The sequence below is a fragment of the Kitasatospora sp. NPDC090091 genome (assembly GCF_044747365.1).
Classification (GTDB): domain Bacteria; phylum Actinomycetota; class Actinomycetes; order Streptomycetales; family Streptomycetaceae; genus Kitasatospora.
Genome location: NZ_JBIVDY010000005.1, coordinates 115343 through 172439 on the forward strand (window position 1 = coordinate 115343; position 57097 = coordinate 172439).

Genomic DNA, 57097 nt, shown 5'->3' on the forward strand with positions numbered 1-57097 from the left:
CGGGCCGGCCACGTTGCCGTGGGCGCCGATCTCGGCGATCCAGGTCAGGCCCAGCTCCTCGGCCTTGGCCTTGCTCATCACGACCACGGCGGCGGCGCCGTCGGAGATCTGCGAGGAGGTGCCGGCGGTGATCGTGCCGTCCTTGGCGAAGGCCGGGCGCAGCTTGCCCAGGCCCTCGACGGTGGTGTCCGCGCGGATGCCCTCGTCCTGGCTGAAGACGACCGGCTCGCCCTTGCGCTGCGGGATCTCGACGGGGACGATCTCGGCCTCGAAGAGGCCGTTCTGCTGCGCCTTGGCGGCCCGCTGGTGCGAGGCGGCGGCGATCTCGTCCTGCACGTCGCGCGGGATGCCGAGGCGGGCGTTGTGCTTCTCGGTGGACTCGCCCATCGGGATGTTCTCGTAGGCGTCGGTCAGGCCGTCGTACGCCATCGCGTCCAGCATCTCGATCGCGCCGTACTTGAAGCCCTCGCGGGACTTCGGCAGCAGGTGCGGGGCGTTGGTCATCGACTCCTGGCCGCCGGCCACGACGATGTCGAACTCGCCGGCGCGGATCAGCTGGTCGGCGAGCGCGATGGCGTCCAGCCCGGAGAGGCAGACCTTGTTGATGGTGAGCGCCGGGACGTTCATCGGGATGCCGGCCTTGACGGCGGCCTGGCGGGCCGGGATCTGGCCGGCGCCGGCCTGCAGCACCTGGCCCATGATCACGTACTGGACCTGGTCGCCCGAGACGCCGGCCCGCTCCAGGGCACCCTTGATCGCGATGCCGCCGAGCTCGGCGCCGGAGAAGCCCTTGAGCGAGCCGAGCAGGCGACCCATCGGGGTCCGCGCACCGGCAACGATCACAGAGGTGGTGTTGGTCATGGGACGGGCCCCTTCGCACGTCGTGGCCAGGTGAGGATGCGCTCAATGTACTGACCTGTAACCCGCCCGTCACCGGACCGACGGTGTGATCGAGCGCACTGGCACTGTCCAGTCAACACCGTGTCAACGCGATCCGGGTGAACCCCGCCGGACGGCCCGCCGTGTGAGCAGGCTCGCACCGCCATCACTGGCGCGCCCAGGACGCATGCGCTGCACTGTTGGCGTCCCGTCACCCGCCCAGTACCGGAGGCCATCGTGCTGACCCGCATCGACCACATCGGCATCGCCTGCCGCGACCTCGACAAGACCGTCGAGTTCTACCGCGCCACCTACGGCTTCGAGGTCTTCCACAGCGAGGTCAACGAGGAGCAGGGGGTGCGCGAGGCCATGCTCAAGATCAACGACACCGGCGACGGCGGCGCCTCCTACCTCCAGCTGCTGGAGCCCACCCGGCCCGACTCCACCGTCGCCAAGTGGCTGGAGAAGAACGGCGAGGGCGTCCACCACATCGCCTTCGGCACCGCCGACGTCGACGGCGACGCCGACGCGATCCGGGACAAGGGCGTCCGGGTCCTCTACGACCAGCCGCGGATCGGCTCGATGGGCTCGCGGATCACGTTCCTGCACCCCAAGGACTGCGGCGGCGTGCTGACCGAGCTGGTCACCTCGGCCGAACCGGGCTCGCACGACGCCCACTGAGCCGCCCGGCGGGTGCCGCTCCCGGGCGGCACCCGCCGGTGACCCGTCAGTAATGTCGGCCAATGCCCGGAAAACTCCCACGCGGCCATTCCCCGGCCGAACACTCCCACTACAATGCCCAGGTGCGCGAAGGCTCCGGGGGACGGGGACGTCGGGCACGGCCGATGACAGGCCCGTCCGCCCTCCGGTGGTCGGCCCGTCGCAGGGGAGTCCATTTCGCGGGCACGGCTGAACAGTCGCAGCTCTGATCTGTCACCATTCTCCACAAGGCAAGAGTTCGCCCAGGAGTCCACTCGGACGGGGGAACGCGGCACGACCGCGCTCCGTCGCCCACCCGGACTCCGACGACCGCGGCGGACGCCCCTGCGAGGGGTCGTCCACCGGCCGCGGATGCAAGGACCAGTCGGACCGGGGCCCCGGACAAACGGGTGCCCGGGAACGGCCGTGGTCGAGGACGCGACCAGGAGATGGATGGGACCGCGGAGTGCGGGGCTACGACCGCTACGAGGTTGACGATCACCTCTCCCAGTTCGAGGCCGAGATGGATCGGACTCGAAAGGAGCGGGACAAGGCCGTCGAGCATGCCGAGGACCTCGCCTACCAGGTGGAGGTGCTCCGGGCCAAGCTGCACGAGTCCCGTCGCATGCTCGCCCAGCCGCGTGCCTTCGACGCCGTCTCCGGCCAGGCCGAGCAGATGCTCCGCACCGCCGAGATGCAGGCCCAGCAGCTGCGCGCCGACGCCGAGCGCCAGCTGCGCGACTCCCAGGCCGCGACCCAGCGGATCATGGCGGAGGCCGCCGAGCGCACCGCCCGGCTGGAGGCCGAGCTGGCCGCCCGCCGCCGCCAGCTGGAGGACGAGCTCACCGAGCTGCGGCGCAGCGCCGAGCAGCACGTCAAGGAGAACGTCAACTGGGCCGAGCAGACCCGGGCCGGCCACGAGCAGGAGGCCCAGCGCCTGCTCCAGGAGGCCCGTGGCGAGGCCGACCGGCTGATGGCCGCGGCCCGCGCCGAGGCCGCCGCCCTGGCCGACCAGGCCCGGGCGCAGACCGCCGCCGACGTCGACGCCGCCCGCGGTGAGGCCCAGGCCGCCGCCGAGGCCGCCCTCCAGCGCGCCCAGAACGACGCCGAGCGGCTGCTGCGCGCCGCCTCCGAGCAGGCCCAGCAGGCCGGCGCCCAGGCCGCCGCCGACGTCGACGCCGCGCGGGGCGAGGCCCAGCAGCAGCTCGCCGCCGCCCGCGGTGAGGCCCAGCAGCAGCTCGCCGCAGCGCACGTCGCCGCCGAGCAGCAGCTCGCCGCCGCACAGGCCGAGATCGGCCGCCTCAAGGAGGCCGCCGCCGCCGAGCAGCAGCGTGCCCAGGCGGCCCTCGCCCACGCCCAGGCCGAGATAGAGCGGCTGCGCGCCGAGGCGATCGCCGAGGCCGAGCGGACCAGGCGGGAGGCCGCCGAGCTGCGCGCCCAGGCCGAGGCCGCCGCCGAGCAGCTGCAGGCCGACGCCGAGGCCGCCGCCGTGCGCAAGGTCGCCGACGGCGAGGCCGCCAGCGAGCAGCGCTCGCAGACCGCCCGGGCCGAGGTGGCCCGGATGGTCGCCCAGGCCACCAAGGAGGCCGAGGCCATCAAGGCCGAGGCCGCCACCAAGCAGGCCGAGGCCGACGCCGCCAAGGCCGCCGCCACCGAGGAGGGCGAGCGGCTGCGCGCCACCGCCGAGTCGGTGGCCGGGGAGCTGCGCGCCGAGGCCGAGGCCGCGATCGCCGAGATGCGGGCCCGGGCCGAGCGCGACGTCGCCGAGCTGCGGGCGCAGGCCGAGGCCGTCGCCGAGCGGCTGCGCAGCGAGGCCGAGGAGGCTGGCCGCGCGGCCGGCGCCAAGGACGCCACTGTCCACCTCGCCAAGGCCGCCAAGACCGCCGAGGAGGTGCTCGGCCGGGCCGACCAGGACGCCGCGACCACCCGGGCCGAGGCCGCCGCGGAGGCCGAGCGGATCCGGACCGAGGCCGCCGCCGAGGCCGAGCGGCTGCGCGAGCAGGCGCGGGCCGCCGTCGAGCAGGCCCAGAACGCCGCCCTGGACGACGCCGCGGCCGTCCGCGAGCGCATCCAGGAGATGCAGGACGAGGCCGCCCGGCTGCGCGCCGAGGCGGAGGAGCTGCGCGCCCAGGCTGCCGCCGAGGCCGACCGGACCCGGGGCGAGGCACGCCGCCAGGCCGTCGTCCAGATCGAGGAGTCGGCGAAGAGCGCCGAGGAGCTGCTCACCAAGGCCAAGACCGACGCGGACGAGCTGCGCGCCGGCGCGGCGGCCGAGATCGAGCGGCTGCGTGCGCAGGCCCAGGAGCAGGCCGCCGAAACCCAGGGACGCGCCGAGCAGACCCTGGAGCGGGCCCGCGCCGAGGCCGGCAAGACCGTCGCCGCCGCCGAGCAGCAGGGCCAGGACGCGCTCGCCGCCGCCAAGGCCGCGGCCGCCGAGAACCGCGCCGCCGCCGAGCGGGAGACCGCCGAACTGCGCCGCGAGGCAACCGAGTTCGACCAGCGGGTGCGGGCCGAGGCGGGCTCCGCGGCGGAGGCGCTGCGGACCGACGCCCAGGCCGAGGCCACCGCCGTCCGGGACGCCGCGATCGCCGACGCCGAGCGGCTGCGCACCGAGGCCGACACCGAGGCGGCCCGCCTCCGGGGCGAGGCCGAAGCGGCCGCCGAGGCCCTGCGCGAGGAGAGCCGGCGCGAGCGTGAGGAGGCCGCCGCCGGGCTGCTCCGCGAGCGCGAGGAGACCGCCGAGCAGCTGGCCGGCGCCCGGACCGCCCGCGAGCAGGCCGAGCAGGCCGCCGCCGAGCTGACCGAGCGCACCGCGACCGACACCAAGGCCCGGCGCGAGAACGCCGAGGCGTACGCCGACCGGGTCCGCACCGAGGCCGAGCGGACCGCCACCGAGCTGTCCGAGCAGACCGCCGCCGAGACCTCCCGGCTGCGCGCCGAGGCCGAGGAGGCGCTGGAGAGCGCCCGGGCCGCCGCCGAGCAGCAGCTGGCGGAGGCCGAGGAGACCGCCGGAACGCTGCGCGAGCGGGCCGAGGCCGACCTCGCGCTGGCCTCCGAGCAGGCCGAGACGGTCCGTGCCGAGGCCGGCCGGGAGCTGTCCCAGGCCCGCGCCACCGCCGACTCCGTCCGCGCCGAGGCCGAGGCCGAGCTGGACCGGGCCCGTGCCGACGGCGAGGAGCTGGTCGAGGCCGGCAAGGCCGAGGCCGCCCGACTGGTCTCCGCCGGCGAGGACGAGGCCGCCGAGGTCCGCCAGTCGGTGGCCGGCATGCACGAGGCCGCCTCGCAGCAGATCGCCGAGCTCCGGGCCACCGCGGAGGCGGAGGCCGCCGAGACCCGCCGCGAGGCCGAGCAGGCCGCCGCCGAACTGCGCGACACCGCCGAGCGGGAGAGCGCGGAGCTGCGCGAGCTGGCCGAGCGCGAGACCACCGAGCTGCGCGAGCGGACCGACCGCACCGTGGCCGAGCTGCGCGACACCGCCGAGCGCGAGACCACCGAGCAGCGGGCCCTGGCCGACCGCGAGACCGCCGACCAGCGCGCCGAGGCCGAGCGCGAGACGGACGACCTGCGGGCCCGGACCGCCGCCGAGACGGCCGCCCTGCGCGAGCAGACCGAGCAGGAGCTGACCGCCGAGCGCGAGGCCGCCGAGGCCGAGCTGGCCCACCGGCGCGCCGAGGCGCAGGCCTACGACGAACGCCTGCGCGCCGACGCCGAGGCCGAGCTGCAGGCCGCCCAGGAGGCCGCCGAGCAGCACCGCGCCGACGCCGAGGAGCAGGCCGCCCGGACGGTCGCCGCCGGCGAGGAGCGGGCCGCCGCCGCGATCGCCGAGGCCGAGGAGTTCGCCGCCGGCCTGCGCAGCGAGGCCGAGGAGTACGCACTCGCCACCCGCACCCTCGCGGACGAGTACGACGCGGCCACCCGCGCCCGTGTCGACGCCTACGACGCCGACACCCGCGAGGCCGCCGAGCAGTTCGACAAGGCCACCCGCGAGCACGCCAAGTCCGTGCTGGAGAAGGCCTTCGCCGACGCCGAGGCACTGGGCGACGACGCCCAGACCACAGCGCTGGCGACCACCGCCGCCGCCGAGGAGCAGGCCGACGCGATGGTCGCGGCCGCCCGCAAGGAGGCCGACCGGCTGGTCGCCGCCGGCGAGGCCGCCGGGCAGGGCGAGGTCGAGAAGGGCCGGTCCGACGCCGACGCGCTGCTCTCCGAGGCCCGCCGGGACGCCACCGCGATCCGCGAGCGCGCCGAGGAGCTGCGCGAGCGCACCGACGCCGAGGTGGAGGCCCTGCACGAGCGCGCCCGCAAGGAGAACGCGCAGGCCATGAAGTCCGCCGGCGAGCGGGTGGACGCGCTGGTGACGGCAGCCCAGGAGCAGCTGACCGAGGCCGAGGAGCAGGCGGTCGCCACCGTCGCCGAGGCCGAGGAGCGGGCGGCGGCACTGGTCGCGGCCGCCGATGACCGCGCCAACGAGCTGACCTCGGAGGCGTCCGCCGAGGCCAGCAAGGTCCGGATCTCCGCGGTCCGCAAGGCGGAGAGCCTGCTGAAGGAGGCCGAGACCAAGCTCGCCGACTCGACCGACCGCGCCGAGGCCCTGATCGTCAAGGCCGAGGCCAAGCTGAAGTCGGCGCAGGACGAGGCCGAGGAGAAGCTGGAGTCCGCGGCGGCCGAGGCCGAGAAGCGGCTGCGCACCGCCGACGAGGCCGCGGACGAGCAGATCGAGCTGGCGAAGGCCGAGGCGGAGCGCGTGCTCTCCGAGGCGCGGGCCGAGGCGAAGCGGGTCACCGACGAGGGCCGGCGCGAGCTGGACGAGCTGGTGCGCCGCCGGAAGGACATCAACACCGAGATCTCCAGGGTCCAGGACGTCCTGTCCGCCCTGGAGGCCTTCGAGGCACCGTCACCGGTCGCCCAGGCCAACGGGGGAAGCAGCGGCAAGAAGGACGGGGGTGCCAAGGCGGGTGCCGGAGTTGGCGCCCCCCGGTCGGGTGGCAATCGCTCCAAGAACGCACCACCCGATTGAGCGGACATTGTCCGCGGGACAACGGCATTTCGCCGTCGACACTCCGGTACCGTGTCAGGATTCCCTCAACCACCTCAGCGGTTTGACGACAGGAAGCCCAGAACCCCATGAGCGACAGTCACTCCCCTCACGGCTTCGACCTGGTGCGCCGTGGGTACGAGCGTGCCCAGGTCGACGAGCGGATCACCAAGCTGGTGGCCGACCGTGACAGTGCGCTGACCCGGATCAGCGCGCTGGAGAAGCGCATCGAGGAGCTCCACCTGGAGACCCAGACCGCCCAGGCGGCGGTCGCCGAGCAGGAGCCCTCGTACGCCGGTCTCGGTGCCCGGGTCGAGAAGATCCTGCGTCTCGCCGAGGAGGAGGCCAAGGACCTGCGCGACGAGGCGCACCGCGCCGCCGAGCAGCACCGCGAGCTCGCCGAGGCCGCCGCCCAGCAGGTCCGCACCGAGGCCGAGAACTACGCCAAGGACCGCAAGGCCAAGGCCGAGGACGAGGGCCTGCGGATCGTCGACAAGGCCAAGAGCGACGCCGCCCAGCTGCGCGCCGAGGCCAACAAGGACGCGCAGAACAAGCGCGAGGAGGCGGACGCCCTCTTCGAGGAGACCCGCACCAAGGCCGCCCAGGCCGCGCTGGAGTTCGAGACCAACCTGGCCAAGCGCCGCGAGCAGTCCGAGCGCGACCTGGCCGCGCGTCAGGCCAAGGCCGAGAAGCGCCTGGCCGAGATCGAGCACCGCGCCGAGCAGCTGCGCCTTGAGGCCGAGAAGCTGCGCACCGACGCCGAGCGCCGCGCCCGCCAGACCGTCGAGACGGCCCAGCGCCAGTCCGAGGACATCGTGGCCGACGCCAACGCCAAGGCCGACCGGATCCGCAGCGAATCCGAGCGCGAGCTGGCGGCGCTCACCAACCGCCGCGACAGCATCAACGCCCAGCTGACCAACGTCCGCGAGATGCTGGCGACGCTGACCGGCGCGGCCGTGGCCGCCGCCTCGCTGCCGAACGACGACACCATGGGCGTGCCCGCCCAGCAGTCGCGCTGACGCTCCGGCGGAACGGGCCCCCACCCCTCCCGGGGCGGGGGCCCGTTCCGCTGTCCGCCGGCCCGCCGCGCCTCAGCGCGGGTAGGCGCCGTCCGGCCGCTGGTGGCCGCAGCTGAGCTGGTTGCCGTCGTCGTCCGAGACGGTGCCGAACCACGAGGTGCACCAGACCGACACCGAGTCCGGCCAGTACTGCACCTCGAAGGGGTGCCCCGAGCCGTAGTCCCCGTACGAGGTGACGATGAACGTCTCCCCCGGGCGCAGCCAGTAGTCCTCGCCGAGTGGCTCCAGGGTCAGCTCGACCAGGTGCTCCCCGCGGTTGGTGACGGGCATCCGCCCGGTGACCTCCAGCGCCGAGAAGTCCCAGGCACCCGGCTCCCCGCTGTGCTCGTTCATCCCGCCGCCCCGCTCCCCGCTGCGCCCGCTCACCCCGCCACCCGCTCCAGCAGTCGGCACACCGTGGCGTTGAACTCCTCGGGCGCCTCCAGCGCGCTCAGGTGACCCACGCCGGGGATGACGGTCAGCTCGGCGTCCGGCAGGGCCCGGACCATCAGATCGGCCTCGGAGAGCGGCACCAGGCCGTCCTGCTCCCCCGCCACCACCGAGGCCGGCACCCGGAGTCCGGCCAGCACGTCCAGGGCCTCCGGCCGGGCCGCCATCGCCCGCTGAGCCCAGGCGACCGCGGCCGGCGCCGCCCCGGCGACCATCTTCTGCACCCGCTCGACCAGGTGCCCGGAGTCCGGGCCGAGCTGGTTCGCCGCCGTCCTCTCGTCGAGAAGCAGCTGGACGCTGTCGCGGGCCAGTACCGCGGCGGCGATCCGCTCCCGGTTGGCGCGGACCGCCTCGGCATCGGCGGTGGCCCTGGTGTTGGCCAGCAGCAGGCCGGCCAGCCGGTCCGGGTGGCGGCGGGCGAAGGCCAGCGCGACGTACCCGCCCATCGAGAGGCCGCCGACCACGGCCCGCTCGACCCCGGCCGCGTCCAGCAGCAGGGCGACGTCGTCGGCGACCGCGTCCAGCGAGGGCTCGCCGGTTCCCAGCTCGGTGCCGCCGAAGCCGCGCTGGTCGGGGGCGAGCACCCGGGCCCGGTGGCCGGTCGGTCCGGGCAGGGCGTCCAGTTGGGCGGACCACATCGATGCGTCGAGCGGGAAGGCGTGCAGCAGCACGAGGGGTGTTCCGGAACCGCTCTCGCGGACGGACACTGCGGAGGGGAGCTGGGTCATGGGGCCCACCGTATTCCGGTGCGCCCGGCGGGCCCACTCAGCGGGCCGCCCCGTCCGGTTTGTCATAGCCTGACGGAGAGTAAGGGAGCGCGAATGATCGAGTTGCACGACCTGACGAAACGCTACGGGAAGACCCTCGCCGTGGACCGGCTGAGCTTCCGGGTACCGCAGGGGGTGGTCACCGGCTTCCTCGGGCCCAACGGCGCGGGCAAGTCCACCACGATGCGGATGATCCTCGACCTGGACCGGCCCACGGCCGGCCGGGTCACCCTCGACGGCAGGAGATACGGGCAGCTCAGCGAGCCCCTGAAGTACATCGGAGCGCTGCTGGAGGCCAAGGCGGTCCACCCGGGCCGCACCGCCCGCGACCACCTGCTCTGGCTGGCCCAGAGCAACCGCATCCCGAACGCCCGGGTCGACGAGGTGCTCGCCCTGGTCGGCCTCACCTCGGTCGCGCGCAAGCGCGCCCGGGGCTTCTCGCTCGGCATGGGCCAGCGCCTGGGCATCGCCTCGGCGCTGCTCGGCGATCCCGAGATCGTGATGTTCGACGAGCCGGTCAACGGGCTCGACCCGGAGGGCATCCTCTGGATCCGCAACCTGATGAAGCGGCTGGCCGGCGAGGGCCGGACCGTCTTCGTCTCCTCCCACCTGATGAGCGAGATGGCCGTCACCGCCGACCACCTGGTCGTCATCGGCAAGGGCCGGCTGCTCGCCGACATGCCGATGGCCGAGTTCATCCGGCACAACTCCCGCTCCGCGGTGCGGCTGCGCACCCCGCAGCCCGAGCGGCTGCTGGACGTGCTGGCCGGCGCCGGGATCCGGCACGAGCCCGGCCCGGGCGGCTCGTACGAGGTGGTCGACGGGGACCTCGCCGAGCTCGGCGAGCTGGCCGCCACCCACGGTGTGGTGCTGCACGAGCTCAGCCCTCAACAGGCCTCCCTGGAGGAGGCGTTCATGCAGATGACGGCCGACTCGGTGGAGTACCACGCCGGGGCCGGCGAGGGCCGCGACGCGGTCGGCGGGGCAAGCGGGGCGGGCGGGGCAGGCGGGGCGGGCGGGGCAGGTGCCTGGGGCGCCAACTGGCAGGGCGGTGCGGCGCGGCAGCCGGCCGCCCGCGGCACGGAGGAGAACTGAGATGGCGTCCTTCCCGGCGATCCTGCGCTCCGAGTGGACCAAGATCCGCAGCGTCCGCTCGACGGTCTGGACGCTCGCCCTCGCCTTCGTCGTCACCGTCGGCCTGGGCGCGCTGCTGTCCCTGCTGACCAACAACAACTTCGCGGAGTTCCGGCGCGGCGAGGAGACCCCGTTCGACGCCACCGGGACGGCCTTCTCCGGCATCATGCTCGGCGAACTGGCCATCATCGTCTTCGGCGTGCTGGCGATCGGCAACGAGTACAGCAGCGGGATGATCCGGGTCACCCTGGCCGCCGTCCCGCAGCGCGGCACGCTGCTGACCGGCAAGGCCGTGGTGCTCGGCGCCCTGGCCTTCGCCGTCGCCCTGGTCACCGCGTTCATCACGTTCTTCGTGGGCCAGGCGCTGCTGGGCGAGCACTCCACCAGCCTCACCGAGCCGCACGTGCTCCGTGCGGTGTTCGGCGCCGCGCTCTACCTGACGATGCTCTGTCTCTTCTCGGCCGGCGTCACCGCGATGCTGCACAACCAGACGCTGGCCCTCGGCGTGCTGGTGCCGTTCTTCTTCCTGCTCTCGCCGATCCTCTCGGCGGTGCCGAAGGTCAAGACGCTGGCCCACTACTTCCCGGACTACGCGGGCTCGCGGATGCTGCTGGTCTACGAGCAGCACGGCCAGCCGTACGGCCCGTGGGCCGGGTTCGCGATCTGCCTGACCTGGACGCTGGCCGCGCTGGCCGGCGGCGCGCTGGTGCTGAAGAAGCGCGACGCCTGACCGGCCGTCCGGACCCGGCGCTCCCTGGTACCCCAGAGGGCGCCGCGTCAGTACCGGGGGGCGCCGCGTCCGCGCTGCAGGTTGGAGGCCCGGCGTTCGCGGGCGCCCCAGCAGGCCCGGTGCCAGTGCCGGCGGTCGTCCACTCCGGCGCCGTGCATCGGCCAGGCCACCACGTGGCCGACGCCGGGCGGGATCTCCTGGTCGCAGCCCGGGCAGCGGTAGTGCCGTCCGGCCGTGCCGGCCACCGTCTGCACCACCCAGTCGTCGCCGCGGTAGTTCTCGGTGCGGCGCAGTGAGCCGCCCGGCGGGGCGGCCTGCTCCGCCGGCTCGCGATCGGCGGCGCTCTTGATCCGGTTGCGGCGGGGCGACACGTCGGTGCTACCTCTCTCGGGGGGCTCGGAACCGTTCCAGCCTACGGCCGTTGACTTCTCCCCAGGGCCCCTATCACGGCATCGCCCGACACTCCGGTGTTTCCGGTGATATCCACCCGTTCTTCTGTGAAATTCGTGGTTCCGCGTGCCATTGGCACATGACATCGGTTACTCACAAGGGGACAGGCGGGGACCGCAGACCCTGCGCGCACCCGAGGAGGCCACCCATGACCAAGACCACCGCCCGTGCCCAGACCCGTCGGCCCGTCGGGGTCCGACCGCCCGCCGGCCCGGTGACCGCCGCCCCCGGCACCCCGGTGCCCGCTCCGCAGCGCTCCGCCGCCCTGCCCGCGGACACCGCCCCGGTACGCGTCGGCGTCTTCCTGCTCTCGGCGCAGTTCCCCGGCCAGACCCACGGCGAGGCGCTGGACCGCACTGTCCGCGCCGCCGTGGAGGCCGAGCACGCGGGTCTGGACAGCGTCTGGCTGGCCGAACACCACTTCGTCCCGTACGGGGTCTGTCCGAACGCCGCCACGCTCGCCGCCCTGCTGCTCGGCCGCACCCGCCGGATCGGCGTCGGCACGGCGGTCAGCGTGCTCTCCACCGCCCACCCGGTCGCGCTCGGCGAGCAGGCCGCCCTGCTGCACCTCACCTCCGGCGGCCGGTTCACCCTCGGCGTGGGCCGCGGCGGCCCGTGGATCGACCTGGACGTCTTCGGCAGCGGCGTGGACGCCTTCGAGCGGGGCTTCCCGGAGCGGCTCGACCTGCTGCTGCGGTGGCTGCGCGGCTCCCGGGTCGGCGCGGACGGCCCGCAGTTCGGCTTCCCCGAGGTGGCCGTGGTGCCGCGGGCCACCGAGCCGCCGCGGCGGCCGGACCTCGGCACCTGGCTCGGCCTCGGCGAGCAGTCCGGACTGCTGCGCTTCCCCCGTCAGCGCAAGGACGCCGACGCGGACGACGCCGGCGGGGAACTCACCGCCGCGGGGCGCCCGGTGGCCGGACCTCCGGTGGTGGTCGCCTGCACCTCCCCCGGCGGGGTCCGGCTGGCCGCCGAGCGCGGGCTGCCGATGCTGCTCGGCATGCACTCCGGCGACGACGACAAGCTGCAGATGCTGGAGCTGTACCGGGAGGCCTGGCGGGCCGCCGGGCGCGGCGAGGAGCAGCTGCGCCGGGTCGAGCGCCAGCACGTCGCGGCCGGCGTGGCCCAGGTGGACGACCGCACCGCGACGGCCCGGGACACCCTGCTGCGGTCGATGCCGGGCTGGTTCGAGTACGGGCTCGGCGCACACCGCACCGTCGACGGCCGGGAACGCAAGATGCGCGACCCGCACCAGTACACCGAACTCCTCTGCGACCTGCACGCGGTGGGCACCCCGAAGCAGTGCGCCGACCGGCTGCTGGCCACTGCCGAGCGGACCGGCATCCGCCGCTTCGCGCTGCTCGCCGAGGGCAGCGGCGACCGCGAGGCGACCCTGCACAACATCGCCCGGCTCGGCTCCGAGGTCCTGCCGCAGCTGGGTTAGGGCTCATTCACAAGACGGGCCCCAGCACCGGCGCCCCGCCCCCGTCGAGGGGAGCGGGGCGGCCCGTCGGCGGTCCGGCCCGCTGGGCGGCGGGCCCGGTGGCCGGTCAGCAGTCCCGGAGCTCGTCGGACTGGTTCAGCAGTTGCTCCCGGACGGACGTGAAGCGCTCGAACCGCGGCCGGTTGGCGTCCGACGGCAGGAACACCGCCACCCGGTGACAGTTCTGGAAGGCCAGCCGGACACCGAAGTGGCGCTGCAGGGCGCCCCGGATCGCGTCGCTGGCGAGGGCCCGGAGGAGCTGGCCGCGGGCCTGCTCGCTGGGCGGCGGTACCTGGTTGTCGGCGAAGTCGGTGCCGTCGACCTTCGCCTGCGCGACCAGGGAGCTGATCAGCTCCCAGGCGTACGGCAGGGAGACGCGGACGCAGTCGACGAATTCGCGCTCGTCGACCTCGCCCCGCTCGGCCTTCTCCAGCAGGGCCGGTGAGACGTCGAGCGACATGGGTTCTCCTCTCACGGTCCACCCGCGCGGCGCCCGGGTGGTGATGCGTAAGTGCAGCTGAGGGTGGTGGGCGTCATCGCGCGTGATGTCCGGAACGCGGTCGGGCGGCTGTTTCCGGCATCGTGCGAAGGCGGCGGTGCCCGGGTCGCGTCCGGGGACGCGTCGGGAGCGCCGGCCGCTCAGAACAGCGTGGCAGTCGGGGGCGAAGCAGGCCGGTGGTTCCTTCGGATTGCTCCGGAAATACGCCTCGGTGCACCAGATTGGCCGGATACCGTCGGATCGTTCATCTGAAGTCTCCATCCCCGTTGACAGCGCACCTGCGAGCATGCCGTCACACACGGTAGCCGCCCATGGGTGCGCGCGCCAGGGTGCCGACGCACCTTCGCCGGATCGCCGAGGCTCCCATGGTGGCGGGGTTCGCGGATTCTTCACCCGGTCGTCGCGGAATCGCATCAAGTGGCCCCGGTGGGCTAGCGTGGTCGACCGTGCGTCTCGTAATTGCCCGCTGCTCAGTCGACTATGCCGGTCGGCTCTCCGCCCACCTGCCCTCCGCCACCAGGCTCATCCTGGTCAAGGCCGACGGCAGCGTCAGCATCCACGCCGACGACCGCGCCTACAAGCCGCTCAACTGGATGTCCCCGCCGTGCGCCCTCAAGGAGGCCGACGGGGTCTGGACGGTGGAGAACAAGGCCGGCGAGAAGCTCATCATCACGTTGGAGGAGGTGTTGCACGACTCCTCCCACGAGCTCGGGGTGGACCCGGGCCTGATCAAGGACGGCGTCGAGGCGCACCTGCAGGAACTGCTGGCGGACCGGATGGAGGTGCTGGGCGTCGGCTGGTCGCTGATCCGCCGCGAGTACCCCACCGCCATCGGGCCGGTCGACATCCTCTGCCGCGACTCGGACGGCGCCACGGTCGCCGTCGAGATCAAGCGGCGCGGCGAGATCGACGGCGTCGAGCAGCTCACCCGCTACCTGGAGCTGCTCAACCGCGACCCGCTGCTCGCCCCGGTGAAGGGCGTCTTCGCCGCGCAGGAGATCAAGCCGCAGGCCCGCGTGCTGGCCACCGACCGCGGCATCGGCTGCGTGGTGCTGGACTACGACGGGCTGCGCGGCATCGACGACGACAAGCTGAAGCTGTTCTGACCGGGGCCTCCCCCTGATCCCTCAGGGGGAGGTGGTCGGAGGCGCCGTCGGGCTCGGCGAGCCCGACGGCGGCTGCGTACCCGAGGGGCTGCCGCTCGCCGACGGCGAGGTGGACGGCGTGGTCGGCGTGGAGCTCGGGCTCGGGGCCGGCCCGTGCGTCACCGGCGGCTGCGGGCCCGGCTGCACCGGGGTCTGCACGGGCGGCACGACCGGCGGCTGGACCGGCTGGCCCGGGGTGGACGGCTGCGCGGTCGCGGTCTCGCCCGCGGTCGGCGACTTGCTCGGCTTCTTCGACGCCGACGGCGAGTGCGACGGCCCGCTCGTGCTCGCCGAGGGCTCCGGCTCGGTCGCGTCCGCGGTCGGCGACTCGCCCGGGCTCTCCGGGGACGTCGCGCCCGCCGCCGGGCTGAGGCTCGGCCGCGGCGACGGCCGCCCGGCGGGCACGCCGGTGCCGTCGTCCGAGCTGCTGTGCGGATCGGTGCCCCGGTGCTCCTCCGGGCCGGCCACGGTCAGGGCCACCGCGGTGCCGAGCACCCCGATCGCCAGCACCGCCGCCGAGGCGGCGACCACCGTCCGCCGGGTCCGCCCGACCGTGCCCGGCGTCGTCTTGAAGCGCCACGGCACCTGCGCGATCGCCCGGATGACGGGCCGCCGGGGCGGCGCCGGGGCGGACGGCTCGCCGGACGGCAGCTGCCGCCCCTCGGCGCGCAGCAGGTCGAGCATCCGGCGGGCGGCCGCGGCCCCGCGCGGCTCGCCGACGGCGGCCCGAAGCGCCAGTGCGGCCTCCAGCTCGGCCGTCGCCCGCCCGGGCTCCTGGGCGCAGACCGCGAACACGCCCAGCTCGTGGTGGAACCAGGCCTCGTCGGCCCGGGAACCGGTCTCGCGGGCGGCCTCCAGACCCAGCCGCAGCGCCCGCTCCCAGGCGCCCCAGCGCAGCGCCAGCGCCAGCGCGGGGGCCGCCGCACGGGCCAGCCGGACGACGGAGGCATGCCGGCCGGCGGTCCGGTCGGCCAGCAGGACTCCGATCACCACCTCCGCCTCGGCCGCGATCTGCTCCAGCGAGACCGAGCTGTGCCCGACCCACCAGGCGAAGTGCTGGGCGGCGCCGTCGGTGGAGCCGCGGGCCGGCCAGTGCGGGGCGAGCAGTTCGACCGCGCCGGCGGTGAGGCGGTGGTGGCCGCCGATGGACACCGCCAGCCCGGCGTCGGCGAGTTCGTGCAACGCGCTCTCGCCCTGCCCGACGTCGATCAGCGCGGGCAGGTGCGGGGCGGTCGGGCACTCGCCGCCGAGCGCCACCGCGAGCCGCAGCACGGCCTGGGCCGGCTCGCTCAGCCCCTCGGCGAGCCGGACCGCCGGCGAGGCGGTCTCGGCCACCGACGGCAGCGGGACGCTGCCGCGCAGCTCGCCCTCGCGGACCGCCGGGTCGGGGTCGTGGACCGGCGCCCGGACCGCGCCGAAGACGTCCAGCCGGTCCTCCTCCGCCGCCACCAGCGCGTCCACCGCGACGTCCCGCTGCCGCAGCAGCGCGGCGGCCTGGACGAAGCGCAGCGGCAGCCCCTCGGACTCGAACCAGAGGTCGACCGCCCAGGCCTTCTCGGCCGCGTCCAGGGGCCGCCCGGCCTGCCGGGCGGCGAGCGCGAGGCACGCGGCCCGGGAGAGGCCGGCGACGGGGTGGTCCTGGAGCCGGGAGTCGGCCGGCAGCAGCGGGCTGCCGGGCGCGGCGGAGATCAGGAAGGCGCAGTCCGGCGCGGCCGCGAGCAGCTGCTCCAGCTCGGCGCCGGTGGGCTCGACCTCGTCGATCACGACGACGGCGCCGACCCGGGCGAGGTGCTCGGCGAGCTGCCCGGGGTCGGGGCGGAAGCCGGGGGCGTGGTGGGTGGCGGCGAAGAGGTCCTGGAGCAGGTCGGCGGCGGTGCGGCGGTGCCCGCAGAGCTGGACGACGCCGCCGGGCGCGAGGTCGCCGGCCGCCTCGGCCACGGCGGAGAGCAGGGCGCTGCGGCCCGAGCCGGCCTGGCCGACCAGGCGTACCGAGCGGCCCTCGGCGAGCAGGCCGAGCAGCTGGGCGACGTCCGCCTCGCGGTCGAGCAGCGGCAGGTCGGCGGGGCCGGCGCCGAGGGCGAGCGGGCCGACGGCACGGCCGGGGCCGCCGACCGGTCCGCGGGCGGGCTCGCTGCGTCCGATCCGGCGCGGCTGCGGGCGCCACTCCTCGGGGCAGGGACGGACCTCGGAGCCGTCCGGGGTGCCGACCGTCACCAGCAGGCCGCCGGAGACCAGCTCACCGCCTCGGGTGCGCACGGCCTCCTGCCGGAACTCACCGGATGGCTGTCCCACGATCTGCTCCGCCCCTTTGTCCTGCCGACCACTGCGAACGGCCGCACCCGGGCCGGGCACGCCGCCCGGCGGTGGGCCGGGGAGCCGCTCCCGGGCCCGGCGGCCGTTCATCTGACGGCAGACTCTTGCACATCCGCTCGCACGCGTGCAGGGCGGACCCGCCCCGAAGGCGGTCCGGGGCCGGCGGCAGGGTTGTCGGAAGGGTTTGCAGGAAGGTTTGCGGGAGGGTTTGCGGGAGGTCCGAGACGGGTCTAGAGCGCCGGGCCCAGCGCGGGCAGGGTCGCGCCGCGGGCCTCGGCGACCACGCCCTCGACCGCGAGGATGCGGTGCAGCCGGGTGGCCACCAGCAGCCGCTGGAGCTGGGCCGGGACGGAGCGCAGCACCAGCCGCCGGCCGATCCGGCCGGCCCGCCGGTGGGTGCCCATGATCACGCCGAGGCCGGTGGCGTCCCAGAACTCCAGCCGGGCGAGGTCCAGGACGAGGTCCCCCAGCCCGCCGTCGACGGCCTGGTGCAGCCGGACCCGCGCGTCGGCGGCGGTGCGCACGTCGAGGCGGCCTTCGATGGCCAGCGCCGCGTGGTCGCCCGTGATGCGCATGGTCTCCTCCTCCGCCTGGCGGGTCACTGGTACAGGTCGGCCCGCCCCGGCCGTGCCGGGTTCGGGGTCGGGCGGTGTCCGTCCGGGCGGGCTTCGAGCCCCGCGCCCGGGACCGGCCGCGGCGTCGTCAGCCCGGGCCGGGTTCCCCCTCATCTGACGGGGAACCAGCTCCGCAGGTTGCTGGTTCCGGCCAGATCTGAAGCAACTTCACTCGTCCGAGGGAATATACGCAGGTACTCTCCACACCTACGCTCGATTACCGCCCAAATCACCCGTCTGCGGCACCCGGCGTGAGGAAACTCACCCGCCCCCGGCGGGGCGGGCCGGACGGTCCTGCGACCGCGCGGCCCGCCGCGTCACCTGCCCCGGTGGGTCACTTGGCCGGGTGCGGGTAGAAGCCCCGGCCGCTCTTGCGGCCCAGGTCACCGGCGGTGACCATGCGCGCCATGATCTCCGGCGCGGCGAACTTCTCGTCCTGGGTCTCGGCGTAGATGTTCCGGGCGGCGTGCAGCAGGATGTCGACGCCGGTCAGGTCGGCGGTCTCCAGCGGGCCCATCGGGTGGCCGAAACCGAGCCGGCAGGCGGTGTCGATGTCCTCGGCGGTGGCCACGCCCGACTCGTAGAGCTTGGCGGCCTCGACGACCAGCGCGGTGATCAGGCGGGTGGTGACGAAGCCGGCGACGTCGCGGTTGACCACCACGACCTCCTTGCCGACGCCCTCGGCGAAGGCGCGGACGGTGGCCAGCGTCTCGTCGCTGGTCTTGTAGCCGCGGACCAGCTCGACCAGCTTCATCAGCGGCACCGGGGAGAAGAAGTGCACGCCGACGACCGACTCGGGGCGCTGGGTGGCGGCAGCGATCCGGGTGATCGGGATGGCCGAGGTGTTGGAGGCCAGCACTGCGCCGTCCTTGGCCAGCTTGTCGAGCTCCCGGAAGACGCCCTCCTTGACCTCCAGCTGCTCGAAGACCGCCTCGACCACGATGTCGGCCTCGGCGACCGCGCCCAGGTCGGTGGTGGTCGTGATCCGGCCCAGCGCCGCCTCGGCGTCCTCGGCGGACAGCTTGCCCTTGGAGACGAACTTCTCGTACGAGGCGCGGATGCCCGCGAGGCCGCGCTGCAGCGCCTCCTCGGTCACGTCCCGCAGCACCACCGGATGGCCGGCCTGGGCGGAGACCTGGGCGATGCCGGCTCCCATGAGGCCGGCGCCGATCACGGCGATCTGCTGGCTGGACGCATTGCTCATGGCTGGGTCTCCCGATGCCGTCGCCGCCCTGCGGGCGGGCCCTGAAGGCGGCTCAGCGCAGGGGTCACCCACTACGAGCCGCATCGCTCACCGCGCGACTTTAGTGCCGATCGGCGCGGCATGGTGCCAACCGGGAGTGTGATCTGTGACCGACCCGGTCGGACGAGCAGGTCGGTCGATCAGATGGTCAGACCGATGTCCTGCGCCAGGATCGCCGCCTGCACCCGGCTGCGCAGCTGCAGCTTGGCCAGGATCCGGCTGACGTGCGTCTTGGTGGTCGCCTCCGCCATCGCCAGCCGCCCGGCGATCTCGCCGTTGGAGAGCCCGGCACCGATGCAGGCCAGCACCTCCCGCTCGCGCGGGGTGAGGCCGGACACGGCCTCCCGCACCGCGGGCCCGACCGTGCGCTCCGGGCGGGCGAAGGTGCCGATCAGCCGCCTGGTCACGGACGGGGCCAGCATGCCGTCCCCGCGCGCCACCGTGCGGATGCCCTCGACCAGGGTGTCCGCCTCCAGGTCCTTGAGCAGGAACCCGGCCGCTCCGGCCCGCAGCGCGCCGTAGACGTACTCGTCCAGGTCGAAGGTGGTCAGCACCAGCACCTGGGCCGCCCCGGCGGAGACCACCTGGCGGGTCGCCGAGACCCCGTCCAGGCGGGGCATCTGCACGTCCATCAGGACCACGTCGGGCTTGAGTTCGAGCGCGAGGCGCACCGCCTCCTCGCCGTCCGCGGCCTGCCCGACCACCTCCAGGTCCGGCTCGGCCCGCAGGATCATCACCAGCGCGGTCCGCACCGCCGCCTGGTCCTCCGCCACCAGCACCCGGATCGTCATGCCCGCCCCTCCTTGGTCTCGGTCACCAGGGCGCGCGGCAGCACCGCGCGCACCTCCCAGCAGTCGCCCTCCGGACCGGCCGCGAAGCTGCCGCCGAGCAGCCCGGCCCGCTCCCGCATCCCCACCATGCCCGCCCGGGCGCCGGGCAGCTCCTGGCCCGCTCCCCTGCGGTACGGGCTGTCGACGGCGATCCGCAGCTCCTCCGGCCGGTAGTCCAGCCGGACCAGGACCCGGCCCGGGCCGGCGTGCTTGAGCGCGTTGGTCAGCGACTCCTGCACGATCCGGTAGGCGGCCAGCCCGACCGGTACGGCCAGCTCACCCCGCTCGCCACTCTCCGTGAGCTCGAAGTCCAGTCCGACGTCCTGGCCGGCCGCCCGGGCCTTGGCCAGCAGCGCGTCGACGGCCTGCAGGTCGGGCGCGGCGTAGGACTCGTCGGCCTCGCCCCCTCCGCTGTCCCGCAGCAGCCCGATCATGCGGCGCATTTCGGCCAAACCCTGGACGCTGTTCTCCCGGATCACCCCCAGCGCCTCCACCAGCGGGTCGTCCTCGGGCCGGTGGCGGCGCCGGGCCACCGACTGCGCGCCGGTGGCGTGGATCGCGATGGCCGACAGGTGGTTGGCCACCACGTCGTGCAACTCGCGGGCCATCCGCGCCCGTTCGGCACTCACCGCCTCGCGCCGGTCCATCTCGGAGAGCAGCGCGGTCTGTTCGGCGCGCAGCCGCTGGGTGTCCGCCTCCTCGCGGTGCTTGCGCACCAGGTCGCCGGTCCACACCGGCGCCAGGTAGATCAGCGTGCTCAGCACCACGACGGCCACCGCGTTGGAGGCGTCGCTGTAGACCAGCACCAGTGTGGAGAGCACCAGCACCGAGGCCGCACCGGTCAGGTGCAGGATCCGCGACATCCGCGGGGTGCCGTAGAGCACCGCGGCGTACAGCAGGTCGGTGTACATCAGGCTGGTCGCCAGCAGGGCGCCGGTGAAGATGCTGGCACCGAAGGCGAACCCGCCGACCGTCGCGGTGAGCACCGGCCGGGTGCGCCGGACCAGCTCCAGCGCGGCCATCACCAGCAGCGTCGGGACGGGCGCCCAGCGCGGGATCGCCGAGGAGTGGTCGTACACCTTCAGGGCGATCAGCAGCAGCCCTCCGAGCAACCCGAAGAGCGCGATCGCCCGGTCCTCCTGCCGAGGGGTGAGTGTCGGTCTGCGCACGACCCCATCAGATCATCCCCGGACCGGACCCCGGCTCGGGAGTGCGGAGGAGCCGCGGTACATCGAAAGATGCAGGCCCGGTTCGGCTCCGGCGACGACGTCGGGCGCGCCCGCGCCCGGGAGGCTGGAGGCAACGTGGAAACGGGGTGCACATCATGATCGTCACACTGATCGTCGCGGCCGAGGTCGCCTTCTGGGTCCTGCTCGGCCTCGGCCTGGCCACCCGCTACCTGCTACGGCTGCGGGCCCTGAGCACCGTGCTGCTGGTCGGCCTGCCGGTGGTGGACCTGACCCTGTTCGCCCTCACCGTCGTCGACCTGCGCGGCGGCTCGGCCGTGAGCTGGACGCACGCCCTGGCCGCGAGCTACGCGGGCTTCTCGATCGGCTACGGGCCGTCCATCGTCCGCTGGGCCGACGGGCAGTTCCAGCACCGCTACGCCGGCGGTCCCAAGCCCCCGCGCTCCCCCAAGTACGGGCCGGAGCGGACCCGCCACGAGTGGCGGATCGCCGGCCGGACGGCGGTCTCGGCCGGCGTCACGCTCTCCCTGATCACCCTGCTGGTGCCGCTCTCCGCCGGCGCCGCCCACTTCTCCGACTTCACCAGCTGGTACGTGAAGCTCGGCATGGCGGCCGTGATCAACGCGATCGTGGCCGGCTGCTACTCGCTCTGGCCCAAGGAGGCACCGGCCGGCGCGATCGTCGAGGACGGCCACGTGGTCGGGTGGAAGGTCCCGCAGAGCCGGTGAGTACGCCGCGGCCCGGCTGCCGGGCCGCGGCGGCGGCTCAGCGGTTCTCCCCCGGCACCCAGAGCACGTCGCCCTGCTCCTTGTTGGCCGTCCGGGCCAGGATGAACAGCAGGTCGGAGAGCCGGTTGAGGTACTTGGCGGTGAGCGGGTTCACGGTGTCCCCGTGCTCCTCGATGGCGGCCCAGGTGGCCCGCTCGGCCCGTCGCACCACCGTGCAGGCCAGGTGCAGGTGGGCGGCGCCGGCGGTGCCGCCGGGGAGGATGAAGCTGCGCAGCTTCTCCAGCGGCTCCAGGAAGCGGTCGCAGTCCTCCTCCAGCCGGTCGATGTAGGACTGCAGGACCCGCAGCGGCGGGTACTTCGGGTCCTCCACGACCGGGGTGGCCAGGTCGGCGCCGACGTCGAAGAGGTCGTTCTGCACCCGGGTGAGCACTGCGGCGACGTCCTCGCCGAGCCCGCCGGCGGCGATCGCGACCCCGATCGCGGCGTTCGCCTCGTTGGTGTCGGCGTACGCGACCAGGCGGGGGTCGGTCTTGGTGGTCCGGCTCATGTCGCCGAGCGCGGTGGTGCCGTCGTCGCCGGTACGGGTGTAGATGCGCGTCAGATTGACCATGCGGCCAGCGTAGCCGGGCCGGTTAAGCGCCGTTAACCCCCCACCCCGAGGGTCTCGTCGCTACGCGACGTTGACCTCCCCCAGCCTCCGGCCGGGAGGTGCCCCCACCCCGAGGGTCTCGTCGCTACGCGACGTTGACCCTCTGCCCGGGTGGGGCGGCTTCGAGCCAGGCGAGGAAGCCGGTCAGCGCGTCCTCGCTCATCGCCAGCTCCAGCGGCGCGCCGTTGTGCAGGCAGCGCAGCACCACCGAGCCGGAGAGCAGGGCCAGCTCCTCCTGCCCCTCCGGGTAGCGCCGGCCCAGCACCTCGATCTCCCGGCGCGGCAGCACCTTGCGCGGGCGCGGGGCGTACGAGAAGACCCGGAACCACTCGATCGAGTCCCCGCTGTATCGGCCGATACCAAAAACCCACCCCTTGCCGTCGGTCTGGGGGACCGGGGCTGAGGTGGGCTTGCCGTTCTCGTCGAGGTCGGGCTGCGTGGAGGCGTCGGCGGGCATTTTGAGGCGGTAGCTGCAGTCGAAGGTGCCTCCCGCCCGCTGGATCACACGGCGGCGTACCGCGAACGCGACCAAGCCGATCACACCCAACGCCACGACCGCCGCACACACCACAAGGGCGAGGACCATGCTCACCTACCTCCTCGCTACCCGCGTTCCCCGTATCGGTCGTATCAGGCGACCGCGTTGACCTACCAACTGAGACGACAGTCCCGGGGTCACGCTCACGCGTCCCCGGGACCGTCGGTCGACCCCGCTAAGCCAGGGTCCGGCGCACTCAGGCGTGGGCCTTGAGACCGCGCGCCGCGAACAGCCGCACCTCGGCGCGGCGCTCGGCGTGCTCGTCCAGGTCCGACTGCGCCTTCTCCAGCGCGCGCTCGGCACGGGCGACATCGATCTCGTCCGCCAGCTCGGCGATCTCCGCGAGCAGAGACAGCTTGTTGTCGGCGAAGGAGATGAAGCCACCGTGGACAGCGGCGATCACGGTGCCGCCGTCCGTGGTGCGGATGGTGACCGGGCCGGTCTCCAGCACGCTCAGCACCGGGGTGTGACCCGGCATGATGCCGGTGTCACCGGAGGCCGTACGGGCGACGACGATGGTGGCCGCACCGGACCACACCTTGCGGTCGGCTGCGACCAGCTCGACGTGCAGCTCAGCCAACGTGGGCTCCTAGGCTCATGCAACGCCCGATTACTCGGGAGTTTCGGTAAGAATAACGGGCCCGCGCCCCCGGCATGAAACCGGCGGCACGGATTTGACCGGAATCACAGCCGATGCGACGCGAGGGGTGGCACCCAGGGCCTGGGGCCACCCCTCACGGTCACTCAGCTGCTACCGGCCGCGACTACTTCTTCGCGAGCTCGGCGGCGTTCTTCTCGAGGTCCTCGATGCCACCGCACATGAAGAAGGCCTGCTCCGGGACGGCGTCGTACTTGCCGTCCGCGATCGCGTTGAAGGCCTCGATGGTCTCCGACAGCGGCACGGTCGAACCCTCGACACCGGTGAACTGCTTCGCCACGTAGGTGTTCTGCGAGAGGAAGCGCTCGATGCGGCGGGCACGGTGAACCGTGACCTTGTCCTCCTCGGACAGCTCGTCGATACCGAGGATCGCGATGATGTCCTGGAGGTCCTTGTACTTCTGCAGGATCCCCTTGATACGGACGGCCGTCTCGTAGTGGGTCGCCGTGATGTACCGCGGGTCGAGGATGCGGGACGTGGAGTCCAGCGGGTCGACGGCCGGGTAGATGCCCTTCTCCGAGATCGGGCGCGACAGAACGGTCGTCGCGTCCAGGTGGGCGAAGGTGGTGGCCGGGGCCGGGTCGGTCAGGTCGTCCGCGGGGACGTAGATCGCCTGCATCGAGGTGATCGAGTGACCGCGGGTCGAGGTGATGCGCTCCTGCAGGAGGCCCATCTCGTCGGCCAGGTTCGGCTGGTAACCCACCGCGGAGGGCATACGGCCGAGCAGGGTCGACACCTCGGAACCGGCCTGGGTGAACCGGAAGATGTTGTCGATGAAGAGGAGCACGTCCTGCTTCTCGACGTCACGGAAGTACTCCGCCATGGTCAGCGCGGAGAGCGCGACGCGCAGACGGGTGCCCGGCGGCTCGTCCATCTGGCCGAAGACCAGCGCGGTCTTGTCCAGAACGCCCGAGTCGACCATCTCGTCGATGAGGTCGTTGCCCTCACGGGTGCGCTCGCCGACGCCGGCGAACACCGACACACCACCGAAGTTCTCGGCGACGCGGTAGATCATCTCCTGGATCAGAACGGTCTTGCCGACACCGGCACCACCGAACAGACCGATCTTGCCACCCTGGACGTACGGGGTGAGGAGGTCGATGACCTTGATGCCGGTCTCGAACATCTCGGTCTTGGACTCGAGGTCCTTGAACTCCGGGGCCTTGCGGTGGATCGGCCAGCGGACCTCGACCTGCTTGTCGAACTCCGCCTGGTCGACGTTCAGCACGTCACCCAGGGCGTTGAAGACCTTGCCCTTGGTGATCTGGCCGACCGGCACGGAGATGGCCGCACCGGTGTCGGAGACCTGCGTGCCACGGACCAGGCCGTCGGTCGGCTGCATCGAGATGCCGCGGACCATGCCGTCGCCGAGGTGCTGGGCGACCTCGAGGGTCAGGGTCTTCTTGCCCGAGCCGTCGGGGTTGTCCACCTCGACGTGCAGGGCGTTGAACATGTCCGGAATCGCGTCGACGGGGAACTCCACGTCGACGACCGGGCCGATGACCCGCGCGACGCGGCCCGTCGCCGTGGTCGGCTCAACAGTGGTGGTCATACTCATTCGCTCCCGCGGCTAGCGTCGGCGAGGGCGTTGGCGCCGCCGACGATCTCGCTGATTTCCTGGGTGATCTCGGCCTGACGGGCCGAGTTGGCAAGCCGCGTGAGCGACTTGATGAGCTCGCCGGCGTTGTCCGTCGCGCTCTTCATCGCGCGGCGGCGGGCGGCGTGCTCGGAAGCGGCCGACTGCAGCAGCGCGTTGTAGATCCGGCTCTCGACGTACCGCGGCAGCAGGGCGTCCAGGACGCCCTCGGCCGACGGCTCGAAGTCGTACAGCGGGAAGATCTCCGCCTTGGCCGGCTTCTGGTCGCTGAGCTGGACCTCGTCCAGCTTCAGCGGCAGGAGCCTGGCGTCCACCGCCGTCTGCGTCAGCATCGACTCGAACCGCGTCGAGATCAGGTGCAGCTCGTCCACGCCGCCGGTCTCGGCCGTGAAGGCCTCGATCAGGTCGGCCGCCACGGCCTTCGCGTCACCGTAGGTCGGCTTGTCCGAGAATCCCGTGAACGACCCCGCCACCGTGAGGTTGCGGAAGGTGTAGTACGAGACGCCCTTGCGACCGACGATGTACGTCACCACTTCCTTGCCCTCGGCCCGCAGGCGCTCGGTGAGCGTCAGCGCGGCCTTGATGGCGTTGGACGAGTAACCGCCCGCCAGACCACGGTCGGCCGTGATCAGCAGGACCGCGGCGACCGCGGCGTTCGGGTTCTCGGTGGTGAGCGGGTGCTTGGCGTTGGACCGGGTGGCCACCGCCGTCACCGCCCGGGTGAGCTCATCGGCGTACGGAGTGGAGGCGGCCACCGCGCGCTGCGCCTTGACGATGCGCGACGCGGAGATCATCTCCATCGCCTTGGTGATCTTCTTCGTCGCGGTGACAGAGCGGATCCGGCGCTTGTAGACCCGAAGCTGTGCTCCCATGGGTCGTTACGTCCTTTCCCTCGCTACCGGACTCAGGCCTGCTCGCCGAGGAGCTTGCCGTCGGCGGTGGTGAAGCCCTGCTTGAAGGACTCGATCGCGGAGGTCAGCGCGTCGACGGTGCCGTCGGCGAGCAGACCGGTCTCGACGATGCCGGCGAGCAGGTCCTTGTGCTGCAGGCGCACGTAGTCCAGGAACTCGCGCTCGAAGCGGCGGATGTCCGCCACCGGGACGTCGTCCATCTTGCCGGTGGTGCCGGCCCAGATGGAGACGACCTGCTCCTCGACCGGGAACGGCTGGTACTGGCCCTGCTTCAGCAGCTCGACCATGCGCGCACCGCGCTCCAGCTGGGCCTTGGAGGCCGCGTCCAGGTCGGAACCGAAGGCGGCGAACGCCTCCAGCTCGCGGTACTGGGCCAGGTCCAGACGCAGGCGGCCGGCGACCGAGCGCATGGCCTTGATCTGGGCGGAGCCACCGACGCGGGAGACCGAGATACCGACGTTCACGGCCGGGCGGATGCCGGCGTTGAACAGGTCGGACTCCAGGAAGCACTGGCCGTCGGTGATGGAGATGACGTTGGTCGGGATGTACGCCGAGACGTCGTTGGCCTTGGTCTCGATGATCGGCAGACCGGTCATCGAGCCGCCGCCGAGGGCGTCGTTCAGCTTGGCGCAGCGCTCCAGCAGGCGGGAGTGCAGGTAGAAGACGTCACCCGGGTAGGCCTCGCGGCCCGGCGGGCGGCGCAGCAGCAGGGAGACGGAGCGGTAGGCCTCGGCCTGCTTCGACAGGTCGTCGAAGATGATCAGGACGTGCTTGCCGTCGTACATCCACTCCTGGCCGATGGCCGAGCCGGTGTACGGGGCGAGGTACTTGAAGCCGGCCGGGTCGGAGGCGGGAGCAGCCACGATCGTGGTGTACTCCAGCGCGCCGGCCTCCTCCAGGGCGCCGCGGACGGACGCGATGGTGGAGCCCTTCTGGCCGACGGCGACGTAGATGCAGCGGACCTGCTTCTCCGGGTCGCCCGAGCGCCAGTTGTCGCGCTGGTTGATGATCGTGTCGACGGCCACCGCGGTCTTGCCGGTCTGGCGGTCACCGATGATCAGCTGACGCTGGCCACGGCCGATCGGGGTCATCGCGTCGATGGCCTTGATACCGGTCTGCAGCGGCTGCTTGACCGACTTGCGGGCCATGACGCCGGGGGCCTGCAGCTCCAGGGCGCGACGGCCGGTGGAGGCGATGTCGCCCAGGCCGTCGATCGGGTTGCCCAGCGGGTCCACGACACGGCCGAGGTAGCCGTCGCCGACCGGCACGGAGAGAACCTCGCCGGTGCGGCGCACCGTCTGGCCCTCCTCGATGCCGCTGAACTCGCCGAGGACGACGACACCGATCTCGCGGGTGTCGAGGTTCAGCGCGAGGCCGAGCGTGCCGTCCTCGAACTTCAGCAGCTCGTTGGCCATGACCGAGGGCAGACCCTCGACCTTGGCAATACCGTCCATGGCCTCGGTGACCGTGCCGACCTCTTCAACAGAGGCGGCGTCCGGCTGGTACGACTGGACAAAGTCGGCCAGCGCGTCCCGGATCTCCTCCGGACGGATCGTAAGCTCCGCCATCAGGCTTCCCTGCTCTCCTAGTTTGCGATCCTCGGCCCGCCATTGAGGGCCGCAAGTATTCGACTCTCGGCCGGGTCTCTCGAACCGGCCGTACGATTTGCCGGCTCCGGTGGAGCCGGGTCCCGACCGAGGGTCGGATGTGCTTCGGTGCTCAGCCTTCGAGCGACTGGCGAGCGCCTTCGAGGCGGCTCGACACGGTGCCGTCGATGATCTCGTCGCCGATCTGGACCCGGACACCGCCGACGACCTCGGGGTCGACGTCGATGTTCAGGTGGACCTGGCGGCCCTGCATCCGGCCCAGAGCGGCCGAGAGGCGCTCCTTCTGGACGTCCGACAGCGGCACCGCGGTGGTGACCAGGGCCACCACGCGCCCGCGCCGAGCGGCGGCGAGCTTCGAGTAGGACTCGAGTCCCTGCTCAAGGCTACGGCCACGCGGGTGGTTGACCAGGGCGGTCACCAGCCGGACGGTGCCCGCGTTGGCGCGGCCGCCGAGCAGCTTCTTGATCAGCTCCGCCTTGGCGGCGGCACCGGCCTTGGGCTCGGTCAGCGCGGTGCGCAGCTCGTGCGAGCCGCTCACCACCCGGCCGAACCGGAACAGCTCGTCCTCGACGTCGTCCAGGACACCGGCCTTGTCGGCGGCGATGACCTCGGCGTACGCGGCCAGCTCCTCGGTGGCGTCGACCAGGTCGCGCCCACCCGACCAGCGGGAGCGGACCAGGCCGGAGACCAGGTCCACCGTCTCGCCGGAGACCTGGCCGGCCAGCAGCGAGGAGACCAGCTGGGCCTTGTCCTGGCCCGACCGGGACGGGTCGGTCAGGACGCGGCGCAGCGACACCTCACGGTCCAGCAGGACCGTGACGGCGGTGAGCTCCTCGGCGAGCTTGGCCGCGTCCACCGAAGTGGAGTCGGTCAGACCCTCCAGGTTCTGCCGCCCGGCGGCGAGGGCCTCGCGGCTAGCGCCGATCACTTGGCCGCACCCTGAGCAACGGCGGCCTTGGCCTCCAGCTCGTCCAGGAAGCGGTCGATGACGCCGCTCTGCCGCGCGTGGTCCTCAAGGGACTCACCCACGATGCGGGAGGCCAGCTGCGAGGCCAGCGAACCCACGTCCTGGCGCAGGGCGGCGGTCGCCTGCTTCTTGTCGGCCTCGATCTGGGCGTGCCCGGCGGCGACGATGGCCTCGCGCTGACGCTGGCCCTCCTCGCGCATCTCGCCGAGCTGGGCCGCGCCCTGCTCGCGAGCCTGCTCGACGATGCGGGCAGCCTCGTGACGCGCCTCGGCCAGCTCGGCGCGGTACTGCTCAAGCAGGGCCTGGGCCTCAGCCTGAGCGGCCTCGGCCCGCTCCATCCCGCCCTCGATGGCGTCCCGGCGCTCCGACAGCACCTTCTCGATGCTGGGGAGGAGCTTCTTGCCGAGCAGGCCGAAGACGATGAAGAAGCAGAGCAGGCCGATGATGATCTCGGGCCACGCGGGGAGGAGAGGATTCATCTTCTCCTCTTCCTGCGCAAGCTGAGCCACGATGCCCATGCTCATATCTGGACCTTCCTCGAAAGGGTCTGCGGCGGGATTACTTGTTGCCGAAGACGAACGGCATGACGATGCCGATGAGGGCCAGCGCCTCGGTCAGCGCGAAGCCGATGAACATGTTGGAACGGATGAGGCCGGCAGCCTCGGGCTGACGGGCCATGGCCTGGACACCGTTACCGAAGATGAGACCGACGCCGATGCCGGGGCCGATCGCGGCGAGGCCGTAGCCGATGGACGCGACGGAACCGTAGACAGTGCCCTCAGCGAGGAAGCTCATTGCAGTTGTCCTTTGCAGGGTGGTGAACCGGTGGTGATTGGCCACCGGGCGATCCGGGAGGTTGGTTCAGGGAGGGCCGAGGCCCCCTGGCTCAGTGCGCCTCTTCGAGGGCACCGGCGATGTAGCTGCTGGCCAGCATCACGAAGATGTAGGCCTGCAGGAACTGGACCAGCAGCTCGAAGGCGGTCAGGGCGACGGCGACGATGAACGAGGCCGAGCCGTAGAGCGCACCCAGGGTCGGGCTGAGCAGGTACCAGGAGGCGATGGAGAACATCACGATCAGCAGGTGGCCGGCGAACATGTTCGCGAAGGCTCGGACCGCGAGCGTGAAGGGGCGCACGAAGATGTTCGAGAAGAACTCGATCGGCACCAGGATGAACATGACCCAGCCGGGGATGCCCGAGGGCCAGCAGAGGTTCTTGAAGCCGCCGACGAAGCCGTGCTTCTTGAAGGTCAGCGTCATGTAGGTGACCCAGACGACGGCCGCGAGGCCGGCCGGGAACGCGATCGCCGCGGTGACCGGGAACTGGGCGAACGGGATGATCGACATGATGTTCATCAGCCAGATGAAGAAGAACATCGAGACGAGCATCGGGACGTACTTCTCGCCCTTCTTGCCGATCGTCTCCAGCACGATGGACCGCTTGACGAAGTCGTAGCCGATCTCGGCGACCAGCTGCAGCTTGCCCGGCACGAGGCGGGGCTTGGCGAAGGCCGACCAGAAGAAGACGACGACCAGCAGCGCGACGATCATCGACAGCAGCATCGGCTTGTTGAACTCGACGCTGCCGATCGTGAAGATCGGCTTGAACTGGAACTCGTTCAGACCCGGGGCCGGGAAGCCGCAGCCTGCGTCCCCGAAGTGGCAACTGCCTGAGGCGAGCTTCGTGAGTTCAGCACTCACCACGGACTCCTTCGTCGTGACGCATGGTTACGGCAACCTCGGTGTGTCGGCGTGGCCTGCGACCACGGAGCGGCACTGGTACTTGATGGGTTTCTCGCGGACCCTGCGCGGCAGTGCGTCGCACCGTCGCGGGATCATCGAAGACTGCGCGGGTCCGGGGGGCGATCCGTCCACCGATCGGACAGACCAGGCCTCTTCCCGTACTCCGTTGTTGCGACGGACGATAGCAGCCCGTCAGTGCGGCATAAACACCGCCCCCCTCGTTGGGGGGACAGCCCGGCCTCGTCACTGTTGACGCCCCGGGTCGGAAGGCTTGTCGGCCTTCTTTTCGGTGGCGTCGGGGTCGACGTAGAAGGTCTTGGCCTTGAGTGCGCCGCGCACCTGGAAGCCCGTCCAGATCAGGGCGCAGCCCAGCAGCGTGAAGGCGAACGCCTGCCTGTTGAAGAGGTCGGTGTCCTTGAAGACCGCGAGGACGATGCCGACCAGCAGGATCTGCGTGGTGTAGACCAGGAGCGCCGCGGCCATCATGATGTGCGGGTTCGACCTGGTCAGCCGGTCGAGCGCGACCTGGCCCGAACTGAAGAACGCCATCACCAGCAGCGTTCCGAAGAGGGCGCCGAGCAGTCCCTTGCCACCCGCGACGGCAAAGGAGATCACCATGGCGATGACTCCGGCGACCGCAGTGGGGATCGCGGCGCCTCGGAGGATCCGGGCGTCGGTAGGCGGCATGTCGGCAACTCCGGCGGCATGTCGATGTGACAGGGGGACGGGCACAGAACGTGGTGGGTGGCACCGGACCGAGGGGGCGCCGCAGGCCGGCCGCTCAACGGCGAGCCCGTCGAGGGAGACCGGCCAGGGACGGAAGTCATCCACCTGTGAGGTCTTTCGGCGTGTTCTCGGTACTCGTGAACGGTATCACAAACTATTTGATGAGAGCTTTACCATGAATGTGTGGCACCTGTCACACCAACGTACCAAGAGTGCCGCCGTTTGGATGAACCCGAATGACGGTACGTCAACTCACCTACCGGGTACGGCCACTTCCGTGTCCCCGGCCGGAGACGGCGGACGAGCCCTTGCCGAGTTCACCCAGCAGTTCCTTGTCCTTCGCCGACAGTTCCGCCATCGGTGCGGAGGCCGGCGCGACCGCGGCGGCCTCGCTCCCATTGACCGCCGCCGCGGCGGCGGCACGGGCGGCGGCGGGACGGCGGCGGTAGCGCGGCGGGACGAAGGACTGCACGGCCCGCGGGGCCCGCGGGCGGAACCGCGGGGTCAGCAGCACGACCAGGCCGACCAGGCAGAGCCCGGCCAGCGTCAGCACGACCGTGCGGCCGGTGTTGGTGACCGAGAAGGCGACCGTGCCGAAGGCGATCAGCGCGGCCCAGAAGTACATGATCAGCACGGCCCGGCTGTGCGAGTGGCCGACCTGCAGCAGGCGGTGGTGCAGGTGGCGCTTGTCGGCGGCGAACGGCGACTGGCCGGCCCAGGTGCGGCGGACCACGGCGAGCAGCAGGTCGGCCAGCGGCAGCGCGATGACGGTCAGCGGCAGCAGCAGCGGGATGTAGATCGGCACGAGGGCGTGGACGGTGGCGGTCTGCGAACCGGTCTCGCTGGTGATCAGGTCGGGGTCGACGCGGCCGGTGATGGAGATCGCCGCGACGGCGAGCATCAGGCCGAGCATCATCGAGCCGGAGTCGCCCATGAAGATCCGGGCCGGGTGCAGGTTGTGCGCCAGGAAGCCCAGGCACATGCCGATCAGCAGCACGCTGAAGAGCACGGCGGGGGCCGCGTCCATGATCGTGTAGCCGTACCAGAGCCGGTAGGAGTACAGGAAGAACGCCATCGCGGCGATGCAGACCATGCCGCCGGCCAGGCCGTCCAGGCCGTCGATGAAGTTCACCGCGTTGACCATGACGACCACCAGGGTGACCGAGATGACCATGCCCTGGGTGGGGCTCACCGCGACCGCGCCCACGCCGGGCACCGGCAGGGTGATCACCGTGACCCCCTGCCAGACCATCACACCGGCGGCGATCATCTGGCCGCCGAGCTTGACCAGCGCGTCCACGCCCCACTTGTCGTCGAGCACGCCGAGCAGCCACATGATCCCGGCGCCGGAGAGCAGCGCGCGGATGTCGGTGCCCTGGGAGAAGACCTTGGACAGGTTGTCCAGCTGCGAGGCGACCAGGATGCCGGCGCAGAGACCGCCGAACATGGCGATGCCGCCGAGCCGCGGCGTGGGCTCGCGGTGCACGTCACGGGCGCGCAGCGGCGGCATCGCGCCGGCCGCGATCGCGAACTTCCGGACCGGCCCGGTCAGCAGGTAGGTGACGGCCGCGGTGCAGAACAGCACCAGCAGATACTCACGCACCACTGGCCTCCTGCATCACTGTCCGACGGGTGGGTACCGAAGGTACTCCCGTGTCTGTCCGGGGTTCGAGGTGCGTCGCCACGGCACACACCTTATTGAGTCGGACGCCCGCGGCACGCATCGCGGTTCGCCCTACCGGGTAGGAGAACGGGTTGCCCGCTCATCGGCGGCCGGCGAAGACCCGGGCGAGCTCCCGGACGCGGGCCCCGATCCGCACGTCCGTGCCCCCGGTGAGCAGCCGTCCGACCAGACCGGCGATCTCGGCCAGTTCGGCCTCGCCCATGCCCTGCGAGGTCACGGTACCGGTCCCGAGCCGGATCCCCGAGGTCTCGGCGGGCGGCGCGGGATCGTACGGGACGGCGCACTTGCCGAGCAGCACGCCTGCGGCGGCGCAGCGGCGCTCGGCCTCGGCGCCGCTGACCCCGAGCGGGGAGACGTCCGCGGTCACCAGGTGGGTGTCGGTACCGCCCGTCAACGGGCGCATTCCGGCCTCTGCGAGCCCCTCGGCGAGGACCCGCGCCCCGGACACCGTCCGCTCCGCGTAGGCCCGGTACGCGGGCGTCGCGGCCTCCGCCAGCGCCACGGCCTTGCCGGCCACCTCGTTCATCGCCGCGCCGCCCTGGCTGAACGGGAAGACCGCCCGGTCGATCCGCTCGGCCAGCTCGGCGGTGGAGAGCAGCAGGCCGCCGCGCGGGCCGCGGAGCAGCTTGTGGGTGGCGGCCACGGTGACGTCCGCGTAGGGCACCGGGGAGGGGGCCAGGCCCGCCGCGACCAGGCCGGTGGTCTGCGCGGCGGAGGCGATCAGATAGGCGTCCACCTCGTCGGCGATCTCCCGGAAGGCGGCCCAGTCGGGGTGCCGGGGGTGGGAGATGGAGCCGGCCACGATGGCCTTGGGCCGGTGCCGCCGGGCGAGCGCGCGGACCTCGTCGAGGTCGACCAGGCCGTCCTCGCGGCGCACCCCGTAGCCCACGAACTCGAACCAGCGGCCGGAGAAGTTGGCGCGCGAGCCGCAGCTCAGGTGGCCGCCGTGCTCCAGCGACATCGCCAGCACCGTGTCGCCCGGCCGCAGCAGTGCCGCGTAGGCCGCGAGCATCGCCGAAGTGGCGGACCGGGGCTGGACGTTGGCGTGCGGGGCGGCGAACAGCGCGCGGGCCCGGTCGACCGCCAGCAGCTCGGCGGCGTCCGCCAGCGCGCAGCCGGTGTGGTGGCGGCGGCCCGGATAGCCCTCGGCGTACTTGTCGATCAGGGGGCCGGTGAGCGCGGCCAGCACGGCCGGGCTGGTGAGGTTCTCCCCCGCGAGCAGCTGGATGCTCTCGGCGCGGCGCTCGGCCTCGGCGGCGAGCAGGTCGGCCAGCTGGGGATCGGCCCGGCGCAGCGTCTCGGAGGCCCAGCGGCCCCCGGTCGGGCCGCCCGCCCCGGCCGGCTCGGTCGTCTCGGTGGTTCCGGCGGGTCCGGTCGCGGCATCGGTGACGGTCATGGCGGGGCTCCCGGGCTGCATCGGGGCGCCTCCCGGCCGGAGGCTGGGGTTGAGGGTTCCTCCAGCGTAGGACCGGTCCTCCCGGCCGTCCTGCCGACGCGTACCGGGTGCACCCACCCGGCGGCACACCGGCAAGGAGGGCGCGCCGGTGCCGAAAGGGAGGAGCGAGGAGGCCCTGAGATGGGGGTACCCCCGGCCGGAGGCTGGGGGAGAAGGGCATCGGAGCGACGACCGTCGGCGCCGGGACCAGCGCCCGGTGCCGCAATGTCACCGGCACGGAGGGCGCGCCGTGCCCGGTGCCGCAATGTCACTGTCACCGCGGCGCGGGGATGCCCGTCAGTGCGGTGACCACCGGGTCGACTGCGTGGAATATCTCCTCGCCGCAGTTGCGGAACATGCCGATCGGCGCGCCGTACGGGTCGTGCACCTCGTCCGACTCCGGGCTGGCGGCGAGCAGCCAGCCGCGCAGCGCGGCCGCCGCCCGCACCAGCGCGCGGGCGCGCTCGGTGACGTCGGCGCCGCGGCGCGGGTCGGGCAGGGTGCCCGGGTCTATCGTCCGCACCAGGCGGGTGAACTCCTTCAGGGTGAAGGTGCGCAGCCCGGCCTCGTGGCCCATCGAGATCACCTGGGCGCGGTGGTCCAGGGTCGCGGTGAGCACGAGGTCGGCCTCGACCACGTGCTCGTCCAGCAGCTCGCGGCCGGTGAAGCCGCCGCTGTCGGCGCCGTACTCGTCCAGCACCGTGGCGGCGTGCTCCTCCATCGGCGCGCCCTCGTGGCCCCAGGTGCCGGCGCTCTCCACCAGGATCCGGCCGGCCACCCGCGGGCTGAGCCGGGTGTCCAGCTCACGCCGGGTGAGCCGCTCGGCGATCGGCGAGCGGCAGATGTTCCCGGTGCAGACGAACAGGATCCGGAAGTGGTCCAGCGGCCTGGGGCCCACGCTCAGGTACGGCGATATGCCGGGCCCGGCATGGAGGGAGGCGGCCGTCAACTGCCGGCCTCCAGGTCGGGGACGACCTCCCTCAGCTGCTCGGCGCTGATCGCGCCGGCCCGCAGCAGGACCGGGACCTTGCCCGTGACGTCGACGATGGAGGACGCGGTGGCGTGGTCCGCCGTGCCGCCGTCCAGGTAGACCGAGATGGCGTCGCCGAGCTGCTGCTGGGCCTCGTCGCAGGTGGACGGGGACGGGCCGCCGGTCTTGTTGGCGCTGGAGACGGCCAGCGGGCCGGTGGTGTTCAGCAGCTCGATCGCGACCGGGTGCAGCGGCATCCGGACCGCGACGGTGCCGCGGGTCTCGCCGAGGTCCCAGCGCAGCGAGGGCTGGTGCCGGGCGACGAGGGTGAGGCCGCCGGGCCAGAAGGCGTCGACCAGCTCCCAGGCCTGCTCGGAGAAGTCGGTGACCAGGCCGTGCAGGGTGGTCGGCGAGCCGACCAGGACCGGCGAGGGCATGTTGCGGCCGCGGCCCTTGGCCGCCAGCAGCGCGGCGACGGCATCGGGCGAGAAGGCGTCCGCGCCGACCCCGTACAGGGTGTCGGTCGGCAGCACGACGAGTTCGCCGCGGCGGATGGCCGAGGCGGCCTCGCGCAGGCCGGTGGCACGGTCCCCGGCGTCGGCACAGTCGTAGCGGCGGCTCATCGGTGCGGTCCCCTTCCGAGATGGCTGATCACGTGGGCGGTCGCGCTCGGCGGCGCCGCCCTGCCCGCGGTGGTAGGGCGCCGGCCGGTCACAGCGAGGCCTTCCGGGCCGTCGTGAAGCGCGGGCGGTTGTTGAGGTCGCGGTGGTCGGCGGTGTCCGTCCAGCCGCCGTCCTCGTTGAAGATCCACGGCACCTGGCCGCCCTGGGTGTCGGCGTGCTCGATCACGACGGCGCCGCCCGGGCGCAGCAGGCGGGCGGCGACCCGCTCGATGCCCCGGATGGTGTCCAGGCCGTCCTCGCCCGAGAACAGCGACATCTGCGGGTCGTGGTCGCGCGCCTCGGGCGCCACGTACTCCCACTCGGTGAGCGGGATGTACGGCGGGTTGGAGATCACCAGGTCGAAGCGGCCGTCCCAGGAGCGGTCGTCCTCGAAGGCGCGGGTGGCGTCGCCGGCGTGCAGGGTGACCCGGGCGCGGTCGGAGCTCGCCTCGATGTTGCGCCGGGTGTAGCGCAGCGCGCCCTCGTCCAGCTCGAAGGCGTGCACGCTGGAGCGCGGCAGCTCCTGGGCCAGGGCCAGCGCGATGGCGCCGGAGCCGGAGCAGAGGTCGACCACCAGCGGCTCGGCCACGTCCATGTCGCGTACGGCGTCTATGGCCCACTCGACGACCGACTCGGTCTCCGGGCGGGGCACGAAGACGCCGGGGCCGACCTCCAGCTCCAGGTAGCGGAAGAACGCCCGCCCGGTGATGTGCTGCAGCGGCTCGCGTGCCTCGCGCCGGGAGACGGCCTCCCAGTAGCGGGCGTCGAAGTCGGCGTCCTTCACCGTGTGCAGCTGGCTGCGCTTGACGTTGTGGACGTGGGCGGCGAGCTCCTCCGCGTCGAAGCGCGGCGACGGCACGCCGGCCGCGGCCAACCGCTGGGTGGCCTGGGCCACCTCGGCGAGCAGCAGGTTCATCCGTACGACCTCTTGTTTCTGCGCTCCGGCTACTGACGGCAGTGGTGCCCGGACGCCGGTCTCAGTTCTGTTGGGCCGCGGCGAGCTTGGCCGCCGCGTCCGCGTCCACGCAGGACTGGATCACCGCGTTCAGGTCGCCGTCCAGGACCTGGTCCAGGTTGTACGACTTGAAGCCCGTGCGGTGGTCCGAGATGCGGTTCTCGGGGTAGTTGTAGGTGCGGATCCGCTCGGAGCGGTCCACGGTGCGGACCTGGCTCCGGCGCGCGTCCGACGCCTCCCGCTCGGCCTCCTCCTGGGCGGCGGCCAGGAGCCGCGACCGCAGGATGCGCATCGCCTGCTCCTTGTTCTGCAGCTGGCTCTTCTCGTTCTGGCAGGACGCCACGATACCGGTCGGCAGGTGGGTGATCCGGACCGCGGAGTCGGTGGTGTTGACGGACTGGCCGCCGGGGCCGGACGAGCGGTAGACGTCGATCCGCAGGTCGTTGGCGACGATCTCGACCTCGACCTCCTCCGCCTCCGGGGTGACCAGCACGCCCGCCGCGGAGGTGTGGATGCGGCCCTGCGACTCGGTGGCGGGGACGCGCTGCACGCGGTGCACGCCGCCCTCGTACTTCAGGCGGGCCCAGACGCCCTGGCCGGGCTCGGCGTTGCCCTTGGTCTTCACGGCCACCGAGACGTCCTTGTAGCCGCCGAGGTCGGACTCGTTGGAGTCGATGATCTCGGTCTTCCAGCCGATCCGCTCGGCGAAGCGCAGGTACATCCGCAGCAGGTCGCCGGCGAACAGCGCGGACTCCTCGCCGCCCTCGCCCGCCTTGATCTCCAGGATGACGTCCTTGTCGTCGCTCGGGTCGCGCGGCACGAGCAGCAGCCGGAGTTCCTCGGTCAGCTCCTCGCGGCGGGCCTCGGAGTCCTTCACCTCGGAGATGAAGTCCGGGTCCTCGGCGGCGAGTTCACGCGCGGCCTCGATGTCCTCGCCGGCCTGCCGCCACTCCCGGTAGACCCGGGTGATCGGGGTCAGCTCCGCGTAGCGCTTGGCCAGCTTGCGGGCGTTGGCCTGGTCGGCGTGGACGGACGGGTCGGCCAGCCTCGTTTCGAGGGCGGCGTGCTCGACGAGGAGCTCTTCGACTGCCTCGAACATGGGTGGCCTTCTTCCCGTGAGATGGGTGGTGGTGGGGGTCGCGGGGCACTCGTGCGCCGGGGGACGCGAACGGCGCCGGTCCCCAGCGCCCCCGGAACGAGTACGGGGGCACCGGGAACCGGCGCCGCGGGAGCGCTAGGCCTTCGCGCTGTGCTGCTTGCCGAAGCGGGCCTCGAAGCGGGCCACGCGGCCACCGGTGTCGAGGATCTTCTGCTTGCCGGTGTAGAACGGGTGGCACTGCGAGCAGACCTCGGCGCGGATCTCGCCGCTGGTCTCGGTCGAGCGGGTGGTGAACTCGTTGCCGCAGGTGCAGGTCACACGGGTGACCACGTACTCGGGGTGAACGTTGGACTTCAAGGGGTTCTCCTAGTGATCGGGAGGGCACCGGGTCGGCGGCTGGAGTGCCGCACGTGAACCGGGACCGACGGACCAGTCTGCCAGGACCGGCCGCTTCTTCCCAAACCGGGGAGCGTTCCGGGATATTCCGGGCCCGATCAGCGGGTGGTGCCCGTCCCCGCGCCCGTCCTGGCACCGGTCCCCGCACCCGTCCCGGAGCCGGTCCCCGCGGATGCCTTGGGCGAGGCCTTCGCCGGGGCCGTGGGGGTCGCCAGGGCGGGGTTCTCCGGCTGCTCCCCCAGCACCGCCTGCGGGAGCTCCCGGTCGGCCTTCAGGGCCGCCCAGAGCTGGTCCGCCTGCGGCTGCTCGGCGACCACCCGGTTGGGGTCGCCGGGGGCCGCCACCACCGGCAGGGTGGCCATGGCGAGCTGGTCCGGGCCGATCCCCTTGAGCTCCTGGGCCAGCCCCACCAGGGAGTTCACCGAGGCCAGCGCCGAGTCGGTGGTGATGCTGCGGGTCAGGGTGTCGCCGACCGACCAGAGCTTGACCGGGTTGGCGAACAGGCCCGCCCCGCCGGTCTGCCGCAGCAGCGACCGCACCATCTGCTTCTGCAGCTCGATCCGGCCGAGGTCGCTGCCGTCGCCGACACCGTGCCGGGTGCGGACGAAGGCCAGCGCCTGCCGGCCGTCGAGGTGGTGCTCACCGGGCGGGAGGTCCAGCCCGCTGTCCTTGTCGTGGATGGCCACCGTGGTGGTCACGGTGACCCCGCCTATCGCGTCCACGACGCGGGCGAAGCCGGCGAAGTCGATCTCGACGTAGTGGTCCATCCGCAGCCCGGTGAGCTGCTCGGTGGTCTTGACAGCGCACGCGGCGCCACCGGTCTCGTAGGCGCTGTTGAACATGGCCCGCTTGGCCCCGGGGACGGTCCGGCCACTGCCGTCGGTGCAGTCCGGGCGGGCGACCAGGGTGTCGCGCGGGATCGAGACCACCTCGGCCCGCGAGTGGTCCTGGTTGACGTGGACCACCATTGCCGTGTCAGAGCGCGCGGTGCCGCCGGTGTCCCCGCCGGCCAGGTCGCCGTTCCCGCCGGCCCGCGAATCCGAGCCCAGCACCAGGATGTTGAACGACCCGTCGGTCGCGGACGGCGGCCGGGCGGTGCCCAGCCGGGCGTCGATGTCGACGCTCTTGATGTTGCCGTTCAGCTTGAAGTACGCGTAGCCGGCCACCCCGACCCCGAGGACGACGAGCGCGGCGGCCGCGCAGGCGGCCGCCAGCAGGACCCTGCGGCGGCGCGTCGTCACCCTCTTGTGCTCGGCCATACGTTCCAGAGTAAATCGGACAACATGATCGAAAGAGCTCGAACTGTCCCAACTCCGGAACAAACACAGAACCCTGGCCCGCTCGCGCGGACCAGGGTTCTGTGCTCAGGAACTGCTCACCTACGGTCAGTCGCCGGACCCGGGGGTCGTCTTGGCGATCTGCATCAGGAACTCGGCGTTGGACTTGGTCTGCTTCATCTTGTCCAGCAGCAGCTCGATCGCCTGCTGCGAGTCGAGCGCGTGCAGCACCCGGCGGAGCTTCCAGACGATGGCCAACTCCTCGCTGCCCAGCAGGATCTCCTCCTTGCGGGTGCTGGAGGCATCGACGTCGACGGCCGGGAAGATGCGCTTGTCCGAGAGCTTCCGGTCGAGCTTGAGCTCCATGTTGCCGGTGCCCTTGAACTCCTCGAAGATCACCTCGTCCATCCGCGAGCCGGTCTCGACCAGCGCGGTGGCCAGGATGGTCAGCGAGCCGCCGTTCTCGATGTTGCGCGCGGCACCGAAGAACTTCTTCGGCGGGTAGAGCGCGGTCGAGTCGACACCACCGGACAGGATGCGGCCGGAGGCCGGCGCCGCCAGGTTGTAGGCGCGGCCGAGGCGGGTGATCGAGTCCAGCAGGATCACCACGTCGTGGCCCAGCTCCACCAGGCGCTTGGCGCGCTCGATGGCCAGCTCGGCGACGGTGGTGTGGTCCTCCGCCGGGCGGTCGAAGGTCGAGGAGATGACCTCGCCCTTCACCGACCGCTGCATGTCGGTGACCTCTTCCGGACGCTCGTCGACCAGGACGACCATCAGGTGGCACTCGGGGTTGTTGTGGGTGATCGCGTTGGCGACCGCCTGCAGCACCATCGTCTTGCCGGTCTTCGGCGGCGCGACGATCAGACCGCGCTGGCCCTTGCCGATCGGCGACACGAGGTCGATGATCCGGGTGGTCAGCACGCCCGGGTCGGTCTCCAGGCGCAGCCGCTCCTGCGGGTAGAGCGGGGTCAGCTTGTTGAACTCGGGGCGGCCGCGGCCGCTCTCCGGGTCCATGCCGTTGACCGAGTCCAGCCGCACCATGGCGTTGAACTTCTCGCGGCGCTCGCCGTCGCGCGGCTGGCGCACCGCGCCGGTGATGGCGTCACCCTTGCGCAGGCCGTTCTTGCGGACCTGGGCGAGCGAGACGTAGACGTCGTTCTGGCCCGGCAGGTAGCCGGAGGTGCGCACGAAGGCGTAGTTGTCGAGGATGTCGAGGATGCCCGCGACCGGGATCAGGACGTCGTCCTCGCCGACCTGCGGCTCGGCCACGCCGGCCTCGAAGCCCTCGCGGCGGCCGCGGCCACGGCGGTCGCGGTAGCGCCCGCGGCGGCCGCGCCGGCCGTCGCCGAACTCGTCGTCCTCGTAGCCGCCCTGCTGCTGCGCCTGCGGCTGGGCCTGCGGCTGGCTCTGGCGGGCCTGGCCGCCCTCGGCCTGGCCGCCCTGCTGCTGGCCCTGGCGATCGGTGCGCTCACGGCGGTTGCGGCGGTCGCGGCGGGACTCGCGGCCCTCGCCGTCCTGGCCGGCCTGCGCCTCGCCGCCCTCCGGGCGGGCCTCGCGCTCGCCGCCCTCGCGGCGGTCGCGGCGGTCCCGGCGGTCGCGGCGGGTCTCGGTGCGGCCCTCCTCGCGGGTCTCGGAGCCGCGGGCCTCGGCCGGGCGGGCCTCGGCCTGCTTGGCCTCGGTGGCGACCGCGGCGGGCGCCTCGGCGGCGGCCTCGGCGGTCGGGGCGCCGGCGGCCGAGGTGGCGCGGCGGCGGGTGCGCTCCGTACGGGCGGGCGCGGTGGTCTCGGCGGCGGCCTGGACCGGGATCTCGATCTGGGCCTGCGCCTCGGCGGCCGGGGCCTCGGCCTGCGCGGCCTTGGTCCGGCGGGCCGGCTTCTCGGCGGCCGGCTCGGCGCTGTCCGCCTTGGCGGCGGCGCGCTTGGCGGCCGGGGCGGCAGTGGCGCCGCCCGCGGCGAGCAGCGGGTCCCCGCCGCTCTTCTCCTTGATGGCCTCGATCAGCTGGCTCTTGCGCAGGCGTCCCGTGCCGCTGATCCCGAGCGTCGAGGCGAGCTTCTGCAGCTCGGCCAGGACGAGGCCGTCCAGGCCCGCGGCGGCGGTGCGACGGCGCCGGGCCGGGGCCGCGGGGGCGGCGGCTGCGTCCGACGCCTCGGCGTCCGGGCGCGCGCCCATCAGATCGGTGGTGTCGCTCACTAAGGGTCCTTCCCTGGAGCGGACGTCGGCCTGTCTGGCTCGGCGACCGGTTGTGCTGTCCTGACCAACGCTCGACTGCGTCGGTCCGAGGCGGTGATCCCCCGAATGGCGGGTAGCCCGTCGGGGGAGAGCTGCGAGGTGCGGTGCATGAAGCACGGTGGTGCTGAGTGGCGCGGCGGGTCGGTCGCGGCCGACCCTCCCCCCGGCCTCCGGCCGGGAGGGGGCGTACCCCCACGCTGCCTGCGAATCCCGGGCCCCCGTCGCGTGACGGTGGCCCGTGCTCCGCCCGTCCTGGCCTCAGGTGGGAGGCCGCGGGTGGGAGTCAGGTGCCGTCACGGCTTCGGGATGCGGCCGCAAGTCGCGCAGGCAGGCTGCGTACGCGCTGCGGTGGGCTCCCGGAGAATCGTCGCCCCGTGCATCGCCGGGACTCCGCTGGTGCGGAGTGCTGGGATCGGGACGCGGCGCACCGAGCCCCGGAGGGCACCTGGTGCAGCAATGAGGTTAACACTACCGACCCCCTCAGACATTCCCCAGCCTTGCGCTTGCCAATCGTGTCCGGACGACCCGGCTCCGGACGTGCCGGAGCCGGCCCCCCGCGGACGGGGTGCTCAGACGTCGAGCGGGAGCACCGAGGCCCCGGCCCGGTCGAGCTCCAGCCGGTGCGCGGCGAACAGCGGGCCGTTCCCGCCGTGGTCGCCGGCGAAGGCCAGGACCTTGTCCGCGCCCGCCTCGTCGGTGAGTGCGAGCACGGTCGGGCCGGCGCCCGAGATCACCGCGGGGATGCCCTCGGCGCGCAGCGCCCCCACCAGCGCGGCGCTGTCCGGCATCGCGGAGGCCCGGTAGTCCTGGTGCAGCCGGTCCTCGGTGGCCGCGAACAGCAGCTCGGGGCGCCGGGTCAGGGCCTCGACCAGCAGCGCGGCCCGGCCCGCGTTGACGGCGGCGTCGGCCAGCGGAACGGTCCGGGGCAGCAGGCCGCGGGCGGTCTCGGTGAGCACCTCGGCGGCCGGTACGAAGACCACCGGGACGACCCGGTCGGACGGCTCCAGGGCGATCGCCCGGGCGGTGTCCTCCTCCGTCCAGGCCACCGTGAAGTTGCCGCGCAGGCAGGCCGCGACGTTGTCCGGGTGGCCCTCCAACTCGGAGGCCAGGGCCAGCAGTGCATCGTCGTCCAGGGCGGACGGGCCGCCGATGGTGACGGCCCGGGCGGCCACGATGCCGGCGCAGATCGCGGCGGACGAGGAGCCCAGGCCACGGCCGTGCGGTATCCGGTTGGCACAGACCACTTCGAGGCCGCGCGGCTGGCCGCCGAGGCGGTCGAAGGCCGCGCGCATCGAGCGGACCAGCAGGTGGCTCTCGTCGCGCGGAAGCGTGTCGGCTCCCTCGCCGGCGATGTCGACGGAGAGCCCGGAGTCGGCGACCCGGACGACCACGTCGTCGTACAGACCCAGCGCGAGTCCGAAGGCGTCGAAGCCGGGGCCGAGGTTGGCGCTGGTCGCGGGAACCCGGACCCGGACGGCGGCGGCACGGAACGCAGGACCGGCCATGCGGTGGACTCTCCTGGGGAAATCGGGCGGCGCGAAGCGCGTCGGTGCGAGGGTGGGGAGGGGGCCGCAGGCCCCGACCGGGGCGGGCGGTCACAGTCGTCGGCGCGGTCCGCAGACGGACCGGACCCGGGGCATGTGCCACACGGCCGAACCCAGAGTATCGAAGACAGGTTCCACAGTGGTACACCCCGTGGGCCTTCGATCTGGTGTGTTGCCGTTTCTGGCCGGAATGCGTGCCGGAATGGCATCGGAATGCGCGGCGGAATTGACACAAAAGTGTCAGCCGAGAACGGCGGCGGGCCGACCCCCGAAAGGGTCGGCCCGCCGTGCGATCGGCGTGCGACCGGTCAGTCCAGCAGGCCGAGGCGCTGCGCGGCGGCCTCCGGGTCGATCGGGACGACCTGCGGCTGCGGCGCGCCGGCCACCGCCCAGTCCGGGTCCTTGAGGCCGTTGCCGGTCACCGTGCAGACGATCCGCTGGCCCGGGTCGACCAGGCCGGCCTCCGCCTTGGCCAGCAGGCCGGCCACCGAGGCGGCCGAGGCGGGCTCGACGAAGACGCCCTCCTGTGCGGCCAACAGCCGGTAGGCGGACAGGATCTGACGGTCGGTCACCTTGTCGATGAGGCCGCCCGACTCGTCCCGCGCGGCGAGCGCGTAGTCCCAGGAGGCCGGGTTGCCGATCCGGATCGCGGTGGCGATGGTCTGCGGCTTGAGCACCGGGGCACCGTCCACGATCGGGGCCGAGCCGGAGGCCTGGAAGCCCCACATCCGCGGGGTGCGGGCGGCCAGGCCGTCGGTCGCGTATTCGCGGTAACCCTTCCAGTACGCGGTGATGTTGCCCGCGTTGCCGACCGGAAGCACGTGGATGTCCGGCGCGTCGCCGAGCATGTCCACGATCTCGAAGGCGGCGGTCTTCTGACCCTCGATCCGGACCGGGTTCACCGAGTTGACCAGCGCCACCGGGTACTTCTCGGACAGTTCACGCGCAAGGGTGAGGCAGTCGTCGAAGTTCCCGTCCACCTGAAGGATCTTGGCGCCGTGGACCAGCGCCTGGCCCATCTTGCCGAGCGCGATCTTGCCCTGCGGCACCAGCACCGCGGAGACCATCCCGGCGCGCACCGCGTACGCGGCGGCGGAGGCCGAGGTGTTGCCGGTGGAGGCGCAGATGACCGCCTGGGCGCCCTCCTCCTTGGCCTTGGAGATGGCCATCGTCATCCCGCGGTCCTTGAAGGAGCCGGTCGGGTTGGCGCCCTCGACCTTGAGGTAGACCTCGCAGCCGGTGCGCTCGGAGAGCACCTGGGCGGGGACGAGCGGCGTGCCGCCCTCCAGCAGGGTGACCACGGGCGTGGAGTCCGTGACCGGCAGCCGGTCGCGGTACTCCTCGATCAGACCGCGCCACTGGTGGGTGTGGGCGCCTCGGGCGATGACGGCGTTCATGGCTTTTCCCTACTCCCCTTCGACCCGCATGATGCTGGCCACGTCGCGCACGCTGTCGAGTGCGCGGAGCTTGTCGACCGTCGCCGACAGCGCGGCGTCGGTGGCACGGTGGGTGACCACGACGAGCGAGGCGTCGCCGTCGCGGCCCTGCTGGCGCACGGTGTCGATGGAGACGCCGTGCTCGGCGAAGACGGACGCCACCTGGGCGAGGACGCCCGCACGGTCGTCCACGTCCAGGCTGACGTGGTAGCGGGTGACCACCTGGTCCATCGGCTTGGCCGGCAGCTGGGTGTACACCGAGTCGCCGGGGCCGGTGGAGCCGGCGAGCTTGTTGCGGCAGACCGCGACCAGGTCGCCGAGGACCGCGGAGGCGGTCGGCGAACCGCCGGCGCCCGGGCCGTAGAACATCAGGCGGCCGGCCGCCTCCGCCTCGACGAACACCGCGTTGTAGGCCTCGCGGACGGACGCCAGCGGGTGCGAGAGCGGGATCATCGCCGGGTGGACGCGCGCGGTGACGGAGGCGCCGTCGGCCGCCCGCTCGCAGATCGCGAGCAGCTTGACGACGCAGCCCATCTCCTTGGCGGAGGCGATGTCGGCGGCGGTCACCTCGGTGATGCCCTCGCGGTAGACGTCCGCCGCGGTCACCTCGGTGTGGAAGGCGATGCCGGCCAGGATCGCGGCCTTGGCGGCGGCGTCGAAGCCCTCGACGTCGGCCGTCGGGTCGGCCTCGGCGTAGCCGAGCGCGGTGGCCTCCTCCAGCGCCTCCGAGTAGCCGGCGCCGGTGGTGTCCATCTTGTCGAGGATGAAGTTGGTGGTGCCGTTGACGATCCCGAGCACCCGGTTCACCTTGTCGCCGGCGAGCGACTCGCGCAGCGGGCGCAGCAGCGGGATGGCACCGGCCACCGCGGCCTCGTAGTACAGGTCCACGCCGGCCTCGGCGGCCGCCGCGTGCAGCTCGGTGCCGTCCTTGGCGAGCAGCGCCTTGTTGGCGCTGACCACCGAGGCGCCCTGCTTGAACGCCGACAGGATGAGGTGTTTGGACGGCTCGATGCCGCCCACCACCTCGACCACCACGTCGATGTCGCCCCGGTTGACCAGGGCCTCGGCATCGGTGGTGATCAGGTGCTCGGGCACGCCCGGGCGGGTCCGACCGGCCCGGCGGACCGCGATGCCGGCGAGCTCGACCGGCGCGCCGATGCGCGCGGCGAGGTCGGCGGCGTCTGTCGTCATGATGCGCGCCACCTCGGAGCCCACCACACCACAGCCCAGCAACGCCACCTTCAGCGGCCGCGTACGCATCATCCGACTCCGCTCTGCATTCATCGTGCTTCGGTATTTCCGGCGGGATTTCGGGGACCGCCGGAACTTCGGTCTGTACCAGTCTCCGGGACTTTCCGCACGGATCTACGGTCGTTCCATGATCTGAGACAAGGATTTCGTCATCCGATATCGAGACGCAGGAGATCCTCCTCCGTCTCGCGCCGGACGATCACCCGGGCCGCGCCGTCCTTGACGGCCAGCACCGGGGGCTTCAGGGCGTGGTTGTAGTTGCTCGCCATCGAGCGGCAGTAGGCGCCGGTGGCGGGCACCGCGATCAGGTCGCCCGGGGCCAGGTCGGCCGGCAGGAAGGCGTCGCGGACCACGATGTCGCCGGACTCGCAGTGCTTGCCGACCACGCGGGAGAGCATCGGCTCGGCGTCGCTGCGGCGCGAGACCAGCGCCACCGAGTACTCGGCGTCGTAGAGCGCGGTACGGATGTTGTCGGACATGCCGCCGTCCACGCTGACGTAGGTGCGCAGGCCCTCCAGCGGCTTGACGGTGCCGACCTCGTACAGCGTGAACGCCGTCGGGCCGACGATCGCGCGGCCCGGCTCGACGGACAGCCGCGGGGCGCGCAGGTTCGCGGCGGCGCACTCGCGGCGGACGATCTCGGCCAGCGCGGCGGCGATCTCGGCCGGCTCGCGCGGGTCGTCGTCGCTGGTGTAGGCGATGCCCAGGCCGCCGCCCAGGTCGATCTCGGGCAGCTCGACGCCGTGCTCGTCGCGGATCTCGGCCAGCAGGCCGACCACCCGGCGGGCGGCGACCTCGAAGCCGGCCGTGTCGAAGATCTGCGAGCCGATGTGCGAGTGGATGCCGCGCAGCTCCAGGCTGTCGGGGTGGGCGAGCACCCGGCGGACCGCCTCGGCGGCCGCTCCCCCGGTGAGCGAGAGGCCGAACTTCTGGTCCTCGTGCGCGGTGGCGATGAACTCGTGGGTGTGCGCCTCGACGCCGACGGTGATCCGGATCAGCACCTGCTGCCGGACGCCCTGCCGGGCGGCGATCGCGGCGAGCCGCTCGATCTCCGCGTAGGAGTCGACCACGATGTGCCCGACGCCGGCCTTCACCGCCTGCTCCAGCTCGTGGACCGACTTGTTGTTGCCGTGCAGCGCGATCCGCTCGGCGGGCATCCCGGCGGCCAGCGCGACGTGCAGCTCGCCGCCGCTGCACACGTCGACGTTCAGGCCCTCCTCGTGCAGCCAGCGGACGACGGCCTTGGAGAGGAAAGCCTTGCCCGCGTAGTAGACGTCGGCGCCGGCGCCGAAGGCGTCCCGCCAGGCGCGGGCGCGGGCGCGGAAGTCCTCCTCGTCCATCACGTAGGCCGGGGTGCCGAACTCGGCGGCGAGCCGCTGCACGTCGACACCGCCGACGGTGACGACGCCGTCGGCGCCGCGGGTGACGGTCTTCGACCACACCTTGGGGTCGAGCGCGTTCAGGTCGCTCGGCGGCGCCTGGTAGTGGCCCTCGGGCAGCACGTCGCCGTGACGGGGGCCTGCGGGGTGTGCGGAGCGGCTCATCTGGCTCTCTCGTCCTTGACCTATGGCGAGGGGCGGCGACGGTCCCCGTTGACCGTCCGCCGCCCCCGCCGTGCGCTTGGGGGTGGTACTACATCCGCTCGGGCGCCGTCACGCCCAGGAGCGTCAGGCCGTTGGCGATCACCGTACGGGTGGCGTCGGCGAGCCAGAGGCGGGCGTGCGTGAGGTCGGTGGCCTCGTCGTCGCCCTTCGGCAGGATCTGGCAGTTGTCGTAGAAGCGGTGGTACTTGCCCGCCAGCTCCTCCAGGTAGCGCGCGACCCGGTGCGGCTCGCGCAGCTCGCCGGCCGTGGCCAGGACGCGCGGGAACTCGCCGAGCTGGCCGAGCAGGTCGGACTCCCACTCGGTGGCGAGCAGCTCGGGTTTGAAGTCGGCGCTGCGGGAGATGCCCAGCTCGCCGGCCTTGCGCTGGACCGAGCACATCCGGGCGTGCGCGTACTGGACGTAGAAGACCGGGTTCTCGTTGGTCTGGCTGGTCAGCACGTTGATGTCGAGCGTGATGGTGGAGTCGGTCGAGGAGCGCGCCAGGGTGTAGCGGGCGGCGTCCACGCCGATCCAGTCGACCACGTCGTCGATCGTGATGATGTTGCCGGCCCGCTTGGACATGCGGACCTCTTCGCCGTCGCGAAGCATCTTCACGAACTGGCCGATCTTGACCTCGATGTTGCGGTCCATGTCGTCGCCGGCGCAGGCCGCGATGGCCTTGAGGCGGTTGACGTAGCCGTGGTGGTCCGCACCCAGCATGTAGACCGAGACCTCGGCGCCACGGTCGCGCTTGGAGAGGTAGTACGCGGCGTCGGCGGCGAAGTAGGTGGTCTCGCCGTCGGCCTTGACCAGGACGCGGTCCTTGTCGTCGCCGAAGTCGGTGGTGCGCAGCCAGACGGCGCCGTCCCGGTCGAAGACGTGGCCCTGCTCGCGCAGCCGCTCCATGGCCTTCTCGACGGCGCCGGAGTCGTGCAGCGACTTCTCCGAGAACCAGACGTCGAAGTCCACGCCGAACTCGTCCATCGACCGCTTGATCTCGGCCACCATGAGCGCCAGGCCCTCGGTGCGGAAGGCCTGCAGCTGCTCGTCCTCGGGCAGGTCGAGCACGCCCGGGACGCCGTCGGTGATCGCCTTGGCGATGTCGACGATGTACTCGCCGACGTACCCGCCCTCGGGCACCTCGCGGCCGTTGGCGGCGGCCTGCAGCGAGGCGGCGAACTTGGAGATCTGCACGCCGGCGTCGTTCAGGTAGTACTCGGTGGTGACGTCGGCGCCGGAGGCCCGCAGCACGCGCGCCAGCGAGTCGCCGACGGCGGCCCAGCGGACGCCGCCGATGTGGATCGGGCCGGTCGGGTTGGCGGAGACGAACTCCAGGTTGATCTTCAGGCCCTTGAGGGCCTCGTTGCGGCCGTAGGCCTCGCCCGCCTCGACGATGGTGCGGGCCAGCTCGCCCTGGGTGGCGGTGTCCAGGGTGATGTTCAGGAAGCCCGGACCGGCGATGTCGACCTTCGCGACGCCGGTGATCCCTCGCAGGCGGTCCGCCAGCAGCTCGGCGACGGCTCGCGGCGGCCGGCCGGCCGGCTTCGCGAGCTGGAGGGCCACGTTCGTCGCGTAGTCGCCGTGGTCCCTGTTCTTGGGCCGCTCGATCGTCACGTGCTCGGGCACGGCGACGGCCAGCTCGCCCGCCTCGACGGCGGCGCTCACTGCGGCCTGGACTGCCTGGGAAAGCTCTGCGGGGGTCACGACGCCAAGCGTAGGCGAGAGGGGGTGCCCGCCCGCCACTCGGTTTGCCGGTTGAGACGCCGGGCCGCCCCCGTCCCTGGGGGTCTCAGCCGCGATCGGTCCGGTTCGTTCGCTCAGGGCGAAATCCGGCGGGGTTCCCGCCGAGGCCCATCAACCGCCGGACCAGCGCCACCAGATCCGCGGGGTCGAAGGGCTTGCCCAGGTAGCCGTCCACGCCGACCGCCTCGCCGAGGTCGAGGTCGGCCGGGGAGCAGGCCGAGACGATCGCGATCGGCAGGGAGCTCGTCCCGGGCGCCGCCCGCAGCCGGGCCGCCGTCCGCAGGCCGTCCAGTCGCGGCATCACCACGTCCAGCGTCACCACGTCGGGCTTCACCCGGCGGACCACCTCCAGGCATTCGGCGCCGTCGGCGGCGGTCACCACCTCGAAGCCTTCGAGCTCCAGGTTGACCCTGATCAGCTGGCGGATCACCTCGCTGTCGTCCACCACGAGGACCCGCCCGGACACTCCCGACACCTCACCGAGGGTATCGGCGCGCCCGCCGCCCCGTCCGGCCTTTCCGCACTTCCGCTCCCCCGCCGGTTCCCGGCCGTTCCCCGGCCGCGGGGCCGTTGCGCGACCCGCCGCCGCGACCCCGCGGAGCGGTTGATCGAAAACCGTGCACGGACCGCGCCCCGGGCCTGGTAATGTTCTCCACGTCGGAGCGCACAGCGCCGAGACACCAAGCAGGCCCCCGTAGCTCAGGGGATAGAGCACCGCCCTCCGGAGGCGGGTGCGCAGGTTCGAATCCTGCCGGGGGCACTTCGCAAGAAGTGCAACTGAGGCCCAGGTCAGTGGAGTTCATCCACGGATCTGGGCCTTTGTCGTTCCCGGGGGCGAGTTGAGGGTGACTCGGCCCGGCCGGTCGAACGGGTTTGCGCCGCCCGGTCAGGAGGCCGCGGCGACCGCCTCGGCGTAGAGGGCGGCGATGGTGTGGTCGAAGTACGCGTCGTACGAGGTGTCCTCGGTGTCGCCGCCCTCCTGGAAACCGCCGATGATGCCGATCACGCGGCCGGTGGCGGTGTCGATCCAGGGTCCGCCGCTGGTGCCGCCGGGATAGCCGGGGCAGTCGATGGCGCGCTGGTACGTGCTGTGGCGGCTCGTGGAGTTGGTGCACAGCAGCGGCGATTCGGAGTCGCCGGGGTAGCCGTAGAGACGGACGGTGGCGCCGAAGGGCTCGTCGGTGCCGAGCCGGTTGGCGCCGACCACGTCCTCGATCCGGCGGCCGTCCGCGGTGGCGGTCTCCAGGATGGCGAAGTCCTCGTCCTGGTCGCCGTCGCGGGACCAGCCGTCGGTGGTGTGGATCGCGGTGACGCGCCAAGTGCCGTACGGGGCACGGCCGTCGCGGTAGCCGGGGGCGAAGGTGACGCCGGCCGTGCCGTCCAGGCAGTGGGCGGCGGTGAGCAGCAGGTTGCCGGTCGGGCTGTCCAGCACGCTGGCGGTGCAGAAGTGGTTCCCGGCCGCGACGGCGCCGGCGAAGAGGGCGCCGACGGTGGCCGCCTCGGCGGTGGCCGGGGCCACCGCGGTGGTGCCCGGCTCGGCAGCGGGGGCGGGGGCGGCGGTGGTGGTAGCGGGGGCGGCCGGGGTGGACGTCCCGCCGACGGCCGGGGTGACGGTGGCCGCCGGGCCGGCCGATGAGGCCAGCGGGGACGGGGGCGAGGAGGCGGACGAGGACGGGCCGGCGGCGGCCGGCGCGGGGGTGACGGCGGCCGCCGCGGACGGCATCGCGTGCACCGTCGAGGGGCTGCCGACCGCCGTCACGTGCGAGGCCAGACTGTGCGAACCCACCACCAGGGCCGCGACGGTGAGGGCCGACAGCCCGGTCAGCAGGCTCGGGCCGATCAGTCGGCGTCGGGGCTTGCGGCGGTGCTGGCCCATACCTGGTCTGCTCCTGCCCTGGTGTCGGTCCGGATACGGATCCGACTATGGCGAAGCAGGCTTGGAGGGCCGTGATCCCCGGCTGGGAGCTTGATGAGAACTGTTAGGTCAAGCCTGCGCCGCGGCGCGCGCGAGGGCGTCCGCGGTGATGAACGCGGTGTGCGTCCCCGCCTCGGTGCAGGCGAACGCCCCGGCCGCCGCGCCCGCGCGGGCGCACTCGGGCAACGGGCGGCCGCGCAGCCAGGCGTGCAGGAAGCCGGTCACGAAGGCGTCCCCGGCGCCGTTGGTGTCGACCACCGGGCGGCCCGGGTCGACGGCGGGGACGTGCAGCGGCGGGGCGTCCGCGGCGTCGCGGGAGAGCAGGAAGGCGCCGTCGGCCCCGGCGGTGGCCACCACGACGGCGGCCCGGCCCTCGGCGAGGACCGCCCGCATCACCTCCTCGTGGCGGCCCCGGCAGCCGGCCACCGAGAGGAAGACCAGGTCGGAGTTGACCGCGTAGACCCGGTGGTGGGGGTTGCGGCCGTCCCAGTCGTGCAGGTCGGTGGAGCTGGTGCGGCCGAGCCGGTGCAGGTCCGGGTACATGTCGCGGTTGGTGCCGGTGATCGAGAGGTGGACGTGCCGGCTGCGCTCGACGTACGGCAGGTAGAACTCGCGCGGCAGGCGCAGGTCGGCCGGGTGACGGCCGTCGTAGAAGGAGAACCGGCGGCCGGCCGCGTCGACCAGGTTGACCGCGCGCGGGGTGCCGTGCGGCGAGACGAGGTGCGCGAACGGCAGGCCCCGGCGGGCGTACTCGGCGAGGATCAGCTCGCCCTGCGGGTCGTCGCCGAGGTGGTCGATGAAGGCGGTGCGCAGGCCCAGGTGGTGGGCGCCGAGGGCGACGCCGTTGCCGGTGTGGGCCACGTAGTCGCGCACCGGCGGCACGTACTGCGAGTCGCCGTCCGGGACTTCGAGCCGCTCGACCCGGACGACGGTGTCCACGCCGGCCCCGCCGACCACCAGCAGGTCGAGGTCGGGTTCGGGCTCGGCGTCCGGCGCTCCGGGCGAGGACTCGAACTGCGGCACGGCGGCGCCTCCTTGATCCCTGGTGGTGGCCAGGAGTCAAGCAGGCGCCGGAGGTTGACTGCAAGGGATTGCGGCAAGTTTCACTTGGCCCGCTGCCGGGCGCCGGTGGCCGTCGATCCCGCGCCCGTGGCCGCGGCCTCGACCGCCGGGGCGCCCACCTCGCCGGTGGCCTCCCCCGGTTCCGGCCGGTGGTTGATCATCAGGAAGGCGATCAGCGCCGCGAGGATCAGGATGCCCATCGCCACCCATGTCGCGACCACGTACCCGTGCACCGCCCCCTCGGCCCGGACGGCGGGGTCGGAGGCGATCCTGGTGGCCAGGTAGCTCGCCGTGGCGCTGGCCGCGATGGTGTTCAGCAGCGCGGTGCCGAAGGATCCGCCCACCTGCTGGGCCGAGTTGATGGTCGCCGAGGCGGCGCCGGTCTCCGCCGGGGCGACACCCAGCGTGGCCAGGCTCATCGACGGCATGAACACCAGGCCCATGCCGAAGCCGAGCAGCAGCTCCGCGGGCAGGACCATGCCCGCCCAGGGGCTGCTCACCTTCATCTGGGTCAGCCAGGCCATGCCCGCCGCAGCGAGCAGCAGACCCGGGCCGATCAGGTTGCGCGAGGGCACCCTGGTCATCAGCCGGGCGGCGAAGCCGGTCGAGGCGATGACGATGGCGGCCGTCATCGGCAGGAAGGAGACACCGGACATCACCGGCGAGAAGTGCTTGATCTCCTGGAGGTAGTAGGTCAGGAACAGGAACAGGCCGAACATGCCGACCATCGCCAGACCCACCGAGAGCGCGCCGCCGCCGCGGTTGCGCTCGCCGACGATGTGCAGCGGCAGCAGGGCGTGCTCGGTGCGCTTCTCGACCAGCACGAACACCGCCAGCAGCGCCACGCCGAGGGCCAGCGAGCCCAGGACCAGCCAGTCGCCCCAGCCCCGCGACACGGCCTCGGACATGCCGAAGACGATGGCGAGCAGGCCGCCGCAGCCGAGCAGTGCGCCCGGCAGGTCGAGCTTGACCCGGCGCCCCTTCTCGATGTGGTCGCGGGTGAGCACGTAGTAGGCGGCGAAGGCGGTCGCGATCGCGATCGGGGTGTTGACGAAGAGGCACCAGCGCCAGTTCAGGTACTCGGTCAGCAGGCCGCCGAGGAGCAGGCCGATCGCGGCACCGCCGCCGGCGATGGCGCCGAAGATGCCGAACGCGGTGCTGCGTTCACGGGGATCCCTGAACGTGGTCGAGAGCAGGCCCAGCGCGGACGGGGCGAGGAGTGCACCGAAGGCCCCCTGGAGGGCACGGGCCCCGAACAGCATGGCCGGGCCGGCCGCGGCGCCGCCGAGCGCGGAGGCGAGGGCGAAGCCGAGCAGGCCGACGGTGAAGACGCGCTTGCGGCCGAAGAGGTCGCCGAGCCGGCCGCCCAGGAGCAGCAGGCCACCGAAGGCCAGCGTGTAGGCGGTGATCACCCACTGGCGGTTCGCGTCGGATATCCCGAGGTCCTTCTGGGCCGACGGCAGTGCGATGTTCACGATGGTGATGTCGAGCACGATCATCAGCTGGGCGATGGCGATGACCGCCAGGGCCCACCAGCGGCGGTTGTCCGCCGCCGCTTCGGTCTGAGGACCGGTGGCAGGTTGCGCAGACACTGGGGAGCCTTCCGTCGGGTCGGAGAAGGACACGCAGTCGCTTTCCAGCCAAACGCTCGTGCTGCTGGATGGCAAGGAAAAACCTGACCAAATATGGCTATTTGGGACAAAAGAACCAGGGTCCTGGGACCAGCGACGGAGGAAATGAGCGCAGCCGTGAGGGGAAGGGGACAATGCCCCGGACGCGCGCGGGCCCCGGATGCCGAAGCACCCGGGGCCCGCGGGGTCGCCGCCGGTCGGCGGCCGGGGCCTACAGCGCGGCCAGCTCGGCGACCAGGTCGTCCAGGCCGAGCGAGCCCTGCGACAGGGCCGCCATGTGCCAGGCCTTGAGGTCGAAGTCCTCGCCGCGCGCCTCGTGCGCCGCCCGCGCCGCCGCCCGGCCGCGCAGCCAGGCCCGCTCGCCCAGCTTGTAGCCGATCGCCTGGCCGGGCATGCCCAGGTAGCGGACCAGCTCGCTGTCCAGGAACTCGGCCGAGAGCCCGCAGTACAGGCCGAAGAACTCCCGCGCGGCGTCCGGCAGCACCGGCTCGCCCGGGCGGTACGGCGAATCCGCCGGGAAGTCCAGGCCGACGTGCATGCCGATGTCGACGATCACCCGCAGCGCCCGCATCATCTGGGCGTTGAGGTAGCCGAGCCGGTGGCCGGGGTCGGTGAGGTAGCCCAGCTCGTCCATCAGGCGCTCGGCGTACAGCGCCCAGCCCTCCAGGTTGGCGCTCACCCCGCCGATGCTGACCTGGTAGGTGGAGAGCCGGTCGGCGACGTAGTTCCACTGCGCCAGCTGGAGGTGGTGGCCGGGAACGCCCTCGTGGTACCAGGTCGAGACGAGGTCCCAGACCGGGAAGCTCTCCCGGCCGAGGGTCGGCAGCCAGGTCCGCCCGGGGCGGGTGAAGTCCAGCGACGGCGCGGTGTAGTACGGGGCGGCCGCGCTGCCGGGCGGGGCGATCATCGACTCGACCCGGGTGACCGGCTCGGCGAGGTCGAAGTGGGTGCCCTGGAGGTCGTTGATGGCCTGGTCCATCAGGCCCTGGAGGAACTCACGGGCGGGCTCGGCCCCGGCGATGGCCGGACCGTCGGTCTCCAGCCACTTCATCGCCTCCATCGGGTCGGCGCCCGGGCGCACCTTCTCGGCCTCCGCCCGCATCTGGGCGAGCAGGTCGTGGAACTCCTGCCAGGCCCAGGCGTACGCCTCGTCGAGGTCGAGGTCGGCGCCGGTCCAGTAGCGGACCCACCGGCCGTAGCGCTCGCGCCCGGCGGTGTCGGGGGCGTCGGCGGCGGCCGGGCCGTAGACGTCGCGCATCCAGTCGCGCAGCTCGGCGACGGCAGCGGTGGCGGCCTCGGCGGGCTCGGCCAGGCCGGGGCGGAGCGACTCGGGGGCCTTGCCGACGAACCCGCCGAACCAGCCGCCGGGCACCTCGCCCTCCAGCCACTCGCCGAGCTGCCCGACCATGGTGGCCACCTGGCGGGGGCCGGAGAGCAGGCCGCGCTCGATGCCCTCGGCGAGCGTCTCGCGGAACTGCGCCAGCGCGACGGGCACCCGGGCCAGCCGGCGGCCGACCACCTCCCACTGCTGCTCGGTCTCGGTGGCCATCAGGGTGAAGATGTCGCGGACGTTGTGCACCGGGGAGCCCAGGTTGCGGATCGCCCGGAAGCCCTCCCCCGCGGCGTGGACGGCGAGCTCGGCGGTGAGCCGCTCGCGCAGCAGCCGGGCGCAGCGGCGCTCGGCCTCGTCCTCGGCGGCGCCGGCCTGCTCGACCTCCTCCAGCACGGCCAGGGTGTGCCGGGCCAGTTCGGCGACTGCCTCGGCGCCGGCCGGGGAGAGGTCGGGGAGGCGGTCGTCCTCGGGGTTGAGCCCCAGATACACCGCGGTCAGCGGGTCCAGCTGGGCGAGCGCCTGGACGTAGGCGTCGGCGACACGGCGCGGGGTGGTGCCGTCGGAGGTGATCAGTTCTTCAACCATTCGGACATCATTTCGCGGCCGGGGCCGAATGCAAGCCCCCCATCCATGGCATGCTCCGGCCAATCCGGTCGGTTCGGGCACCTGCACCGCCCGCCCGGCGGAGGGCCCTCTCCACCAAGGGGCCGTACGCATACGAAGCTGCAGCGGCGCGAGCCGATCGGCGCGGGGCAGAAGTGTCCGAGGCCCGCGAGGCTGTGCGAGGCGGCCGGCGGCAGCGGTGCGGCGGCACCCCGCCCGCCGTGGGCGGGAGGGCCCGCGGCCGCGCCGCGGGGGGCTGCGGGCCGTACGGACGGCCGTTCGAGAAGTACCACGCAGGACCGGGCCGGATCGGTCGACCGGCCACTACGCTGACCGCCATGGAAGCCAGCTCAGCGCCCGTTCCGTCCCCCCAGGCACGCCCGCGACGCGCCGGCTACCGGCGGCTGCCGGTGGAGCAACGGCGGGAGCAGCTGATCGCGGTGGCGCTGGAGCTGTTCGCCTCCCGCCCGCCCGAGGAGGTCGGCCTGGACGACGTGGCCGCCGCCGCGGGGGCGTCCCGGCCGCTGGTCTACCGCTACTTCGCGGGCGGCAAGCAGCAGCTGTACGAGGCCGCGCTGCGCACCGCGGCGGACGAGCTGAGCAGCCGGTTCACGGTGCCGCTGACCGGGACCCCGACCGACCAGCTGGCGGCGGTGCTGGACCGCTACTTCGCCTTCGTGGCCGAGCACGACGCCGGCTACTCGGCGCTGCTGCGCGGCGGTTCGGTGGTGGAGACGGCGCGGACCTCGGCCATCGTCGACGACGTGCGGCGGGCCGCGCTCCAGCGGACGCTGCGCCACCTCGGCGTGCGGGAGGCCGGGCCGCGGCTGACCCTGCTGGTCCGCTCCTGGATCGCGGTGATCGAGGGTGCCTCGCTGACCTGGCTGGACGAGGGCCGGACGGTGCCGGTGGAGGAGCTGCGGGACTGGCTGGTGGACCAGTTCGTGGCGATGGCGGCGGCCACGGCGCTCGGCGATCCGCAGACGGCGGAGGTGCTGGCCGGGCTGCTGGTGCTGGAGCGGCCGGACGACTCGCGGGTGCGCCGGCTGCGCGAGCTGCTGACGCCACGGCCCTGACCCCCGTGCCCGGGGTCACGGCCGCGCCGCGTGGACGCCGGGCCTGCGGGAATGCGGGCGCCGGGCCCGCACGGGCAGGTGCCGAGCGGCCCTGAGCCGCGCGCGCCCGCTCTACGCCTTGCCGAGCACCTGGCGCTGGCGGCCGAGGCCGTCCACCTCGATCTCGACGATGTCGCCCGGGGCCAGGAACGGCGTGCCCGGGCGGCCGAGGGTGACGCCGGCCGGGGTGCCGGTGACGATCACGTCGCCGGGCTCCAGCACCATGAACTGGCTGGCGTAGCGGACGATCTCCAGCACCGGGAAGATCATCTCGGCGGTGGAGCCGTCCTGCCGCAGCTCGCCGTTGACCCAGAGCCGCAGCGACAGCCGCTGCGGGTCCGCCACCTCGTCCGCGGTGACCAGCCAGGGCCCGAGCGGGGTGAAGGTCTCCGCGGACTTGCCCTTGTCCCACTGGCCGCCGCGCTCGAACTGGAAGGCGCGCTCGGTGACGTCGTTGGCGATGGTGTAGCCGGCGATGGCCCCCGCCGCCGCCCGGTGGTCCTCCAGGTAGCGGGCGGTGCGGCCGATCACGATCGCC

General features: G+C 72.8%; 50 protein-coding genes and 1 tRNA gene (2 of these 51 cut by a window edge). 10 read left to right on the plus strand and 41 right to left on the minus strand.

The window, feature by feature from the left end:
- Window positions 1-861: the 5' portion of an acetyl-CoA C-acetyltransferase gene (locus ACIPSC_RS10400; protein WP_400824642.1), read on the minus strand. Its footprint begins 333 nt before the window's first position; the window shows 861 of its 1194 coding nt (coding positions 1-861); the start codon lies at window positions 859-861; the stop codon falls past the left edge of the window.
- 255 nt (window positions 862-1116) lie between these two features.
- On the opposite strand from ACIPSC_RS10400, the gene mce reads away from it, so the two are divergent.
- The 3 genes from mce (at window position 1117) to ACIPSC_RS10415 (ending at window position 7632) form a co-directional block, all read left to right on the plus strand.
- Entirely contained in the window at window positions 1117-1560 is a 444-nt protein-coding gene (gene mce, locus ACIPSC_RS10405; protein WP_400824643.1) for a methylmalonyl-CoA epimerase, read from the plus strand.
- 484 nt (window positions 1561-2044) lie between these two features.
- Window positions 2045-6595: a hypothetical protein gene (locus ACIPSC_RS10410; protein ID WP_400824645.1), complete on the plus strand. Its 4551-nt coding sequence runs from the start codon at window positions 2045-2047 to the stop codon at window positions 6593-6595.
- A 107-nt stretch (window positions 6596-6702) separates the two neighbouring features.
- Entirely contained in the window at window positions 6703-7632 is a 930-nt protein-coding gene (locus tag ACIPSC_RS10415; RefSeq protein WP_238865206.1) for a cellulose-binding protein, read from the plus strand.
- Between the two features lie 72 nt (window positions 7633-7704).
- On the opposite strand, the gene ACIPSC_RS10420 is transcribed toward ACIPSC_RS10415, so the two are convergent.
- Together ACIPSC_RS10420 and ACIPSC_RS10425 are read right to left on the minus strand one after the other, a co-directional pair.
- Window positions 7705-8025 (minus strand): hypothetical protein, encoded by a 321-nt coding sequence (locus tag ACIPSC_RS10420; RefSeq protein WP_400824646.1) that lies wholly within the window; start codon window positions 8023-8025, stop codon window positions 7705-7707.
- A gap of 29 nt (window positions 8026-8054) precedes the next feature.
- Entirely contained in the window at window positions 8055-8849 is a 795-nt protein-coding gene (locus ACIPSC_RS10425) for an alpha/beta fold hydrolase (protein ID WP_400824647.1), read from the minus strand.
- 93 nt (window positions 8850-8942) lie between these two features.
- On the opposite strand from ACIPSC_RS10425, the gene ACIPSC_RS10430 reads away from it, so the two are divergent.
- Entirely contained in the window at window positions 8943-9983 is a 1041-nt protein-coding gene (locus ACIPSC_RS10430) for an ABC transporter ATP-binding protein (protein ID WP_400824648.1), read from the plus strand.
- Window position 9984: 1 nt separating this feature from the next.
- Window positions 9985-10752 carry an ABC transporter permease subunit gene (locus ACIPSC_RS10435; RefSeq protein WP_400824649.1) on the plus strand — a complete coding sequence of 256 codons (768 nt, stop codon included), beginning with the start codon at window positions 9985-9987 and terminating at the stop codon, window positions 10750-10752.
- Window positions 10753-10799: 47 nt separating this feature from the next.
- Here ACIPSC_RS10435 and ACIPSC_RS10440 read toward each other — a convergent pair whose 3' ends face one another.
- Window positions 10800-11123: an ATP/GTP-binding protein gene (locus ACIPSC_RS10440; RefSeq protein ID WP_400824650.1), complete on the minus strand. Its 324-nt coding sequence runs from the start codon at window positions 11121-11123 to the stop codon at window positions 10800-10802.
- 227 nt (window positions 11124-11350) lie between these two features.
- Here ACIPSC_RS10440 and ACIPSC_RS10445 point away from each other — a divergent pair, with 227 nt between their 5' ends.
- The gene (locus tag ACIPSC_RS10445; RefSeq protein WP_400824651.1) at window positions 11351-12643 is read left to right on the plus strand and encodes an LLM class flavin-dependent oxidoreductase; all 1293 of its coding nucleotides are present in this window, start codon (window positions 11351-11353) and stop codon (window positions 12641-12643) included.
- Window positions 12644-12749: 106 nt separating this feature from the next.
- Here the strand turns inward: ACIPSC_RS10445 and ACIPSC_RS10450 are convergent, their stop codons facing one another.
- The gene (locus ACIPSC_RS10450) at window positions 12750-13142 is read right to left on the minus strand and encodes an SCO5389 family protein (RefSeq protein ID WP_400824652.1); all 393 of its coding nucleotides are present in this window, start codon (window positions 13140-13142) and stop codon (window positions 12750-12752) included.
- 485 nt (window positions 13143-13627) lie between these two features.
- Here ACIPSC_RS10450 and nucS point away from each other — a divergent pair, with 485 nt between their 5' ends.
- Window positions 13628-14287: an endonuclease NucS gene (gene nucS, locus ACIPSC_RS10455; RefSeq protein ID WP_400824653.1), complete on the plus strand. Its 660-nt coding sequence runs from the start codon at window positions 13628-13630 to the stop codon at window positions 14285-14287.
- Window positions 14288-14308: 21 nt separating this feature from the next.
- On the opposite strand, the gene ACIPSC_RS10460 is transcribed toward nucS, so the two are convergent.
- The 5 genes from ACIPSC_RS10460 to ACIPSC_RS10480 form a co-directional block, all read right to left on the minus strand.
- Window positions 14309-16618 (minus strand): ATP-binding protein, encoded by a 2310-nt coding sequence (locus tag ACIPSC_RS10460; RefSeq protein ID WP_400824654.1) that lies wholly within the window; start codon window positions 16616-16618, stop codon window positions 14309-14311.
- Between the two features lie 251 nt (window positions 16619-16869).
- Complete coding sequence (locus tag ACIPSC_RS10465) at window positions 16870-17214, minus strand: STAS domain-containing protein (RefSeq protein ID WP_313765559.1); 345 nt, start codon at window positions 17212-17214, stop codon at window positions 16870-16872.
- Window positions 17215-17587: 373 nt separating this feature from the next.
- The gene (locus ACIPSC_RS10470; protein WP_400824655.1) at window positions 17588-18457 is read right to left on the minus strand and encodes a 3-hydroxyacyl-CoA dehydrogenase family protein; all 870 of its coding nucleotides are present in this window, start codon (window positions 18455-18457) and stop codon (window positions 17588-17590) included.
- Window positions 18458-18636: 179 nt separating this feature from the next.
- Window positions 18637-19287, minus strand: a complete 651-nt coding sequence (locus ACIPSC_RS10475) for a response regulator (RefSeq protein ID WP_400824656.1) — start codon at window positions 19285-19287, stop codon at window positions 18637-18639.
- Complete coding sequence (locus ACIPSC_RS10480; protein ID WP_400824657.1) at window positions 19284-20495, minus strand: sensor histidine kinase; 1212 nt, start codon at window positions 20493-20495, stop codon at window positions 19284-19286. Before ACIPSC_RS10480 ends, ACIPSC_RS10475 begins: the two co-directional genes overlap by 4 nt.
- A 155-nt stretch (window positions 20496-20650) precedes the next feature.
- On the opposite strand from ACIPSC_RS10480, the gene ACIPSC_RS10485 reads away from it, so the two are divergent.
- Window positions 20651-21241: a hypothetical protein gene (locus ACIPSC_RS10485; RefSeq protein WP_400824658.1), complete on the plus strand. Its 591-nt coding sequence runs from the start codon at window positions 20651-20653 to the stop codon at window positions 21239-21241.
- 37 nt (window positions 21242-21278) lie between these two features.
- Here ACIPSC_RS10485 and ACIPSC_RS10490 read toward each other — a convergent pair whose 3' ends face one another.
- From ACIPSC_RS10490 to ACIPSC_RS10615, 26 genes are all read right to left on the minus strand, one after another.
- Complete coding sequence (locus ACIPSC_RS10490) at window positions 21279-21851, minus strand: cob(I)yrinic acid a,c-diamide adenosyltransferase (protein ID WP_400824659.1); 573 nt, start codon at window positions 21849-21851, stop codon at window positions 21279-21281.
- A 124-nt stretch (window positions 21852-21975) separates the two neighbouring features.
- Window positions 21976-22476, minus strand: coding sequence for a DUF2550 domain-containing protein (locus tag ACIPSC_RS10495; protein WP_238865240.1), 501 nt, complete (start codon window positions 22474-22476; stop codon window positions 21976-21978).
- A 148-nt stretch (window positions 22477-22624) separates the two neighbouring features.
- The gene (locus ACIPSC_RS10500) at window positions 22625-23008 is read right to left on the minus strand and encodes a F0F1 ATP synthase subunit epsilon (RefSeq protein ID WP_400824660.1); all 384 of its coding nucleotides are present in this window, start codon (window positions 23006-23008) and stop codon (window positions 22625-22627) included.
- Window positions 23009-23192: 184 nt separating this feature from the next.
- Entirely contained in the window at window positions 23193-24638 is a 1446-nt protein-coding gene (atpD, locus tag ACIPSC_RS10505; RefSeq protein ID WP_400824662.1) for a F0F1 ATP synthase subunit beta, read from the minus strand.
- A 2-nt stretch (window positions 24639-24640) separates the two neighbouring features.
- Window positions 24641-25555, minus strand: a complete 915-nt coding sequence (locus ACIPSC_RS10510) for a F0F1 ATP synthase subunit gamma (RefSeq protein ID WP_400824663.1) — start codon at window positions 25553-25555, stop codon at window positions 24641-24643.
- Between the two features lie 32 nt (window positions 25556-25587).
- Window positions 25588-27162 carry a F0F1 ATP synthase subunit alpha gene (gene atpA / locus ACIPSC_RS10515; protein WP_400824664.1) on the minus strand — a complete coding sequence of 525 codons (1575 nt, stop codon included), beginning with the start codon at window positions 27160-27162 and terminating at the stop codon, window positions 25588-25590.
- 151 nt (window positions 27163-27313) lie between these two features.
- Window positions 27314-28129, minus strand: coding sequence for a F0F1 ATP synthase subunit delta (locus tag ACIPSC_RS10520; protein ID WP_400824665.1), 816 nt, complete (start codon window positions 28127-28129; stop codon window positions 27314-27316).
- Complete coding sequence (locus ACIPSC_RS10525) at window positions 28126-28686, minus strand: F0F1 ATP synthase subunit B (RefSeq protein ID WP_313767953.1); 561 nt, start codon at window positions 28684-28686, stop codon at window positions 28126-28128. The genes ACIPSC_RS10520 and ACIPSC_RS10525 overlap by 4 nt, the downstream gene beginning before the upstream one ends.
- A 40-nt stretch (window positions 28687-28726) precedes the next feature.
- On the minus strand, window positions 28727-28963 hold the full coding sequence (gene atpE / locus ACIPSC_RS10530) for an ATP synthase F0 subunit C (protein WP_148642913.1): 237 nt from the start codon (window positions 28961-28963) through the stop codon (window positions 28727-28729).
- 91 nt (window positions 28964-29054) lie between these two features.
- Entirely contained in the window at window positions 29055-29867 is an 813-nt protein-coding gene (atpB, locus tag ACIPSC_RS10535; RefSeq protein WP_238865253.1) for a F0F1 ATP synthase subunit A, read from the minus strand.
- Between the two features lie 285 nt (window positions 29868-30152).
- Window positions 30153-30596, minus strand: coding sequence for a hypothetical protein (locus ACIPSC_RS10540; RefSeq protein ID WP_400824666.1), 444 nt, complete (start codon window positions 30594-30596; stop codon window positions 30153-30155).
- 295 nt (window positions 30597-30891) lie between these two features.
- Entirely contained in the window at window positions 30892-32238 is a 1347-nt protein-coding gene (locus ACIPSC_RS10545) for an MraY family glycosyltransferase (protein ID WP_400824668.1), read from the minus strand.
- A 160-nt stretch (window positions 32239-32398) separates the two neighbouring features.
- Window positions 32399-33715, minus strand: a complete 1317-nt coding sequence (gene glyA, locus ACIPSC_RS10550; protein WP_400824669.1) for a serine hydroxymethyltransferase — start codon at window positions 33713-33715, stop codon at window positions 32399-32401.
- Window positions 33716-34028: 313 nt separating this feature from the next.
- Window positions 34029-34670, minus strand: coding sequence for a protein-tyrosine-phosphatase (locus ACIPSC_RS10555; RefSeq protein WP_238865392.1), 642 nt, complete (start codon window positions 34668-34670; stop codon window positions 34029-34031).
- A gap of 29 nt (window positions 34671-34699) precedes the next feature.
- The gene (locus ACIPSC_RS10560; RefSeq protein WP_395294365.1) at window positions 34700-35347 is read right to left on the minus strand and encodes an L-threonylcarbamoyladenylate synthase; all 648 of its coding nucleotides are present in this window, start codon (window positions 35345-35347) and stop codon (window positions 34700-34702) included.
- Between the two features lie 88 nt (window positions 35348-35435).
- Window positions 35436-36302: a peptide chain release factor N(5)-glutamine methyltransferase gene (prmC, locus tag ACIPSC_RS10565; protein ID WP_238865263.1), complete on the minus strand. Its 867-nt coding sequence runs from the start codon at window positions 36300-36302 to the stop codon at window positions 35436-35438.
- Between the two features lie 61 nt (window positions 36303-36363).
- Window positions 36364-37440, minus strand: a complete 1077-nt coding sequence (gene prfA, locus ACIPSC_RS10570; RefSeq protein WP_400824670.1) for a peptide chain release factor 1 — start codon at window positions 37438-37440, stop codon at window positions 36364-36366.
- 135 nt (window positions 37441-37575) lie between these two features.
- Window positions 37576-37797 (minus strand): 50S ribosomal protein L31, encoded by a 222-nt coding sequence (rpmE, locus tag ACIPSC_RS10575; RefSeq protein ID WP_238865266.1) that lies wholly within the window; start codon window positions 37795-37797, stop codon window positions 37576-37578.
- Between the two features lie 137 nt (window positions 37798-37934).
- Window positions 37935-39095 (minus strand): LCP family protein, encoded by a 1161-nt coding sequence (locus ACIPSC_RS10580; RefSeq protein WP_400824671.1) that lies wholly within the window; start codon window positions 39093-39095, stop codon window positions 37935-37937.
- A gap of 126 nt (window positions 39096-39221) precedes the next feature.
- A complete protein-coding gene (gene rho / locus ACIPSC_RS10585; RefSeq protein WP_400824672.1) occupies window positions 39222-41303 on the minus strand; it encodes a transcription termination factor Rho in 2082 nt (693 codons plus the stop codon).
- A 608-nt stretch (window positions 41304-41911) separates the two neighbouring features.
- Entirely contained in the window at window positions 41912-42847 is a 936-nt protein-coding gene (thrB, locus tag ACIPSC_RS10590) for a homoserine kinase (RefSeq protein ID WP_400824673.1), read from the minus strand.
- A 347-nt stretch (window positions 42848-43194) separates the two neighbouring features.
- Window positions 43195-44283 carry a threonine synthase gene (thrC, locus tag ACIPSC_RS10595; protein ID WP_400824674.1) on the minus strand — a complete coding sequence of 363 codons (1089 nt, stop codon included), beginning with the start codon at window positions 44281-44283 and terminating at the stop codon, window positions 43195-43197.
- A gap of 9 nt (window positions 44284-44292) precedes the next feature.
- Window positions 44293-45585 carry a homoserine dehydrogenase gene (locus ACIPSC_RS10600; RefSeq protein WP_400824675.1) on the minus strand — a complete coding sequence of 431 codons (1293 nt, stop codon included), beginning with the start codon at window positions 45583-45585 and terminating at the stop codon, window positions 44293-44295.
- Window positions 45586-45722: 137 nt separating this feature from the next.
- Complete coding sequence (lysA, locus tag ACIPSC_RS10605) at window positions 45723-47117, minus strand: diaminopimelate decarboxylase (protein ID WP_400824676.1); 1395 nt, start codon at window positions 47115-47117, stop codon at window positions 45723-45725.
- 88 nt (window positions 47118-47205) lie between these two features.
- A complete protein-coding gene (gene argS, locus ACIPSC_RS10610; RefSeq protein ID WP_400824677.1) occupies window positions 47206-48861 on the minus strand; it encodes an arginine--tRNA ligase in 1656 nt (551 codons plus the stop codon).
- A gap of 85 nt (window positions 48862-48946) precedes the next feature.
- Complete coding sequence (locus ACIPSC_RS10615; RefSeq protein ID WP_238865393.1) at window positions 48947-49366, minus strand: response regulator; 420 nt, start codon at window positions 49364-49366, stop codon at window positions 48947-48949.
- Between the two features lie 222 nt (window positions 49367-49588).
- Between ACIPSC_RS10615 and ACIPSC_RS10620 the strand changes: the two genes are divergently transcribed.
- Window positions 49589-49660: transfer RNA gene (locus tag ACIPSC_RS10620), tRNA-Arg, on the plus strand.
- Between the two features lie 126 nt (window positions 49661-49786).
- On the opposite strand, the gene ACIPSC_RS10625 is transcribed toward ACIPSC_RS10620, so the two are convergent.
- From ACIPSC_RS10625 to ACIPSC_RS10640, 4 genes are all read right to left on the minus strand, one after another.
- Window positions 49787-50776, minus strand: a complete 990-nt coding sequence (locus ACIPSC_RS10625; protein WP_400824678.1) for a trypsin-like serine peptidase — start codon at window positions 50774-50776, stop codon at window positions 49787-49789.
- A gap of 108 nt (window positions 50777-50884) precedes the next feature.
- Window positions 50885-51838, minus strand: coding sequence for a carbohydrate kinase family protein (locus ACIPSC_RS10630; RefSeq protein WP_400824679.1), 954 nt, complete (start codon window positions 51836-51838; stop codon window positions 50885-50887).
- An 80-nt stretch (window positions 51839-51918) separates the two neighbouring features.
- Window positions 51919-53376 carry an MFS transporter gene (locus ACIPSC_RS10635; RefSeq protein ID WP_400824970.1) on the minus strand — a complete coding sequence of 486 codons (1458 nt, stop codon included), beginning with the start codon at window positions 53374-53376 and terminating at the stop codon, window positions 51919-51921.
- 343 nt (window positions 53377-53719) lie between these two features.
- Window positions 53720-55426, minus strand: coding sequence for a DUF885 domain-containing protein (locus tag ACIPSC_RS10640; RefSeq protein ID WP_400824680.1), 1707 nt, complete (start codon window positions 55424-55426; stop codon window positions 53720-53722).
- Between the two features lie 356 nt (window positions 55427-55782).
- On the opposite strand from ACIPSC_RS10640, the gene ACIPSC_RS10645 reads away from it, so the two are divergent.
- The gene (locus tag ACIPSC_RS10645; protein ID WP_400824681.1) at window positions 55783-56520 is read left to right on the plus strand and encodes a TetR/AcrR family transcriptional regulator; all 738 of its coding nucleotides are present in this window, start codon (window positions 55783-55785) and stop codon (window positions 56518-56520) included.
- Window positions 56521-56631: 111 nt separating this feature from the next.
- Here the strand turns inward: ACIPSC_RS10645 and ACIPSC_RS10650 are convergent, their stop codons facing one another.
- Window positions 56632-57097, minus strand: partial view of a fumarylacetoacetate hydrolase family protein gene (locus tag ACIPSC_RS10650; protein WP_400824682.1) — the 3' portion only. The gene runs 386 nt beyond the window's last position; 466 of the gene's 852 nt are visible here — the last part of the coding sequence; the start codon falls outside the window, past its right edge — the gene reads right to left on this strand; its stop codon occupies window positions 56632-56634.

Excerpts from the sequence above, each read along its gene's own strand:
- ACIPSC_RS10445 (WP_400824651.1), top strand. The coding sequence starts at position 11,351 with ATGACCAAGACCACCGCCCGTGCCCAGACCCGTCGGCCCGTCGGGGTC.
- ACIPSC_RS10640 (WP_400824680.1), bottom strand. The coding sequence starts at position 55,426 with ATGGTTGAAGAACTGATCACCTCCGACGGCACCACCCCGCGCCGTGTC.
- ACIPSC_RS10635 (WP_400824970.1), bottom strand. The coding sequence starts at position 53,376 with ATGATCGTGCTCGACATCACCATCGTGAACATCGCACTGCCGTCGGCC.
- ACIPSC_RS10465 (WP_313765559.1), bottom strand. The coding sequence starts at position 17,214 with ATGCGCATCACGGGCGACCACGCGGCGCTGGCCATCGAAGGCCGCCTC.
- ACIPSC_RS10470 (WP_400824655.1), bottom strand. The coding sequence starts at position 18,457 with ATGAGCAATGCGTCCAGCCAGCAGATCGCCGTGATCGGCGCCGGCCTC.
- ACIPSC_RS10540 (WP_400824666.1), bottom strand. The coding sequence starts at position 30,596 with ATGCCGCCTACCGACGCCCGGATCCTCCGAGGCGCCGCGATCCCCACT.
- ACIPSC_RS10415 (WP_238865206.1), top strand. The coding sequence starts at position 6,703 with ATGAGCGACAGTCACTCCCCTCACGGCTTCGACCTGGTGCGCCGTGGG.
- ACIPSC_RS10510 (WP_400824663.1), bottom strand. The coding sequence starts at position 25,555 with ATGGGAGCACAGCTTCGGGTCTACAAGCGCCGGATCCGCTCTGTCACC.
- atpD (WP_400824662.1), bottom strand. The coding sequence starts at position 24,638 with ATGACCACCACTGTTGAGCCGACCACGGCGACGGGCCGCGTCGCGCGG.
- ACIPSC_RS10580 (WP_400824671.1), bottom strand. The coding sequence starts at position 39,095 with ATGGCCGAGCACAAGAGGGTGACGACGCGCCGCCGCAGGGTCCTGCTG.
- ACIPSC_RS10625 (WP_400824678.1), bottom strand. The coding sequence starts at position 50,776 with ATGGGCCAGCACCGCCGCAAGCCCCGACGCCGACTGATCGGCCCGAGC.
- atpA (WP_400824664.1), bottom strand. The coding sequence starts at position 27,162 with ATGGCGGAGCTTACGATCCGTCCGGAGGAGATCCGGGACGCGCTGGCC.
- ACIPSC_RS10495 (WP_238865240.1), bottom strand. The coding sequence starts at position 22,476 with ATGGTCCTCGCCCTTGTGGTGTGTGCGGCGGTCGTGGCGTTGGGTGTG.
- ACIPSC_RS10490 (WP_400824659.1), bottom strand. The coding sequence starts at position 21,851 with ATGGTCAATCTGACGCGCATCTACACCCGTACCGGCGACGACGGCACC.
- ACIPSC_RS10450 (WP_400824652.1), bottom strand. The coding sequence starts at position 13,142 with ATGTCGCTCGACGTCTCACCGGCCCTGCTGGAGAAGGCCGAGCGGGGC.
- prmC (WP_238865263.1), bottom strand. The coding sequence starts at position 36,302 with ATGAACCTGCTGCTCGCCGAGGTGGCCCAGGCCACCCAGCGGTTGGCC.
- lysA (WP_400824676.1), bottom strand. The coding sequence starts at position 47,117 with ATGAGCCGCTCCGCACACCCCGCAGGCCCCCGTCACGGCGACGTGCTG.
- thrC (WP_400824674.1), bottom strand. The coding sequence starts at position 44,283 with ATGAACGCCGTCATCGCCCGAGGCGCCCACACCCACCAGTGGCGCGGT.
- ACIPSC_RS10525 (WP_313767953.1), bottom strand. The coding sequence starts at position 28,686 with ATGGGCATCGTGGCTCAGCTTGCGCAGGAAGAGGAGAAGATGAATCCT.
- glyA (WP_400824669.1), bottom strand. The coding sequence starts at position 33,715 with ATGACCGTCACCGATGCCGCGACCGGACCCGCCGGAACCACCGAGACG.
- ACIPSC_RS10560 (WP_395294365.1), bottom strand. The coding sequence starts at position 35,347 with ATGAGCCGCCGCTACGACTGTGCCGACGCCGGGGACCGTGCCACCGGC.
- ACIPSC_RS10475 (WP_400824656.1), bottom strand. The coding sequence starts at position 19,287 with ATGACGATCCGGGTGCTGGTGGCGGAGGACCAGGCGGCGGTGCGGACC.
- ACIPSC_RS10425 (WP_400824647.1), bottom strand. The coding sequence starts at position 8,849 with ATGACCCAGCTCCCCTCCGCAGTGTCCGTCCGCGAGAGCGGTTCCGGA.
- ACIPSC_RS10485 (WP_400824658.1), top strand. The coding sequence starts at position 20,651 with ATGATCGTCACACTGATCGTCGCGGCCGAGGTCGCCTTCTGGGTCCTG.
- ACIPSC_RS10435 (WP_400824649.1), top strand. The coding sequence starts at position 9,985 with ATGGCGTCCTTCCCGGCGATCCTGCGCTCCGAGTGGACCAAGATCCGC.
- ACIPSC_RS10420 (WP_400824646.1), bottom strand. The coding sequence starts at position 8,025 with ATGAACGAGCACAGCGGGGAGCCGGGTGCCTGGGACTTCTCGGCGCTG.
- atpE (WP_148642913.1), bottom strand. The coding sequence starts at position 28,963 with ATGAGCTTCCTCGCTGAGGGCACTGTCTACGGTTCCGTCGCGTCCATC.
- ACIPSC_RS10645 (WP_400824681.1), top strand. The coding sequence starts at position 55,783 with ATGGAAGCCAGCTCAGCGCCCGTTCCGTCCCCCCAGGCACGCCCGCGA.
- ACIPSC_RS10430 (WP_400824648.1), top strand. The coding sequence starts at position 8,943 with ATGATCGAGTTGCACGACCTGACGAAACGCTACGGGAAGACCCTCGCC.
- thrB (WP_400824673.1), bottom strand. The coding sequence starts at position 42,847 with ATGGCCGGTCCTGCGTTCCGTGCCGCCGCCGTCCGGGTCCGGGTTCCC.
- prfA (WP_400824670.1), bottom strand. The coding sequence starts at position 37,440 with ATGTTCGAGGCAGTCGAAGAGCTCCTCGTCGAGCACGCCGCCCTCGAA.
- ACIPSC_RS10600 (WP_400824675.1), bottom strand. The coding sequence starts at position 45,585 with ATGATGCGTACGCGGCCGCTGAAGGTGGCGTTGCTGGGCTGTGGTGTG.